Origin of the sequence: Aquihabitans sp. McL0605 (genome assembly GCF_049993875.1) — a bacterium.
Classification (GTDB): Bacteria; Actinomycetota; Acidimicrobiia; order Acidimicrobiales; family Iamiaceae; genus Aquihabitans.
Genome location: NZ_CP188252.1, coordinates 3,973,137 through 4,027,645, shown reverse-complemented (window position 1 = coordinate 4,027,645; position 54,509 = coordinate 3,973,137). Strand labels below are relative to the sequence as shown.

General features: G+C 71.5%; 58 protein-coding genes, 1 tRNA gene and 1 other RNA gene (2 of these 60 cut by a window edge). 27 read left to right on the top strand and 33 right to left on the bottom strand.

What is annotated here, in order from left to right; genetic code table 11:
- On the top strand, positions 1 to 485 hold the 3' portion of the coding sequence (gene rpe, locus ACPPVX_RS18640) for a ribulose-phosphate 3-epimerase (protein WP_426572082.1). The gene continues 223 nt to the left of window position 1, outside the view; the window shows 485 of its 708 coding nt (coding positions 224–708); the start codon falls outside the window, past its left edge; the stop codon is at positions 483 to 485.
- A 1-nt stretch (position 486) separates the two neighbouring features.
- Complete coding sequence (locus ACPPVX_RS18635) at positions 487 to 1,020, top strand: hypothetical protein (protein WP_426572081.1); 534 nt, start codon at positions 487 to 489, stop codon at positions 1,018 to 1,020.
- Between the two features lie 49 nt (positions 1,021 to 1,069).
- Here the strand turns inward: ACPPVX_RS18635 and ACPPVX_RS18630 are convergent, their stop codons facing one another.
- Together ACPPVX_RS18630 and ACPPVX_RS18625 are read right to left on the bottom strand one after the other, a co-directional pair.
- A complete protein-coding gene (locus ACPPVX_RS18630) occupies positions 1,070 to 1,675 on the bottom strand; it encodes an ATP-dependent Clp protease proteolytic subunit (protein WP_426572080.1) in 606 nt (201 codons plus the stop codon).
- Positions 1,676 to 1,792: 117 nt separating this feature from the next.
- Positions 1,793 to 1,866: transfer RNA gene (locus tag ACPPVX_RS18625), tRNA-Leu, on the bottom strand.
- 42 nt (positions 1,867 to 1,908) lie between these two features.
- Between ACPPVX_RS18625 and ACPPVX_RS18620 the strand changes: the two genes are divergently transcribed.
- Positions 1,909 to 2,736 carry an Fpg/Nei family DNA glycosylase gene (locus ACPPVX_RS18620; protein ID WP_426572079.1) on the top strand — a complete coding sequence of 276 codons (828 nt, stop codon included), beginning with the start codon at positions 1,909 to 1,911 and terminating at the stop codon, positions 2,734 to 2,736.
- Positions 2,737 to 2,849: 113 nt separating this feature from the next.
- Positions 2,850 to 3,857, top strand: coding sequence for an alanine racemase (locus ACPPVX_RS18615; protein WP_426572078.1), 1,008 nt, complete (start codon positions 2,850 to 2,852; stop codon positions 3,855 to 3,857).
- Between the two features lie 199 nt (positions 3,858 to 4,056).
- Here the strand turns inward: ACPPVX_RS18615 and rdgB are convergent, their stop codons facing one another.
- The 4 genes from rdgB to ACPPVX_RS18595 all read right to left on the bottom strand — a co-directional run bounded on the left by rdgB (position 4,057) and on the right by ACPPVX_RS18595 (position 7,552).
- Entirely contained in the window at positions 4,057 to 4,659 is a 603-nt protein-coding gene (rdgB, locus tag ACPPVX_RS18610) for an RdgB/HAM1 family non-canonical purine NTP pyrophosphatase (RefSeq protein WP_426572077.1), read from the bottom strand.
- A 3-nt stretch (positions 4,660 to 4,662) separates the two neighbouring features.
- Positions 4,663 to 5,394, bottom strand: coding sequence for a ribonuclease PH (gene rph / locus ACPPVX_RS18605; RefSeq protein WP_426572076.1), 732 nt, complete (start codon positions 5,392 to 5,394; stop codon positions 4,663 to 4,665).
- Between the two features lie 78 nt (positions 5,395 to 5,472).
- Positions 5,473 to 6,318, bottom strand: coding sequence for a glutamate racemase (murI, locus tag ACPPVX_RS18600; RefSeq protein WP_426572075.1), 846 nt, complete (start codon positions 6,316 to 6,318; stop codon positions 5,473 to 5,475).
- Between the two features lie 61 nt (positions 6,319 to 6,379).
- Positions 6,380 to 7,552, bottom strand: coding sequence for a hypothetical protein (locus ACPPVX_RS18595; protein ID WP_426572074.1), 1,173 nt, complete (start codon positions 7,550 to 7,552; stop codon positions 6,380 to 6,382).
- Positions 7,553 to 7,701: 149 nt separating this feature from the next.
- Here ACPPVX_RS18595 and ACPPVX_RS18590 point away from each other — a divergent pair, with 149 nt between their 5' ends.
- From ACPPVX_RS18590 to ACPPVX_RS18580, 3 genes are all read left to right on the top strand, one after another.
- Positions 7,702 to 8,388, top strand: a complete 687-nt coding sequence (locus ACPPVX_RS18590; RefSeq protein ID WP_426572073.1) for a response regulator transcription factor — start codon at positions 7,702 to 7,704, stop codon at positions 8,386 to 8,388.
- A 6-nt stretch (positions 8,389 to 8,394) separates the two neighbouring features.
- The gene (locus tag ACPPVX_RS18585) at positions 8,395 to 9,810 is read left to right on the top strand and encodes a sensor histidine kinase (RefSeq protein ID WP_426572072.1); all 1,416 of its coding nucleotides are present in this window, start codon (positions 8,395 to 8,397) and stop codon (positions 9,808 to 9,810) included.
- A 124-nt stretch (positions 9,811 to 9,934) separates the two neighbouring features.
- A complete protein-coding gene (locus ACPPVX_RS18580; protein ID WP_426572071.1) occupies positions 9,935 to 10,765 on the top strand; it encodes a hypothetical protein in 831 nt (276 codons plus the stop codon).
- 133 nt (positions 10,766 to 10,898) lie between these two features.
- Here ACPPVX_RS18580 and ACPPVX_RS18575 read toward each other — a convergent pair whose 3' ends face one another.
- On the bottom strand, positions 10,899 to 11,846 hold the full coding sequence (locus tag ACPPVX_RS18575) for a PLP-dependent cysteine synthase family protein (RefSeq protein ID WP_426572070.1): 948 nt from the start codon (positions 11,844 to 11,846) through the stop codon (positions 10,899 to 10,901).
- Between the two features lie 82 nt (positions 11,847 to 11,928).
- Positions 11,929 to 12,345 (bottom strand): Mov34/MPN/PAD-1 family protein, encoded by a 417-nt coding sequence (locus ACPPVX_RS18570; protein WP_426572069.1) that lies wholly within the window; start codon positions 12,343 to 12,345, stop codon positions 11,929 to 11,931.
- A 69-nt stretch (positions 12,346 to 12,414) separates the two neighbouring features.
- Here ACPPVX_RS18570 and smpB point away from each other — a divergent pair, with 69 nt between their 5' ends.
- The 5 genes from smpB to ACPPVX_RS18545 all read left to right on the top strand — a co-directional run bounded on the left by smpB (position 12,415) and on the right by ACPPVX_RS18545 (position 18,146).
- The gene (gene smpB / locus ACPPVX_RS18565) at positions 12,415 to 12,894 is read left to right on the top strand and encodes an SsrA-binding protein SmpB (protein WP_426572068.1); all 480 of its coding nucleotides are present in this window, start codon (positions 12,415 to 12,417) and stop codon (positions 12,892 to 12,894) included.
- 66 nt (positions 12,895 to 12,960) lie between these two features.
- A complete protein-coding gene (locus ACPPVX_RS18560; protein ID WP_426572067.1) occupies positions 12,961 to 14,262 on the top strand; it encodes a hypothetical protein in 1,302 nt (433 codons plus the stop codon).
- Positions 14,263 to 14,347: 85 nt separating this feature from the next.
- Positions 14,348 to 14,734: a transfer-messenger RNA gene (gene ssrA / locus ACPPVX_RS18555) on the top strand.
- Positions 14,735 to 14,872: 138 nt separating this feature from the next.
- Positions 14,873 to 15,769, top strand: coding sequence for an alkaline phosphatase family protein (locus ACPPVX_RS18550; protein ID WP_426572066.1), 897 nt, complete (start codon positions 14,873 to 14,875; stop codon positions 15,767 to 15,769).
- 199 nt (positions 15,770 to 15,968) lie between these two features.
- Positions 15,969 to 18,146 (top strand): glutamine synthetase III, encoded by a 2,178-nt coding sequence (locus ACPPVX_RS18545; RefSeq protein ID WP_426572065.1) that lies wholly within the window; start codon positions 15,969 to 15,971, stop codon positions 18,144 to 18,146.
- A gap of 90 nt (positions 18,147 to 18,236) precedes the next feature.
- On the opposite strand, the gene ACPPVX_RS18540 is transcribed toward ACPPVX_RS18545, so the two are convergent.
- Positions 18,237 to 18,998 (bottom strand): DUF305 domain-containing protein, encoded by a 762-nt coding sequence (locus ACPPVX_RS18540; protein ID WP_426572064.1) that lies wholly within the window; start codon positions 18,996 to 18,998, stop codon positions 18,237 to 18,239.
- A 360-nt stretch (positions 18,999 to 19,358) separates the two neighbouring features.
- Between ACPPVX_RS18540 and ACPPVX_RS18535 the strand changes: the two genes are divergently transcribed.
- Positions 19,359 to 20,468 carry an acyl-CoA desaturase gene (locus tag ACPPVX_RS18535; RefSeq protein ID WP_426572063.1) on the top strand — a complete coding sequence of 370 codons (1,110 nt, stop codon included), beginning with the start codon at positions 19,359 to 19,361 and terminating at the stop codon, positions 20,466 to 20,468.
- 186 nt (positions 20,469 to 20,654) lie between these two features.
- On the opposite strand, the gene ACPPVX_RS18530 is transcribed toward ACPPVX_RS18535, so the two are convergent.
- The 3 genes from ACPPVX_RS18530 to ACPPVX_RS18520 form a co-directional block, all read right to left on the bottom strand.
- Positions 20,655 to 21,134, bottom strand: coding sequence for a CarD family transcriptional regulator (locus tag ACPPVX_RS18530; RefSeq protein ID WP_426572062.1), 480 nt, complete (start codon positions 21,132 to 21,134; stop codon positions 20,655 to 20,657).
- 103 nt (positions 21,135 to 21,237) lie between these two features.
- Entirely contained in the window at positions 21,238 to 21,693 is a 456-nt protein-coding gene (locus ACPPVX_RS18525; protein WP_426572061.1) for a Zn-ribbon domain-containing OB-fold protein, read from the bottom strand.
- On the bottom strand, positions 21,690 to 22,862 hold the full coding sequence (locus ACPPVX_RS18520; protein ID WP_426572060.1) for an acetyl-CoA acetyltransferase: 1,173 nt from the start codon (positions 22,860 to 22,862) through the stop codon (positions 21,690 to 21,692). The genes ACPPVX_RS18525 and ACPPVX_RS18520 overlap by 4 nt, the downstream gene beginning before the upstream one ends.
- A gap of 65 nt (positions 22,863 to 22,927) precedes the next feature.
- Between ACPPVX_RS18520 and ACPPVX_RS18515 the strand changes: the two genes are divergently transcribed.
- Positions 22,928 to 24,172, top strand: a complete 1,245-nt coding sequence (locus ACPPVX_RS18515) for a cytochrome P450 (RefSeq protein WP_426572059.1) — start codon at positions 22,928 to 22,930, stop codon at positions 24,170 to 24,172.
- On the opposite strand, the gene ACPPVX_RS18510 is transcribed toward ACPPVX_RS18515, so the two are convergent.
- From ACPPVX_RS18510 to ACPPVX_RS18485, 6 genes are all read right to left on the bottom strand, one after another.
- On the bottom strand, positions 24,143 to 24,991 hold the full coding sequence (locus tag ACPPVX_RS18510) for a phosphatase PAP2 family protein (protein ID WP_426572058.1): 849 nt from the start codon (positions 24,989 to 24,991) through the stop codon (positions 24,143 to 24,145). The two genes, ACPPVX_RS18515 and ACPPVX_RS18510, sit on opposite strands and share 30 nt — an antisense overlap.
- Positions 24,992 to 25,096: 105 nt before the next feature.
- On the bottom strand, positions 25,097 to 25,330 hold the full coding sequence (locus ACPPVX_RS18505) for a DUF5652 family protein (RefSeq protein ID WP_426572057.1): 234 nt from the start codon (positions 25,328 to 25,330) through the stop codon (positions 25,097 to 25,099).
- Positions 25,331 to 25,376: 46 nt separating this feature from the next.
- Positions 25,377 to 26,273, bottom strand: coding sequence for a cell division protein FtsX (locus ACPPVX_RS18500; protein WP_426572056.1), 897 nt, complete (start codon positions 26,271 to 26,273; stop codon positions 25,377 to 25,379).
- 18 nt (positions 26,274 to 26,291) lie between these two features.
- Entirely contained in the window at positions 26,292 to 26,969 is a 678-nt protein-coding gene (gene ftsE / locus ACPPVX_RS18495; RefSeq protein WP_426572055.1) for a cell division ATP-binding protein FtsE, read from the bottom strand.
- A gap of 130 nt (positions 26,970 to 27,099) precedes the next feature.
- A complete protein-coding gene (locus ACPPVX_RS18490) occupies positions 27,100 to 27,738 on the bottom strand; it encodes a class I SAM-dependent methyltransferase (RefSeq protein ID WP_426572054.1) in 639 nt (212 codons plus the stop codon).
- A complete protein-coding gene (locus ACPPVX_RS18485) occupies positions 27,735 to 28,637 on the bottom strand; it encodes a glycosyltransferase family 2 protein (protein ID WP_426572053.1) in 903 nt (300 codons plus the stop codon). The genes ACPPVX_RS18490 and ACPPVX_RS18485 overlap by 4 nt, the downstream gene beginning before the upstream one ends.
- Before the next feature lie 88 nt (positions 28,638 to 28,725).
- Between ACPPVX_RS18485 and ACPPVX_RS18480 the strand changes: the two genes are divergently transcribed.
- Both ACPPVX_RS18480 and ACPPVX_RS18475 read left to right on the top strand, forming a co-directional pair.
- Positions 28,726 to 29,646: a GDP-mannose 4,6-dehydratase gene (locus tag ACPPVX_RS18480; RefSeq protein ID WP_426572052.1), complete on the top strand. Its 921-nt coding sequence runs from the start codon at positions 28,726 to 28,728 to the stop codon at positions 29,644 to 29,646.
- Positions 29,647 to 29,680: 34 nt separating this feature from the next.
- On the top strand, positions 29,681 to 29,998 hold the full coding sequence (locus tag ACPPVX_RS18475; protein ID WP_426572051.1) for a hypothetical protein: 318 nt from the start codon (positions 29,681 to 29,683) through the stop codon (positions 29,996 to 29,998).
- A gap of 18 nt (positions 29,999 to 30,016) precedes the next feature.
- On the opposite strand, the gene ACPPVX_RS18470 is transcribed toward ACPPVX_RS18475, so the two are convergent.
- Entirely contained in the window at positions 30,017 to 31,237 is a 1,221-nt protein-coding gene (locus ACPPVX_RS18470) for a hypothetical protein (protein ID WP_426572050.1), read from the bottom strand.
- A gap of 227 nt (positions 31,238 to 31,464) precedes the next feature.
- Between ACPPVX_RS18470 and ACPPVX_RS18465 the strand changes: the two genes are divergently transcribed.
- Positions 31,465 to 32,388 carry an acyl-ACP desaturase gene (locus tag ACPPVX_RS18465; RefSeq protein WP_426572049.1) on the top strand — a complete coding sequence of 308 codons (924 nt, stop codon included), beginning with the start codon at positions 31,465 to 31,467 and terminating at the stop codon, positions 32,386 to 32,388.
- Between the two features lie 124 nt (positions 32,389 to 32,512).
- Here ACPPVX_RS18465 and ACPPVX_RS18460 read toward each other — a convergent pair whose 3' ends face one another.
- From ACPPVX_RS18460 to ACPPVX_RS18440, 5 genes are all read right to left on the bottom strand, one after another.
- A complete protein-coding gene (locus tag ACPPVX_RS18460) occupies positions 32,513 to 34,696 on the bottom strand; it encodes a YceI family protein (protein WP_426572048.1) in 2,184 nt (727 codons plus the stop codon).
- A gap of 111 nt (positions 34,697 to 34,807) precedes the next feature.
- Positions 34,808 to 36,403: a DNA polymerase Y family protein gene (locus ACPPVX_RS18455; protein WP_426572047.1), complete on the bottom strand. Its 1,596-nt coding sequence runs from the start codon at positions 36,401 to 36,403 to the stop codon at positions 34,808 to 34,810.
- Positions 36,404 to 36,408: 5 nt separating this feature from the next.
- On the bottom strand, positions 36,409 to 37,161 hold the full coding sequence (locus ACPPVX_RS18450; protein ID WP_426572046.1) for a hypothetical protein: 753 nt from the start codon (positions 37,159 to 37,161) through the stop codon (positions 36,409 to 36,411).
- A 27-nt stretch (positions 37,162 to 37,188) separates the two neighbouring features.
- On the bottom strand, positions 37,189 to 37,632 hold the full coding sequence (locus ACPPVX_RS18445; RefSeq protein ID WP_426572045.1) for a c-type cytochrome: 444 nt from the start codon (positions 37,630 to 37,632) through the stop codon (positions 37,189 to 37,191).
- 4 nt (positions 37,633 to 37,636) lie between these two features.
- Complete coding sequence (locus tag ACPPVX_RS18440; protein ID WP_426572044.1) at positions 37,637 to 38,095, bottom strand: hypothetical protein; 459 nt, start codon at positions 38,093 to 38,095, stop codon at positions 37,637 to 37,639.
- Between the two features lie 88 nt (positions 38,096 to 38,183).
- On the opposite strand from ACPPVX_RS18440, the gene ACPPVX_RS18435 reads away from it, so the two are divergent.
- On the top strand, positions 38,184 to 39,350 hold the full coding sequence (locus ACPPVX_RS18435; protein ID WP_426572043.1) for an AI-2E family transporter: 1,167 nt from the start codon (positions 38,184 to 38,186) through the stop codon (positions 39,348 to 39,350).
- Here the strand turns inward: ACPPVX_RS18435 and ACPPVX_RS18430 are convergent, their stop codons facing one another.
- The 4 genes from ACPPVX_RS18430 to ACPPVX_RS18415 form a co-directional block, all read right to left on the bottom strand.
- The gene (locus tag ACPPVX_RS18430; RefSeq protein WP_426572042.1) at positions 39,351 to 40,547 is read right to left on the bottom strand and encodes a phosphatidylinositol-specific phospholipase C1-like protein; all 1,197 of its coding nucleotides are present in this window, start codon (positions 40,545 to 40,547) and stop codon (positions 39,351 to 39,353) included.
- A gap of 2 nt (positions 40,548 to 40,549) precedes the next feature.
- Complete coding sequence (locus tag ACPPVX_RS18425; protein ID WP_426572041.1) at positions 40,550 to 41,146, bottom strand: maleylpyruvate isomerase N-terminal domain-containing protein; 597 nt, start codon at positions 41,144 to 41,146, stop codon at positions 40,550 to 40,552.
- A gap of 47 nt (positions 41,147 to 41,193) precedes the next feature.
- Positions 41,194 to 41,664, bottom strand: a complete 471-nt coding sequence (locus ACPPVX_RS18420) for a hypothetical protein (protein ID WP_426572040.1) — start codon at positions 41,662 to 41,664, stop codon at positions 41,194 to 41,196.
- Positions 41,665 to 42,038: 374 nt separating this feature from the next.
- Positions 42,039 to 42,509 carry a hypothetical protein gene (locus ACPPVX_RS18415; protein WP_426572039.1) on the bottom strand — a complete coding sequence of 157 codons (471 nt, stop codon included), beginning with the start codon at positions 42,507 to 42,509 and terminating at the stop codon, positions 42,039 to 42,041.
- 167 nt (positions 42,510 to 42,676) lie between these two features.
- Between ACPPVX_RS18415 and ACPPVX_RS18410 the strand changes: the two genes are divergently transcribed.
- Both ACPPVX_RS18410 and ACPPVX_RS18405 read left to right on the top strand, forming a co-directional pair.
- The gene (locus tag ACPPVX_RS18410) at positions 42,677 to 43,930 is read left to right on the top strand and encodes an acyl-CoA dehydrogenase family protein (protein WP_426572038.1); all 1,254 of its coding nucleotides are present in this window, start codon (positions 42,677 to 42,679) and stop codon (positions 43,928 to 43,930) included.
- A 183-nt stretch (positions 43,931 to 44,113) separates the two neighbouring features.
- Positions 44,114 to 45,640: a DUF222 domain-containing protein gene (locus tag ACPPVX_RS18405; RefSeq protein ID WP_426572037.1), complete on the top strand. Its 1,527-nt coding sequence runs from the start codon at positions 44,114 to 44,116 to the stop codon at positions 45,638 to 45,640.
- Positions 45,641 to 45,687: 47 nt separating this feature from the next.
- On the opposite strand, the gene ACPPVX_RS18400 is transcribed toward ACPPVX_RS18405, so the two are convergent.
- Positions 45,688 to 46,428: a fatty acid desaturase CarF family protein gene (locus tag ACPPVX_RS18400; protein ID WP_426572036.1), complete on the bottom strand. Its 741-nt coding sequence runs from the start codon at positions 46,426 to 46,428 to the stop codon at positions 45,688 to 45,690.
- Between the two features lie 354 nt (positions 46,429 to 46,782).
- Between ACPPVX_RS18400 and ACPPVX_RS18395 the strand changes: the two genes are divergently transcribed.
- The 3 genes from ACPPVX_RS18395 to ACPPVX_RS18385 are packed head-to-tail and all read left to right on the top strand — an operon-like array spanning position 46,783 to position 48,881.
- On the top strand, positions 46,783 to 47,091 hold the full coding sequence (locus tag ACPPVX_RS18395) for a hypothetical protein (protein WP_426572035.1): 309 nt from the start codon (positions 46,783 to 46,785) through the stop codon (positions 47,089 to 47,091).
- 42 nt (positions 47,092 to 47,133) lie between these two features.
- Positions 47,134 to 47,976, top strand: coding sequence for a maleylpyruvate isomerase N-terminal domain-containing protein (locus tag ACPPVX_RS18390; RefSeq protein WP_426572034.1), 843 nt, complete (start codon positions 47,134 to 47,136; stop codon positions 47,974 to 47,976).
- Positions 47,977 to 48,011: 35 nt separating this feature from the next.
- Positions 48,012 to 48,881, top strand: coding sequence for a metal-dependent hydrolase (locus ACPPVX_RS18385; protein ID WP_426572033.1), 870 nt, complete (start codon positions 48,012 to 48,014; stop codon positions 48,879 to 48,881).
- Between the two features lie 25 nt (positions 48,882 to 48,906).
- Here the strand turns inward: ACPPVX_RS18385 and ACPPVX_RS18380 are convergent, their stop codons facing one another.
- The 3 genes from ACPPVX_RS18380 to ACPPVX_RS18370 are packed head-to-tail and all read right to left on the bottom strand — an operon-like array spanning position 48,907 to position 51,602.
- Positions 48,907 to 49,764, bottom strand: a complete 858-nt coding sequence (locus tag ACPPVX_RS18380) for an SDR family NAD(P)-dependent oxidoreductase (RefSeq protein WP_426572032.1) — start codon at positions 49,762 to 49,764, stop codon at positions 48,907 to 48,909.
- A 2-nt stretch (positions 49,765 to 49,766) separates the two neighbouring features.
- Positions 49,767 to 50,885, bottom strand: coding sequence for an acyl-CoA dehydrogenase family protein (locus ACPPVX_RS18375; protein ID WP_426572031.1), 1,119 nt, complete (start codon positions 50,883 to 50,885; stop codon positions 49,767 to 49,769).
- A gap of 9 nt (positions 50,886 to 50,894) precedes the next feature.
- Positions 50,895 to 51,602, bottom strand: coding sequence for a ribonuclease HII (locus ACPPVX_RS18370; RefSeq protein ID WP_426572030.1), 708 nt, complete (start codon positions 51,600 to 51,602; stop codon positions 50,895 to 50,897).
- A 69-nt stretch (positions 51,603 to 51,671) separates the two neighbouring features.
- On the opposite strand from ACPPVX_RS18370, the gene ACPPVX_RS18365 reads away from it, so the two are divergent.
- Genes ACPPVX_RS18365 through ACPPVX_RS18350 form a run of 4 tightly spaced genes read left to right on the top strand, consistent with a single transcriptional unit; the run spans position 51,672 to position 54,430 of the window.
- Positions 51,672 to 51,977: a hypothetical protein gene (locus tag ACPPVX_RS18365; protein WP_426572029.1), complete on the top strand. Its 306-nt coding sequence runs from the start codon at positions 51,672 to 51,674 to the stop codon at positions 51,975 to 51,977.
- A gap of 10 nt (positions 51,978 to 51,987) precedes the next feature.
- Positions 51,988 to 53,658 carry an alkaline phosphatase D family protein gene (locus ACPPVX_RS18360; protein WP_426572028.1) on the top strand — a complete coding sequence of 557 codons (1,671 nt, stop codon included), beginning with the start codon at positions 51,988 to 51,990 and terminating at the stop codon, positions 53,656 to 53,658.
- 4 nt (positions 53,659 to 53,662) lie between these two features.
- The gene (locus ACPPVX_RS18355; RefSeq protein ID WP_426572027.1) at positions 53,663 to 54,178 is read left to right on the top strand and encodes an OsmC family protein; all 516 of its coding nucleotides are present in this window, start codon (positions 53,663 to 53,665) and stop codon (positions 54,176 to 54,178) included.
- 21 nt (positions 54,179 to 54,199) lie between these two features.
- Positions 54,200 to 54,430, top strand: a complete 231-nt coding sequence (locus ACPPVX_RS18350) for a hypothetical protein (RefSeq protein WP_426572026.1) — start codon at positions 54,200 to 54,202, stop codon at positions 54,428 to 54,430.
- Between the two features lie 6 nt (positions 54,431 to 54,436).
- On the opposite strand, the gene ACPPVX_RS18345 is transcribed toward ACPPVX_RS18350, so the two are convergent.
- Positions 54,437 to 54,509, bottom strand: the 3' end of a protein-coding gene (locus ACPPVX_RS18345) for a GYD domain-containing protein (RefSeq protein WP_426572025.1). Its footprint extends 230 nt past the window's final position; only the last 73 of its 303 coding nucleotides appear in the window; the start codon falls outside the window, past its right edge; it ends in the stop codon at positions 54,437 to 54,439.

Sequence of the window (54,509 nt, the reverse complement as noted above, 5' to 3'; positions counted from 1 at the left end):
TGGTCAACACCCCCGAGGTGCTGCTCCACGAGTACATCGAGGCGGGCTGCCAGCTGATCACCATCCACGCCGAGTCCACCGTCCACCTCCACCGGTGCCTGTCCGAGATCAACGCCGGCGGGTCGCGGGCGGCGGTGACCATCGTGCCGTCGACGCCCATCTCGGCCATCGAGCACATCCTCGACCTGGTCGACATGGTCCTGATCATGACGGTCAACCCCGGCTTCGGCGGCCAGGCCTACATCGCCAGCATGGAGCCCAAGGTCGCCGAGCTGCGGCGCCTCATCCTCGACCGGGGGCTCGACATCGACATCGAGGTCGACGGCGGGATCGCCCCCAGCACCATCGCCGACGCCACCACGGCCGGCGCCAACGTGTTCGTCGCCGGCAGCGCGCTGTTCCGAGATCCCGCTGGTCTGGCCCACGCCGTCGCCGACCTGCGAACGCGGGCCGAGGCCGCCCAGCACGGCGCCCACGCGGCCTGACGTGCGCCGCCGCTCCCCCGCCACCCTCACCTCGATCGCGCTCGCCGCGCTGGTCGGCGCGGCCGCCCTGGTCGGCTGCTCCCACCCGACCGGCTCGAAGGCGAAGTTCTGCGCCCAGGTGCGCAAGGTGCCTGCCCTCGAGTCGGTGCTGGCCCACTTCAGCGAGACCGATCCCGACGTCTTGAACGACCGCATCACCAAGGCGCGCGCCGCCTACGACCAGCTCACCGAGGACGCGCCGTCGGCCATCGACGTCCAGACCGACCAGGTGGTCAAGCTGGTCGACGACATCCTCGACGCGGTGGAGCAGCACCCCACCGATCCCGCCAAGGCCGCCGCCCAGCTGCGCAAGGCGGTGGCCGTCGACAAGCAGGTGGGCGCGGCCCGCACCAAGGTGGCCGCCTACGCCAAGACCGAGTGCGGGGTGCAGCTCGACGCCACGCTGACCGACAGCCCCACCACCACGACGGCTCCGGTGGGCGGCTCCACCACCACGGCACCGCCGACGTCGGGCAGCACCACCACCACGGGCTGAGGCGGGACCGGCTGGGGCGGACCCCCGTCGGACCCGCCCGCGCGGTGCGTCAGTCGTCGCCGAGCGCGGCTCGGCGGGTGATCACGTTGTCGATGATCCCGTAGTCCTTGGCCTGCTCGGCCGTGAACCACCGATCGCGCTCGGAGTCTTCTTCGATCTGCTCGACCGTCTGGCCCGAGTGCTCGGCGATCTTCTCCGCCATGAGGCGCTTGATGTAGAGCATCCGCTCGGCCTGGATGGCGATGTCGGAGGCCTGGCCCTGGAAGCCGCCCGAGGGCTGGTGCATCATGATCTGGCTGTGGGGCAGGGCGGACCGCTTCCCGGCGGTGCCGGCGCACAGCAGGAACTGGCCCATGCTGGCGGCGAGACCCATGCACACCGTGGCCACGTCGGCCGTGACGAACTGCATGGTGTCGTAGATGGCCATGCCCGCCGAGATCGAGCCGCCGGGCGAGTTGATGTAGAGGAAGATGTCCTTCTCGGAGTCCTGCCCGTCGAGGTACAGGATCTGCGCCGCGAGCTGGTTGGCGATCGTGTCGTTGACATCGGTGCCGAGGAAGACGATCCGCTCCTTGAGGAGGCGGTTGTAGATGTCGGAGCCGGGGTCGAAGCCTCCGGGGCCCTGGAGGGTCGGCATCGGGAACGGGGTATCCATAGCGGCGCAGGCTAGCGGCCACCTGACGCCTTCCCGCGACCCCGCGCCCACCCCCGAGCTTCGTACGGATCCTGTCGCCCACGACCCGGACCCACACGAAGTTTGATGGGGGCTCGGTGCCGACGGCGCGACTCGAACGCGCACTGGCCAGGACCTAAACCTGGTGCCTCTGCCAATTGGGCTACGCCGGCGAGGTGGCCGATGGTACCGGCGATCTGCCACCCTCCTGATCCATGCCCGAGGGTCACACCATCCACCGACTGGCCCGAGACCAGCGAGCCGACCTCGCCGGGCGGGCGCTCCACGTGTCCAGCGCCCAGGCCCGGTCCGAGGCCACCGCGGCGGTGCTCGACGGGCACGTCCTGCGCCGCACCGAGGCGTGGGGCAAGCACCTGTTCCTCACGTTCGACTCGCGAGAGGTGCTGCACGTCCACCTGGGCCTGATCGGCAAGTGGTTCCGCCGCCTGCCCGACGAGGTCGACGGGGCCCTCCCAGCGCCCACCGCCACCACCCGGCTGCGGCTCGAGCCCGCCGACCCGTCCGCAGGGGACGAGACGCTGGCGTGGGATCTGATCGGTCCGATGCTCGCCCGGGCGATCAGCCCCGCGGAGAAGCGGGTGGTCACCGCCAAGCTGGGCCCCGATCCCCTCCGCAAGGATGCCGACCCGGACCGCACCTGGGCGCGCTTGCAGCGCAGCGACAAGCCGGTCGGCCTGCTGCTCATGGAGCAGGACGTGGTGGCCGGCATCGGCAACGTGTACCGGTCCGAGCTGCTCAACATCGTCGGCGTCGACCCGCGCCGCGCCGGCCGAGCGGTGGAGCGCGACGAGTTCGACCGGCTCTGGGCGGAGACGGTCCGCCAGCTGAGGCTCGGGGTCCGCCGCAACCGCATCGTCACGATGGACGCCGACGAGCTCCCCCGCCCGCTGTCGAAGCTGCGGCGCGGCGAGGGCCGCTTCGTCTACAAGCAGGACCGCTGCGGCCGCTGCGGCACCGAGCTCGACATCTACCCGCTCGCCGGCCGCACCACCTGGTCCTGCCCTCACTGCCAACCCCGCTGACCCCTCTCACCACCTGCCCTCGCGCCTCCCCGCTGCCCACCCCGAACTTTTCGTGAGGTGGGTGGCACCGCAACGAACTTCACGAAAAGTTCGAGGTGGGTAGGGTCCGGCGGATGCGCATCGACGAGCTGCCCACGCCGGCGTTGGTGGTCGATCTCGACCTGCTCGACGCCAACATCGCCCGGATGGGGGCGGCCTGGCCGGGCACCCGCCTGCGGCCCCACGCTAAGGCCTTCAAGTGCACGTCGTTGGCCCGGCGCCTAGCCGACGCCGGCCACACCGCCTTCTGCACGGCGACGCTGCGCGAGATCGCTGGGCTCGCCGCCGCCGGGCTGGGCGACGACCTCCTCCTCGCCAACGAGGTGGTCGACGCCGACCGGCTGCGGGCCGTGATCGAAGGGGCGCCCGACGCCCGCATCACCATCGCCGTCGACTCCGTCGAGACCATCGACGCGGCCGCCCGCGCCGGCGTGCACGAGGTGCTGATCGATGTGAACGTGGGCATGCCCCGCTGCGGGTGCGACCCGGCCGACGCTGGCCGCCTGGCCGATGCGGCTCGGGCCCGAGGGCTCGTCGCCCGGGGCGTCATGGGCTACGAGGGGCACCTCATGACCGAGCCCGTCGACCAGGGCGCCAAGGTCGAGTCGGCCATGGCGCTGCTCCTCGATGCCCACGACCAGGTCGGCGGCGACGTCATCTCGGGCGGCGGGACGGGCAGCTGGAGCAAGAACCACTGGGTCACCGAGCTGCAGGCTGGCAGCTTCACCCTGATGGACACGCACTACGAGGCGGCCGGCGTCGGCTTCGCCAAGGCGATGCGCCTGCAGCTCACCGTCGTGTCGGTGAACGGCACGGGCGGGTGGGCCACGGCCGACGGCGGGCTCAAGGCGCTCGGCATGGACCACGGCAACTCATCGATCGACGGCGCCGACATCTGGTACCACGCCGACGAGCACACGGTGTTCTCGATGCGCGACGGCGCTCCCCTCCCGGCCGTGGGCGACCGGGTCACGGTGTGGCCCGCCCACGTCGACCCCACCGTCTCCCAGCACGAGCAGCTGTGGGTCACCCGGGGCGACGAGGTCGTCGACCGCTGGCCCGTCGACCTCCGCAACTGGTGACCGCAACCCCCGTCCAGCACTCGCCCGACCGAACTTGTTGCCGCCAGTGCTGAATGGAGCACTCCGTGCAACAACTTCGTGCGGGCACCACGCACAGATCTGAACTTGTTGCCGCCAGTGCTCCACCCAGCACTCCGTGCAACAAGTTCGTGGGGGTGGGACCGGTGGAGGCTGGCGGTCCGGTCCGGTCGGGTCTGGTCTAGGCGGTGCGGTGGTCGAGCTGGGCGAGGAGGGAGCGGAGCGCTCGGCCGCGGTGGCTGATGGCGTGCTTCTCGTCCTGGGACATCTCGCCGAAGGTGCGGCCGTCGCCGTCGACGGGGATGAACACCGGGTCGTACCCGAAGCCGCCGGGGCCGCGGGGCGCCTCGGCGATGTGGCCCTCGACCGCGCCGGCGGCCACCACCTCGGACCCGTCGGGGTAGCGGAGCACCACCACGGCCCGGAACCGGGCGGTGCGGTCAGCCGGGTCGGGGCGGTCGGCCAGCGCGGCCAGCAGCTTGTCGACGTTGTCCTGGTCGGAGGCACCCTCGCCGGCGTACCGCGCCGACCACACGCCTGGGGCGCCGTCGAGCGCGTCGACCTCGAGCCCCGAGTCGTCGGCCACCGCCGCCAGGCCGGTGGCCTCGACGAGGGCGACGGCCTTCAGCCGCGAGTTGCCTTCGAACGTGTCGTCGTCCTCGACCACGTCGGGGACCTCGGGGGGCCGGGGCACCAGCTCCAGGTGGGAGCCGAGGATCTCGACGATCTCGGCCGCCTTCTTGGGGTTGGCCGAGGCCAACACGATCGGCGTGCGCTCGGCCATGGATCAGCGAGCGGTGGGCGGCGTGGCCAGCACCGAGCGCTGGAGCTCGACGATCTGGGCGATGCCGCCTTCAGCCAGATCGAGCAGAGCATCGAGCTCGGCTCGGGAGAAGGGCTTGCCCTCGGCGGTGCCCTGGACCTCGACGAAGCCCCCCGAGCCGGTCATCACGACGTTCATGTCGGTCTCGGCGCCGGCATCTTCGACGTAGGGCAGGTCGAGCATCGGCGTGCCGGCGATGACGCCGACGGAGATGGCGGCGCACTCGTCGAGCAGCGGGTGGGTGGTGATCTTGCCGGCCTGCATGGTGCGGGTCAGGGCGTCGTGGAGGGCGACGTAGCCGCCGCAGATCGAAGCGGTGCGGGTGCCGCCGTCGGCCTGGAGCACGTCGCAGTCGACGATGACCTGGCGCTCGCCGAGGGCCTTCATGTCGCAGATCGACCGCAGGGAGCGGCCGATGAGGCGCTGGATCTCCTGGGTGCGCCCGGACTGCTTGCCCTTGGCGGCCTCTCGGTTGATGCGCTCGGCGGAGGCGCCCGGGAGCATCGAGTACTCGGCGGTGACCCAGCCCTTGCCCTTGCCCTTCATCCAGCGCGGCACGTTCTCGTCGATCGACGCCGTGCACAGCACCCGGGTGTTGCCGAACGACACCAGGACCGACCCGGCGGCCTGCACGGTGAAGTCTCGCTCGAACGAGATGGGGCGCAGCTGGTCGTTCTGGCGGCCGTCGGCACGCATGGGGGCTCCTGGTGAGGTTGCGGGTGGGGAGGGCGGGCATCCATCGTCGCAGACGGTGCCGGCGCGCACCGATACGGGCTACCCGCCCCAGGGGGCGCGCTCGGCGGAGCCCAGCTCGGGACCGAGCAGCCGTGCGCCCAGCTCCTGGAACCGGTCGACGTCGCCCGACGAGATGAACCGGTGGGTGCCGACGCGGTCGGGTGACGCGGCCAGCGCGGCCGGTTCCCCCTGCGCCGCGGGTCCGCCACCGAACATCGCCAGGGCCTCGAAGGCCGTCTCCTCCGCCGACGACACCAGCACGACGTCGCGGCCGACCACGTCGGTGATCGTGCGAGCCAGGAACGGGTAGTGGGTGCACCCGAGCAGGAGGGCGTCGACCTTCGCCTCGATGACGGGCGCGAGCAGGCGCTCGGCCAGCACGTGCACCTGGTCGGAGCCGGTCTCCCCCCGCTCCACGAACTCCACGAACCCCGGGCACGCCGCCACGGTGAGGTCGACCGCCGCTCCGGAGGCGGCGACGGCCCGCTGGTAGGCGCCGGACCGGACGGTGCCGACCGTGCCGATCACGCCGACGTGGCCGGAGTCGGTGGCCCGCACCAGCGACCGGACACCCGGGTCGATCACGCCCATCACGGGCACGTCGAGCTCGTCGCGCAGGGCCTCGAGGGCAGCGGCCGCCGCCGTGTTGCACGCGACCACGAGGAGCTTCACGTCGTGCTCGTCGACCAGGAACCGGGCGATCTCGTGAGCGAACCCGGCCACCTCCCCGAGCGATCGAGGGCCGTACGGGTACCGCCCGGTGTCGCCCACGTAGACCAGGTCCTCGGCGGGCAGCAGGTCGATGAAGGCTCGGGCCACGGTGAGCCCGCCGAACCCGCTGTCGAACATCCCGATGGGACGGTCGTCGACGGCGGGCGGGGTCACCGCGCCAGGCTACGGCCGGCAGGGGGCACGGTCCGGGTCTGGGCGATCGGGGCCCGCACCGTCAGTCGACGTGGTAGCGGATCGCCTCCTGGCGGCCACCCGCGACCGGAACGTGGTCGGGATCGTCCGATGCCCGCTGGCCCTGGGGGATCGTGCGCACGTCCACCACCCGGTGCCGCACCGGATCCCAGGTGATCCGCATGACGTCGCGCCCGGTCGAGGCGGAGGCGAGCCGGGGCCAGATCCACGTCTCCCAGCGGCCGTTCCACCACCCGAGCGCGGCGGACCACGACTGGCCGGTCCCGCTCGACGGCGCGACCGGCGTGCCCGACGCCACCACCCACGTTCCCAACGTGGGCGCCCGGGCCACGCCCTTCGCCCCGCTCACCTGCCCGGCAGTGGCGGCGCGCACCGGGTTGTCGTGGAGCTGGATCGGGAGCGACCGGTGCAGGGCCGCCCCGCGGCTGCCCTCGGTGCCGATCCGACCGGTGTCCACCGCGATCACGAACGCGCCATGGGGTCGGTCGGTCCCCCACCGGAGGTCGATGGGGATGCGGCGCGTCACCGGACGACCGGGGGCGATCGGCCCCGAGCCCCCTTCGGCCAGCCCACCGCAGTCGAGGGCGGAGGCGTCGCCGAACCGGGCCGGAGCGGGCAGGGCACCGAGCGAGGCCGCCAGCGTTCCCGGACTGCCGTCCCATGCGACCGCGGGACCGACACCAGGACCGCTACCGCCAACGCCGCCACCGGAGGGCCGAGCGGCCGCCGCCCCGTCGGACGGTTCGGCCGGGCGACCCGTGCCGCTGGCGACCACCGCCGCGGTGACGGGCGCGTCGCACGGCCCGGTGCCGGCGACCGTGATCGCCTGGTTGGTGCTGTTGCTGAGCGTGACCTGGAGCCAGATCCTCGTGCCCACGGTCGCGTCGCGGGGCGCGTCGATCCGCAGCTGGAGGCCGGCGGCGTGGACCGTCACGGGGCCGTCGGACAGCTCGGCCGGGTCGGGTCCGGCGATCACCGTCTCGGGCCGGCCCGACCGGGCGTGCTGCTGCGCCACCAGCACCGCCCCGCCCGCCAGGACCACCGCGACGGCGCTCCCCCCGACCGCCGCCCGCCACCGGCGGGAGCGGCGCGGGCGCACGGCGGGTGGCCGGCGGGGGTCGACGGCCAGGCCGATCGGAGGCGCGACCCGGGGCCGGCGATCGACCGGATCGAGCGAGTCTGTGGGATCGAGCATCCTCGCCACCTCCTGGCGGGTGCGCTGGGCCATCCCTTCGCCTCCATGACACACCCGCCGCCGCCTTCGGACCAGTGGGTTCCCGAAGATGCGGGACCTTGCCAGGAAGTTCCCAGGAAGTTCCCAGGAAGTGGTGCGACGATCACCTGGTGACCGGTGAACGACTCCTGCTCGTCGACGACGAGGACAACCTGCGATCCATGCTCGAGGCGGCGCTGCGCCACAGCGGGTTCGAGGTCCACCCTGCGGCCGACGGGCGCGGGGCGCTCGAGGCCCTGCCCGAGGTGAAGCCCGACCTGATCGTCCTCGACGTGATGCTCCCCGACCTCGACGGGTTCGAGGTGTGCCGGCGCCTCCGCTCGACCGGCGACCGGACCCCGGTGCTGTTCCTCACCGCCCGCGACGCCACCGAGGACAAGGTGCGGGGGCTGACGATGGGCGGCGACGACTACCTGGTCAAGCCGTTCAGCCTCGATGAGCTGGTGGCGCGCATCCACGCCGTGCTGCGCCGCACAGGCAGGGCCAAGGAAGGCGCCCTGCTGACCTGCGTCGACCTGCACCTCGACGACGAGGCCCACCTGGTGACCAAGGCCGGCGCCGAGATCGCGCTGTCGCCCACCGAGTACAACCTGCTGCGCTACCTGCTGCTCAACCAGGGCCGGGTGGTGTCGAAGGCGCAGATCCTCGACCACGTGTGGCAGTACGACTTCGGCGGTGACGGCGGCGTCGTCGAGACCTACATCGGCTACCTGCGCAAGAAGCTCGACACCGGCGAGCCCCGCCTGATCCACACGGTCCGCGGCGTCGGATACACCATCCGCGAACCGAGGACCTGAGCCTCCATGTCCCTCCGCGCCCGCCTCCTGCTCGGCATGGCCGTCGTCGCCGTGGTGCTGGTGATCGCCTCCCTGTCGATCAACCGCGCCACCGAGCGCAACCTGGTGGCGCAGATCGACAAGCAGCTCGACCGCTCGGCCGACCAGGCGCGCATCGGGCGCTACGGCGACCGCGGCTACAACGGGTACAACGGCTCCGACGACGGCAGGGGGCCGCCGACCGCGCTCTACGTCGCCTCCATCGACCCCCAGACCGGTCGGCTCGTCACCCTCAACGTGCCCACCACCAGCGACGACGACCTGGGCACGCCGTCCATCACCGCGGCCGAGGTGACCGATCACGTGGGCGAGGGCGCGTTCACCGTCGGGGCCACCAGCTCGGGCGTGCGGTACCGCGCCCTGGCCCGCGCCGAGGGCCCGGGCCGGCGGGTGACGCTGTTCGCCCAGCCGCTCTACGAGGTGGACGAGTCGATCAACCGGCTCCTCACCATCCAGGCCATCGCCGCCGCGATCATCCTGGCCACGCTCGGCCTGGTCACGTTCTGGGTGCTGCGCCTGGGCGTCCGCCCCGTGAAGCAGATGACCGACGTGGCGAAGGCGATCGGCGATGGCGATCTGTCGCAGCGGATCCCCGAGACCGTGCCGGGCACCGAGGCCGGTGAGCTGGGCATCGCCCTCAACCACATGATGGGCCGCATCGAGTACGCGTTCGACGAGCGAGCCCGCTCCGAGGGGCGCCTGCGCCAGTTCGTCGCCGACGCGTCGCACGAGCTGCGCACCCCGGTGACCACCATCCGGGGCTACGCCGAGCTGTACCGCCTCGGTGGCCTGCAGACGGACCACGACCTCGACGAGGCCATGCGCCGCACCGAGCAGGAGGCCACCCGGATGGGCCAGCTGGTGAGCGACCTGCTCGACCTGGCCCGCCTCGACCAGGGCCGGCCGCTGAGCATGGGTCCCGTCGACCTCTCGGCCCTGGCGGCCGACGCCGTCGCTGATGCCAAGGCGGTGGAGCCCGCCCGCCCGATCGAGCTCGACGCACCCGAGCCGGCCGTCGTCGTCGGTGACGAGGCCCACCTGCGCCAGATCCTGGCCAACCTGGTGGCGAACGCCCGGGTCCACACCGACGTCGGCACGCCGGTGCGCGTCGCCGTCCGCGGGGACACCGACCAGGTGGTGCTCGAGGTCGCAGATCGAGGGGACGGCATGGCGCCCGAGGTGGCCGCCCACGCGTTCGAGCGCTTCTACCGGGCCGATCCGGCCCGGACCCGCAACCGGGGCGGATCGGGGCTCGGCCTGTCGATCGTGGCGGGCACGGTGGCCGCCCACGGGGGCTCGATCGCCCTCGAGACCGCCCCCGGCCAGGGCACGACGATCCGCATCACGCTCCCGCGCACGCCGGCCACCCCGCTTCCCGCTTGAGCCGGCGCTCGATCCTGCCGATGGTGCTCTCGGGAAGATGTTCCCCAGCTCACAGCGATCTCACAGGTTGGCCTGGTTGACTCCAGGTGCCCCCGGAGACCCATCGCCAACAGAGGGACACGCAATGCGCAAGCAGAAGACGATCGCCGCGGCCGCCATGGCCGCCGCCCTGGCCGGCGGGACGCTCATCGGCGCCACGCTCGGCAACCCGCTGGCATCGGGCGCCGAGTCCGGCGCGGGAGCCACCACGACCACCACGGCGGCCAACGGCACCACCGCCCCCGGCCAGACCGGCACCGCCCCCGACAAGGGCGGCGACCACCGGGGCCCGGGTGGCTTCCGTGGCGGCATGGGCATGGACCTCGACACCGCCGCCAAGGCCCTCAACATGACCACCGAGCAGCTGCAGACCCAGCTGAAGGCGGGCAAGAGCCTGGCCGACGTGGCCAAGGCCCAGGGCGTCGACAAGCAGAAGGTGATCGATGCGCTCGTCGCCGCCGGCAACGCCCGTCTCGACAAGGAGAAGGCGGCGCTGCCCGACCAGGTGGCCAAGATCGTCGACGGCACCCTGCCGGCCGGAGCCTTCGGCGGGCCCGGTGGCTTCCGTGGCGGGCCTGGCGGCTTCGGTCGGGGCGGCTTCGGCTTCGGTCCGTCGCTCGACGTCGCCGCCAAGGCGATCGGCATCTCCGAGGACGATCTGCGGACCGCCCTCGAGGGCGGCAAGACCATCGCCCAGGTGGCCAAGGACAAGGGCGTCGACCAGCAGAAGGTGATCGACGCACTGGTCGCCGACGCCAAGGCCAAGACCGCCGCCGCGGTCAAGGACAAGAAGATGACCCAGGCCCAGGCCGACAAGGTCAACGCCGCGGCCACCGACCGCATCACCAAGTTCGTCACCGAGGGTCGGCCCAAGGGCGACCACGACGGCCCGCCTCCCGGCGGCGGGGGCCACTGACCCGCAGGTCCCCAGAGAACGCGCGACGCCCAGGTCCCTGTCCGGAACCTGGGCGTCGTCGCGTCTGGGATGCGCCGCGGCGGACCGCCCACTGATCAGGTTGCCGCCCTGGTGGGACCAGGGTGGGATGTCGCTAGAAGTAGATGATCTTCTTGGCCCGGTCGACGACCTCGTCGATGGGCCCGGTCCAGGCGCCGGTGCTGAGGTACTTCCAGCCGCCGTCGCAGGCGATGGTGACGATCACGCCTTCGTCGATGGCAGCCGCGCACTTCACCGCGCCGGCCATGATCGCCCCCGACGAGATGCCCACGAAGAGGCCGACGTCGGTGAGCTTGCGGATCCACTCGATGGATTCGCGCGGGTGGACGATCATCTTGCGATCCAGGAGGTCGTAGCCGTCCCAGTCGGAGAACACGGGCGGCACGAAGCCCTCATCGATGTTCTTGAGCCCGTCGACCATCTCCCCTGGCGGCGGCTCGATGGCCCACACCTGGATGTCGGGGTTCTGCTCCTTGAGGTACGTGCCGACACCCATGAGCGTGCCGGCGGTGCCGAGCCCGGCGATGAAGTGGGTGACCTCGGGGAGGTCCTTCCAGATCTCGGGGCCGGTGCCCTCGTAGTGGGCACGGGGGTTGGCGTCGTTGCCGTACTGGAAGGGGAACCACCAGTCGGGGTGCTCGGCCGCCATGGCCTTGGCCCGGACCATGGCACCGTTGGACCCCTCGGACGCGGGCGACGGGATGATCTCGGCGCCCCAGATCTCGAGGGCCTGGCGCCGCTCGACGGACACGTTCTCGGGCATGACGACCTTGAACGTGTAGCCCCGCATCTTGCAGATCATGGCGAGGGCGATGCCGGTGTTGCCCGACGACGACTCCAGCACGACCGAACCGGGCTGGAGCAGCCCCTCGCGCTCGGCGTCCTCGATCATCGACTTGGCGGCGCGGTCCTTGACCGACCCGCCCGGGTTCTGCCCCTCGAGCTTGCAGTAGATCTTGACCCGCGGGTTGGGGCTGAGTGCGCTGATGTCGACGATCGGCGTGTTGCCGATGAGGTCGGTGACGCTGGCGTAGACCGCCACGACGTGCTCCTCGAAAGGTGACTGGGACGGTCGGGATTCTAGGGGGCGAACGGCGAGGACCCCACACTCGTCTCGCGAGGGATCAGGCCTCGACGATGGCGACGGGCACCTCGACGATGGCGCCATCGTCGAGCAGCCAGGACCGCAGCATCGGCTCCCGGTCGCGGAGCGACACGATCACGTAGTGCCAGCCGAGGAGCAGCGGGTTGTCGGCCTGCTGGACGTCGGTGGGCGACGGGTACGGATCGGTGTGGGTGTGGGAGTGCATGACCCCCACGACATCGATGCCGAGCGGGGCGAACACCCGATCGGCGGCCAGGAACCCGTCGGCGCCGATGGAGTACGTCTTGGCCGACTGGTCGGCGTTGCGCGTGGGCACGAACGAGGAGATCAGATCGCCGCCGACGGGACCGCCCAGCAGGCCGCAGGCCTCGTTGGGCAGCCCGGCGATCGCATGGCGGATCATGTCGAGGTGGGCCGACCGGGCGATGCGCAGCACGGCGTCACCGTAGTGGGCTGGTGGGCGGCCCCGACCGAACGGTGGACCGGCCGGTAGCCTCGCCCCGTCATGGCAACCAAGAGCAACGGCGACATCGTGGTCGCCACCAACCGGCAAGCGCACCGCGACTACGAGATCATCGACACCTGGGAAGCCGGCATCATGCTGAAGGGCAGCGAGGTGAAGTCGCTGCGCGAGGCGAAGGTCCAGCTGCGCGACGCCTACGCCCGGTTCACGGGACGCGAGCTCTTCCTGATCGGCCTGCACATCGCCGGCTACTCCAGCGCCTCGGCGCAGGGCGGCCACGAGCTCGAGCGCTCCCGCAAGCTCCTCCTCCACCAGCACGAGCTGGAGGAGATGAAGGCGCGGGTGGACCAGGAGCACCTCACGCTGGTCCCGCTCTCGCTGTACTTCAAGGGCGGCCGGGCCAAGCTCGAGCTGGGGATGGGCAAGGGCCGCAAGCACTACGACAAGCGCCAGGCGATCGCCAAGCGAGACTCCGACATGGACGCCAAGCGGGCCATGGCCGCCCGCCGCCGCGAGGAGTAGGCCTCCGACCTGCGCCGGGGCACGACGCGCTCAACCGCGGGCGCCGAACGGCCGATACAAGGCCCCATGAGCACCACTGGCGGCAACGGCGACGGGAACGACCCGGTGCCCGGCGAGCACGAGGTGCCGTTCTGGCACCACGACCTCCTTCCCGAGCCGGCCCCGCCGGCCGCGACGGACCCGGCGACGATGGGCGCTCCGCTGCACCCGGACGGGCCCGCCACCTGGGATCCCCAGCCCGCCGGACCGCACGCGGCGGCGGGGCTGCCCCCGACGGCGCCGCCTCCGCCGGCCGCCGACGCGGGGTGGGGTGCCCCTGCGGCTCCTGCGCCTCCGCTCCACCACGACTGGGACGCCCCCGCCGCGCCCCCGCCCCCGCTCGACCACGCCTGGGACGCGCCGACCGCCCAACCGGCCGCCACCCCGTGGGGCCCGCCGGCAGCGGCTCCTCCCCCACCGCCCCCACCGACCGCGATCCCCTGGGGTGCCCCCGCGGCCGGGCCTCCGCCTCCACCCCCGCCCGGCTCCGCCTGGGGCACGGGTGGATGGATCGCGCCACCGCCGATGGCACCGACACCTCCCGAGCGCTCCCGCATGGGGACGCCGGTGATCGTGGCCGTGCTGGCCGTCGTCGCCCTCATCGGGGCGATGGTGTTCGTCGTCGCCACCCACGACGACGCCAAGCCCCGGTCCAGCGCCGCCGGCAGCGACCTCGTCGACAGCGGCTCGGACGGCAGCGGATCGCTCGCGGACTCGATCGATGCCGAGGCGCTCACGGCGCAGCTGAAGTCGTTCGTGCCCGACACGGTCGACCTGGCCGGTATCAAGGGCATCAGCCGGGAAGGGGCCCGGTGGCAGGTGGTCGACGAGCAGACCATCCCTCCGTCCGACACCGTCCCCGACTGCGCGCCGGACGTGAAGCCCGCCCAGGGCGGCTTCGGTCGCCAGTGGGGCCTCGGCGATGCGGACGGCCACATCCACGGGCAGCTCGTCGTCACGATCGTGAAGTACGACACCCCGGCCGACGCCAGCGCTGCTGTCGAGGCACGAGGGGCCAAGGCCTACGAGGCGTGCTACCTCGCCCAGCGCGAGGACGAGCTCCGGGAGACGGCCGGCACCGACGATGTCGATCCGGTCGTGGTGACGAAGAAGGTCGCCGAGGCGTCCCCCTCCGCCGCGCTGACCCGGATCTCCACCTCCGAGGGGTTCCGGGTGCGAGGCCAGGCCTGCGTCCACTACATCGACGCCTCCTGGCGCCAGGTCGGCGCCCGCGTGATCGCCACGGACTTCAGCACCTGCTTGAACCCGTTCGACCCGAAGGCGGAGCTGCAGGTCGAAGCGGCGATCGCCGGCCAGATGCAGGGCTGAGCGACGCCTGGTGGGCCGATGCTCCCCGACCAGTACGATGGTTCCCCTGCTCACCACCACGTGCTCGTGGGCAGTTGCTTGACAAGGGGCTGACCGGTTTCGACGTGGGGACTGGGAGCCGGACGTGCGACCCGAGTTGCTCAGACTCGTTAAACGGGGCACAAACAGAAGCGCCAAGGGCGACTTCGCTCTCGCCGCCTGATCATTCACTGATCTAGCCAAGAGAGACATCGTGACCAGCAATGGCGCACGGGGCCTGACCACTACAGCCCGGCAACAGAAGTAGGGGTTGACGGCGGGAAAGACCGCTGACGGTGAGAAAGACCACTGACATCTCGGAAAGACGAGGCGGAGGGCGCAAGCCCAGCTGACCCGGCAGTGAGCCAGCCGCCACGGCTCGATCACGGGAACGGTCGTAGCGCGGTCGTCAACCGCTTCGCGGACGGGAGTTCGATTCTCCCCAGCTCCACCAGGTGATGTGCGTGGCATCCCGGACACCCTGAACCGTCGGTTCGGGGTGTCTTGTGGTTTTGCCGGACGGGGGATGGACGCGCTGGCGACCTGGCGCGACGCTGATCCGGTGTTCGCTTCGCGTACGAGGAGGATGGGCGTGGCCCCAGTTCTCGTCGCACTGGGCGCTCTTGCGGTGCTCAGCAGCGGGCTGGCCGGGTGCGGCCTGTCCGCCGCGGCACCCTGCAACCGCACCGGCCGACCGCCGACCCGCTACCAGCACGTCCTGGTGCTGGTCGAGGAGAACAGGACCTGGTCGGGCGGCGGGACCCCTGCCGTGGGCCTGGGTTTCTCCGCCCGCAAGATGCCGTTCCTCCACGGGCTCGCCGCCAAGTGCAGCTACTTCCGGGACTGGTCCGAGACCAACTCGCGCCAGAGCAGCCTCACCCAGTACATCGGCCTCACGTCAGGCGTCTCGAACCCCAACACGGTGAACGACTGCCGCCCGTCCGCCACGTGCCAGTCAACCGACAACAACATCTTCCGGCAGGTCCGCAACGCCGGTGGCACGCCCCGCAACTACGTGGACGGCGCCACGACACCGTGCAGCACCGGCAGCAACGCGACCAAGCACATCCCTGCGCTGTACTACCTGGCGCCCCAGGACGCGTCGCACTGCACCACAGAGGTCCGCCCGCTGCGGAACCTCAACCCGGACCGCCTCCCGACCTTCGCCCTCATCACGCCGGACGAGTGCAACGACGGACACGACTGCTCGGACAGCACGGTCGACGGGTTCGCCAAGCGGCTCTTGACCCGCATCCTCGACGGCGCGTCCTATCGGCAGGGCAAGACCCTGGTCGTCGTGGTCTACGACGAGGACCGTGCCGTGCCGAACCTCATCATCGCCCCCGCTTCGCACCGAGGGGCGATCTCCTCGGTCGTCGGCTCGCACGCCGGCCTCCTCAAGACGGTCGAGCAGGTGCTCGGCCTCCCCGTGATGCAGCAGGGTCAGCTGCCTGGGGCCGTCAGCCTCCGCAGCCCGGCCAACATCTGACGGCAGCGACGGCGGGCGCGGCGGAGCGGCGACCGCCCGCCGATGAGCATCGCCCGATCGCTGCAGTGAGGCCCACCGGCAGCGTTCACGGCGACGAAACAGTCCTGACTCAGGCCCTCCGTAGGTTGCCGACGACAGATCGGGCGCACCCCGGCCAACGCCCTGGACCGGATCGCCCAGCAACCGCTGAGGAGCGACGATGAGTGGCAGCAAGCACCGACTCAAGGCGATCGAGAACGTGAGGACGGCCGTCTCCCCGGCGTCGTTCTGGTCCATCGACGATGCCCCGGGTGAGATCTTCGGATCCAACGTCTTCAGCAAGGCCGTGATGCAGAAGCGCCTGCCCAAGCCGGTGTTCAAGTCGGTCATGTCCACCATCGAGCAATCGATGCCGCTCGATCCCGAGATCGCCGACATCGTCGCCTCCGCGATGAAGGACTGGGCCCTGGAGAAGGGGGCCACCCACTACGCGCACGTCTTCTACCCGCTGACCGGCCTCACCGCCGAGAAGCACGACAGCTTCTTCGAGCCGGGGGGCGACGGCAGCAGCATCGCCGAGTTCGCCGGCAAGACCCTCGTGCAGGGCGAGCCCGACGCCTCGAGCTTCCCCAACGGCGGCCTGCGCGCCACGTTCGAAGCCCGCGGCTACACCGGCTGGGACGTGACCAGCCCGGCGTACATCCTCGAGAACCCCAACGGGAACACGCTGTGCATCCCCACGGTGTTCGTGTCGATGACCGGTGAGGCCCTCGACCACAAGACCCCGATCCTCCGGTCGCAGCAGGCCATGGCCAAGCAGGCCGAGCGCGTCCTCAAGCTGTTCGGGCACGAGGAGCCCGATGCGGTGGTGTCGTTCGCCGGTGCCGAGCAGGAGTACTTCCTGATCGACCGCAGCTTCTTCACGGCCCGCACCGACCTGCTCAGCTCGGGGCGCACCCTCTTCGGCGCCAAGCCGCCCAAGGGCCAGGAGTTCGACGACCACTACTTCGGGGCCATCCCCGAGCGCGTCCTCGCCTTCATGTTCGATGCGGAGAACGAGCTGTTCAAGCTGGGCATCCCCGCCAAGACCCGGCACAACGAGGTGGCTCCCGGCCAGTTCGAGATCGCCCCGATGTTCGAGCGGTCGAACGTGGCCGCCGACCACCAGCAGCTCCTCATGGTGATCATGAAGCGCGTCGCCCAGAAGCACGGGATGGAGTGCATCTTCCACGAGAAGCCGTTCGACGGGATCAACGGCTCGGGCAAGCACGTCAACTTCTCGCTCGGGAACGCCACCGAGGGCAACCTGCTCCTCCCCGGTGACACGCCGCACGAGAACGCCCAGTTCCTGGTGTTCTGCGCCGCCGTGATCCGCGCCGTGCACAAGTTCGGCGGCCTGCTCCGCTGCTCGGTCGCGTCGGCCACCAACGACCACCGCCTCGGCGCCAACGAGGCCCCGCCCGCCATCATCTCGATCTTCCTCGGCGATCAGCTGGCTGACGTGTTCGACCAGGTGGCGAAGGGCGGGGCCACCAGCTCCAAGGAGAAGGGCACGATCATCATCGGCGCCGACACCCTCCCGGTGCTGCCCACCGATCCGGGTGACCGCAACCGCACCAGCCCCATGGCCTTCACCGGCAACCGGTTCGAGTTCCGTGCCCCCGGCTCGCTGCAGTCGATCGCGGGGCCGATGGTCACGATCAACACGATCCTCGCCGAGGCGCTCGACCACATCGCCACCGAGATCGAGGCGCTCACGGCCGACGGCACCGGGTTCGACGCCGCGGTCCAGAAGGTGCTCGAGCTGGTCATCAGCAACCACGGCGCCGCCGTGTTCAACGGCGACGGCTACTCCGACGAGTGGCAGGACGAGGCGGCCGCCCGCGGCCTCCCCAACCTGCGCACCACGCTCGACGCCCTGCCGGAGCTGATCACGCCCGAGTCGATCGAGCTGTTCAGCCACTACGGGGTGTTCACGGAGCGGGAGATGCACAGCCGCTACGAGATCGCCATGGAGCAGTACGCGCTCAGCATCAGCGTGGAGGCCAAGTCGATGGCGGAGATCGCCACCACGTCGATCCTCCCGGCCGCCACGCGCTACCAGACCGAGCTGGCCACCAACGTCGCCAGCCTCGTGGCCGTAGGCGTCGAGGCCGACACCAGCACCCTCGACGAGGTCTCGGCGCTCATCGCGGACCTCCGGACCGGGATCGCCTCGCTCAAGGCGGCGCTGGGCGCCGACGTGGGCGGATCGGTCGAGGACGAGGCCACCCACGCCGGCAAGGACCTGCTCCCGGCCATGGTGGCCGTGCGGACCGCCGCCGATGCCCTGGAGCACCTGGTCGCCGACGACCTGTGGCCCCTTCCCACCTACGAGGAGATGCTCTTCATCCTCTGAGGTCGGTCGCCTCCGTCTCCCTGCGGGCTGGGCCGCGGGGAGGCGGAGCGATCCGTCCCGGCCGTCGACCGGGCGGATCCTCTGTGGCGATCAGTCCGTGGAGTCCCGGAAGCTCAGCGGGTTGAGGCGCTGGTCCTGGGTGGGGTCGCTGAAGCCCTTGGGGATGGGCAGGTCGTGAGAGGTGCGGTACCGGGCCAGGTCGAGCACCTCGGACCGCTGGTTCTTGACCATCGACAGGGCCAGGTTGCGGGTGGTCTCGTCCTTGCCGTGGCGGGCGGCGTAGTCGGCCATGTGGAGCCCGGCGAGGTGGTGCTCGGACATCAGGGCGATCCAGAGCGCCTCGGCGTCCTTGCCGGTGGCGTTGCGCAGCTGCTCCATCTGGGCGTCGGTGGCCAAGCCGGTCATCTTGTCGATCGGCAGCGGCTCACCCATCCACCCCATGACGGTGTCGCCCGGCTCCGAGTCGTGGTGGAAGCGGTCGAGCGTGGCCGAGAACACGCCCTGCTCGTAGCGCTGGCCGATGATGATCTCCTGCGCGTACGACGTGAGGTTGGGGTCGAGGCCCTCCTTGGCCAGCAGCAGCAACGACATCTGGACGGCCTGCTCGTGGTGGTACCCCATGTCCTGCATGAAGCCCACGTCGACGGCGTTGAGAGGATCGGCGTCGCCGTCGCGCTGGCCCACGACGAACGCGATGGCGCCCACGAGGAACGCGACCGCCACGACGAGGGCGGCGACGTGCCAGCCCGAGAACCAGCGCTCGCGGGGTGGTTCGGTGGTCCGGGCATCGGCGTCGCCCTCGACGGGTTCGTCGGCGCCCGGGTCTGCCAGCGCTTCGGGGGTGACGGCCACGGGTCCTCCAGGGGGCGAATCGATGACGCCATCCTGCCAGGGCCGCCCCGCGGTGCGGCTGTCGGGGCCGGCGCAGCGGTGGGGGCCCGAGCCTGGGCCCGAGCCCCCACCACGGATCACGCGATCCGACCTTCTGAGCCACCCCAGCCCTATCCGGCCGGCCGCCACCCGAAATGCCGGGTGGATCCGTACAGAGAAGAGACGATCCGAGGGTCCGTCATGACGCCGAGCGGGCGATTTCTCGTTCTTGACCTGCCCTGCGCCCCGCGTGACCCATCCCACACGAGGCTGCCTTTCTCAGCCTACCTACCAGTAGGTAGGCTGGGTTTCCGGTCCCACCACCAGCAGAAGCGAGACCCGATGAAGTTGCACGCCATCGAGCGCAGCCCCGTGGAGCGGGTCAACTGGAAGACGTCGTTCCCGTTCTTCCTGGTGCACGCCCTGGTGCTGCTGAGCTTCGTGACCGGCGTGTCGATGACCGCCGGCGTGCTGTTCCTGGTCATGTACTGGGGCCGGATGTTCTTCATCACGGCCGGGTACCACCGCTACTTCTCGCACCGGTCCTACAAGCTCAACCGGGGCATGCAGTTCATCATGGCGTTCGGTGGCGGCATGTCCGCCCAGAAGGGCGCGCTCTGGTGGGCCAGCCACCACCGCAACCACCACCGCTACTCCGACACCGAGCTCGACCTCCACTCACCGCAGAAGGGCTTCTGGTGGAGCCACGTCGGCTGGATCCTCTGCGACAAGAACAACGAGTGGGACGCCGAAGGCATCCGCGACTTCAACAAGTTCCCGGAGCTGCGCTTCCTCACCAAGCACGACTGGATCCCGCCGTGGGTCGCCGGCGTCAGCTGCTACCTCATCGGCGGCTGGAGCGGCCTGGTCTTCGGCTTCCTCGGCTCCACCGTGCTGCTGTGGCACTCCACGTTCCTGGTGAACTCGCTGGCCCACGTCATGGGGCGGCGCCGCTACGCCACCACCGACACCAGCCGGAACTCCGCCCTCATCGCCTTCCTCACGCTCGGCGAGGGCTGGCACAACAACCACCACTACTACCAGGCCTCGGCTCGCCAGGGCTTCTTCTGGTGGGAGTTCGACGTGAGCTACTACGTGCTCAAGGGCCTGAGCTTCGTCGGCCTCGTCAAGGACCTCAAGGAACCGCCGGCCCGCGTGAAGTCGGCCGCCCGGGTCCGTGACGGGCAGTTCGACATGGGCATGTTCAAGAACTACTGGGGCAAGGCCGGTGCTGCCCTCCACAACGTGAGGCTCCACAAGGCCGACGAGACCGATGCCGCCCTGCTGCTCGAGACCGACCCGGAGCTGGCCACCCGCCGCGAGCACCTCGACGAGCTCATCGCCCAGAACCGCGCCGCCCTCGCCGAGCACGTCGCCAACGCCCTGGCCCACGCCGAGGAGCTCGGCCGCCTCACCCGGCGCCAGGAGCGCCAAGCCGGCGTCATCGACTGAGTCGGGAACGTCGCCCTCTCGTCACTCGTTCGCTGGCGCTCACTCCGTTCCTCGAACGCTGAGGAGCTCCTGACGTCGCTGCCCTCGCTCAGGGGCACGACCTCGCCTCGCCCCGATGCGGACGTAGAACGCAAGGAGCCCCGGACCTCAGGTCCGGGGCTCCTTCAGTTCTCGGTGCGAGGAGGTCTACTCCAAGCCCTTCTCGAGCTTCACGAGGGCATCTTCCTCGGTGACGTTCAGGGCGAAGCTGAGCTCCGACACGAGGATGCCGCGGGCCCGCTCGAGCATGGACTTCTCGGCCGTCGACAGGCCCTTGCCCTTCTCGCGGAGCGCCAGGTTCCGGACCACCTCGGCCACCTGGTACACGTCGCCCGACTTCATCTTCTCCTGGTGGTTCTTGAAGCGCCGGCTCCAGTTGGCCGGCTCGCGCACGTCGCGCTTGGCGATGAGGCGGAACAGATCATCGACGTCGGACTTCGAGATCGGCGGGCGCATGCCCACCTCTTCGGCCTTGTCGACCGGCACCGACAGCGTGAGATCGCCGTGCACCATCTCGAGGACGAAGTACTCCTTCGTCTCGCCCTGCAGCTCGCGCTTCACCTTCTTCTTGATGATGGCGGCGCCGTGGTGCGGGTAGACCACGCGATCGTTGACCTTGAACGACATCTGACTCCACTTCAGGTGGCCGGGTTCGACCGATGGGGACGAACCATTGTGCCAGAGTCGGCCCCTACCTGGACAACCGACCACCGATCACGGCGCGGGACGGTCAGGTGCGCACGAACACGGGGAGGTGCCGGCCGTCGGCCAGCGGCTCCCACGCCACGCTCACCTCGTCGCCCACCCCCGCCGTGGCGGCGCCGGCGCCGAGCACGTTGGTGAGCATGCGCACGCCCTCGGGCAGGTCGACGAGGGCGACCGCGAACGGGGCGCGCCCGGCCATGCCGGGGTTGCCCGGACCGGGCATCACGCTCAGGGCGTAGACCACCCCCGTGCCCGCGGCGGGGCGGAACTCCAGCTCGGTGCCGAGGCAGCGGGGGCACGCCTCGCGCGGGAAGTGGATGGCCTGCTCGCACGCGGTGCACCACTGGATCACCAGCCGTCGCTCGCGCGTGGCGGCCCAGAACGGTTCGGCGGCGGGCGAGACCGGGGGTTGGAGGCGCTCGGGCGCACCGTCGGGCGGGGCCAGGAGGGGCCCGGGGGTGGTGGGGTCGGCCGGGCTCATGCCGTGGCCTCCGTTCCCAGGAGGATGGTGGACATCGCGGAGAGGACGCCGCCGCTGCCGTGGGCCAGGGCCACCTCGGCGCCGGCGACCTGGCGAGGACCGCACTCCCCCCGGAGCTGGCGGACCGCTTCGACGAGCAGGAAGATCCCGAACATCCCCGGGTGCGTGTAGGCGAGCCCACCGCCCGTGGTGTTGGCGGGCAGGGCGCCGCCGGGAGCCAGCACGCCGTCGGCGACGTAGCCGCCGCCCTCGCCCTTGGGGCAGAAGCCCAGGTCCTCGAGCAGGAGCAGCACGGTGATGGTGAACGAGTCGTAGATCTGGGCCACGTCGACGTCGGCGGGCGTGAGGCCGGCGGCGGCGAACGCCAGCGGGCCCGACACGGCCGCACCGGTGGTGGTGAGGTCGGGCATCTCGCTGATCATGGCGTGGGTGTGGCAGGTGCCGGTTCCGAGCACGAGCGCCGGCGGCTTGCGCAGGGCCTTGGCCCGCTCGGTGCTGGTGAGGACGACGGCGCCGGCGCCGTCGGTGACGAGGCAGCAGTCGAGCTTGTGGAGCGGCGACGCCTGCATCGGCGAGGCCAGCACGTCGTCGATGGTGATGAGCTCCTGGAGGCGCGCCAGCGGGTTCTGGGCGGCCCACTTGCGGGTGTCGACGGCGATCTGGGCCAGCTGCTCGCTGGTGGTGCCGAACTCGTGCATGTGGCGGCTGGCGGCCAGCGCGTACGCGCCCATGGGCATGCGCATGGCGTAGGGCAGCTCCCACTCGGCCGACGGGGTGGGGCCGGGCACGGTCTGGCGGCTGACGTAGCCGCCGGCGCCGCGCTTGAACGACGACTTGGGCGTGGCGGCGTAGACCACCACCGCCACCTCGCACAGGCCGAGGGCGATGGCCGCCGCTGCGTGCTGCACGTGGATCTCGAAGCTCGAGCCCCCGGTCTGCGTGGAGTCGGTCCAGCGAGGGGCGATGCCGAGGTACTCGGCCAGCTCGAGCGACGCGGCCCAGCCGGGCGTGGTGCACGAGAACAGGCCGTCGACGTCGCCGATGGCGAGGCCCGCATCGGCCAGGGCCTCTCGGATGACGCGCACCTCGAGGGCGCGGACGCTCCCCTCGAGCTCGCCGGTGGGCGACACCGCGTCGGACACCCCGACGATGGCCGCTGCTCCTCGCATGCTTCGATCGACCACTCTTTGCACTCCTACTGCAAGATCTTCCCAGGGCAGGGTATCGTCGGGGCATGACCGACGAGGCACCCACGTCCGTGATCGGACTGAACCCGTTCGAGCCCGGCTTCTACGCCAACCCGTACGCACAGTATGCAGAGATCCGTGCCACCGACCCCATCCACAAGAGCGCCTTGGGGCCCTGGCTGATCACCCGCTGGGCCGACGTGCACACCCTGCTGCGGACGCCCGGGATGAGCGTCGAGGAGCGCAACATCACCATGGACGGGCCGTCCCGTCGCGAGCGCATGAACGAGCTCCGCGCCGCCAACGGCGGTGCTCCCATCGAGCGCAGCCTCGCCATCTTGAACATCGACCCGCCCGACCACACCCGCATCCGCCGGCTGGTGTCGAAGGCCTTCACGCCCCGCGCCGTCGAGCGGATCCGCAGCCGGGCGGGCGACCTGACCGACGAGATCCTCGACGACCTGGCCGGCCGCGGCGAGCCCGTCGACCTCATCAGCGAGCTGGCGTTCCCGCTCCCCTTCACCGTGATCAGCGAGATGCTCGGCATGCCCGACGGCGACCGGCTCCAGCTGCGGTCGTGGTCGCACACCATCACCCAGGTGCTCGACCCGCTCCTGGCGATGCAGCACGGCGAGGAGATCATCGCGGCGTCGATCCAGATGCGGCGCGTGCTCAGCGAGGCCATCGCGTGGAAGCGCGCCAACCCCGCCGACGATCTGCTCACCGCCATGATCCAGGCCGAGGACGAGGGCGACGTGCTGAGCGATGCCGAGCTGCTCGAGAACCTGGTGCTGCTGTTCCTGGCCGGCCACGAGACCACCGTCAACCTGATCGGCAACGGCGTCAACGCGCTGCTCGACCACCCCGATCAGCTGGCCCTCCTGGCCGCCGATCCCTCGCTCGCCGCCAACGCCACCGAGGAGCTGCTCCGCTTCGACAGCCCGGTGCAGTTCTCCCGCCGCATCGCCCTGCAGCCCCTCGAGATCGAGGGCGTCGACATCGCTCCCGGCGAGCTGGTGATGACGTGCCTGGGTGCCGCCAACCGCGACCCAGCGAAGTTCGGCCCCACCGCTGCCCAGCTCGACCTCACCCGGCCCGATGCCCGCGAGCACGTCTCGTTCGGCTCCGGCGTCCACCACTGCCTGGGTGCGGCTCTGGCCCGGTTGGAGGGCCAGGAGGCCATCGGCCGACTCGTCCGCCGCTTCCCCGCCATGGAGAAGGCCGCCGTCCCCACCAACAACGGCCGCATCGTCCTCCGCGGCCTAGACGACCTCCAGGTCACGCTCAACTAGGCCCGACGACAACGGCACCTCGCGCTCGAACGCCATGGCGACCAGCGCGGCGCCGACCGCCACGACGACGATCCCGATCGGGAACGCGCGTCCGAAGTCGGACAGCGACAGGCCGGCACGGCGAGCGCCGAGCACGGCGCCGCCGAGCACCACCGCAACGGCGGCGACGACCACCGCGAGGTACGACGCGCCGCTGATCCTGACCGAAGGCCGCGGCCGGAGCACGGCGAGCGCCCCGATACACACCAAGGCCAGGAGGTAACCGCCCACCACGTCGCTCACCCGGTGGATCGGGACGTACACGGCGACGGCGCCGACACCCATGGCGAGCGCGAGCGACGCGAGCCGGAGCCGGGGCGACGCCGGGACGACCAGCGCGATGGCGAGGGCGATCGCCATCGCGGCCGTGGCATGACCACTCGGGAAGCTCGGGCCGTTGAGCGAGTCCGACCCGGTGAGCACGGGCCTCGCGAACGCGGCACGACGGACGACCTCGGCGCTCACGGTCGCCAGCAGCACGGCGACGCACGCGGCCCGCGCCAGCGCGTCGCGCCGGACGCGGCACAGGAGCACGGGCGCGAACATCACGCTGGCGATGCTGAGCAGCCGGCTCACGACGCGGGCGTCGGCGTCGCTCGTGCGGTCGTAGCGGTGGTGGATCACCGCGTACTCGTCGATGCGCTGGCCCCATCCCGATCGCACCGACACCCCGTACAGGACCCCGAGCACCACCATCGCGACGACCGGCACCAGCCAGGGCCGCAGCTGCCGGGCCGCGTCGAAGTCCCGAACCTCGATCTCCGCCGCCTCCGACCCCATCGATCGATCGTAGGGGAGGCGACCACGACCCATCAGGCGCTCGGGAGGTCCCGGGCTCCAGCCGACGCCGCTGGGCTTCGCTTCCCTGCCGGACGCCAGGGCGGGTCAGGCGGGCTGCGGTCGGCGGCCGCGGAGGAAGTAGGCGATCGGGACGACGCCCACCGAGTTGAGCAGGGTCACGGCGAGGACCCACCGACGCTTCGAGCCTCGGACCTCGGCCGCGGGACGCCGCGCCAGATCGACCAGCGCGGCGATCCTCAGCACGGCGTCGACGGTGGCCCCGACGACGACCAGCTTGCGGGTGCGGGGGCTGAGCTCGTTCCAGCGCTTCGCGGGCATGCGCTCACCCTTGCCCACTTCTCCTGGGGCGACAAGCGCCCCCGGATCAGACGTCGAGGAAGCGGCGGGTGGCGAGGAGGGAGCTGCCGACGCTGAGGATGATGGCGGTGATGCCGACCCACATGCAGGCGAGCCAGACGTCGCTCGAGTTGATGGAGAAGGACTGGAGCAGGTCGAGCCCGTCGCCCTTCTTCAGCAGGTCGTCGATCCAGCCGCGGGCCAAGAACACGAACCCGATGGCGAGGACGCCGCCTATCAAGCCCTGGATGAAGCCCTCGAGCATGAACGGGACGCGGATGAACCAGTTGGTGGCCCCGACGAGCTTCATCACCTCGATCTCGCGGCGACGGGCGAACATCGCGGTGCGGATGGTGTTGAGGATCAGCAGGGCCGACGCGGCCAGCAAGAAGACGGCGAACGCGAACAGGCCCTTGTTGACGAAGTCGCTCATGCCCTTCATCTGCCTGATCACGTCGGTGGCGGCGCGGACCTCGAAGACGTTCGGCTGCTTGCGGTAGTAGTTGACCAGCCCCTGGACGGTCTCGACGCTGGAGTCCTTCGGCCGGACCCGGAAGCTGGTGGGCAGATCAGCGGCCCGCACGTTCTCGAGCATGGTGTCTTGGCCCTTGAACAGCTTCTTGAAGTCGGCGTAGGTCTCGTCTCGGCCGACGTAGGTGGCGGTGTCGATGCTGGGGTTCTCGTTGAGCGACGCCTTCACGTCGGAGAGCTGCGCCGGGGTGATGTCGGGCTCGACGTAGACGATGAACTCGACGCCGTTCTCGAACTGCCGGGTCAGGTTCTGCGCGCCCTGGCGCACGAGGACCGTGGTGCCGACGATCGCGAGCGACACGAAGACCGTGAGCACGGACGCGACGGTGAGGGTGACGTTTCGGGTGAGGTTCGCGGTGGTCTCGCGGAACACGTAGTTGCCGTTGATGGCCATGGGTTCTGCCTCGTTGCCTTACTCGTAGACGCCGCGGGCCTGGTCCCGGATGATGGAGCCGCGGTCCAGCTCGATCACCCGGCGCCGCATGGTGTCGACGATGCTTCGGTCGTGGGTGGCCATGACCACCGTGGTGCCCGTGCGGTTGATCCGGTCGAGCAGGCGCATGATGCCCACCGACGTGGCCGGGTCGAGGTTGCCGGTGGGCTCGTCGGCCAGGAGGATCAGAGGGCGGTTGACGAACGCCCGGGCGATGGACACGCGCTGCTGCTCGCCGCCCGACAGCTCGTCGGGGTAGTTCTTGTGCTTCTTGGCCAGGCCGACCAGCTCGAGGATGGCCGGGACCTGCGTCTTGATGACGTGGCGGGGACGTCCGATCACCTCGAGGGCGAAGGCCACGTTCTCGTAGACGGTCTTGTTGGAGAGGAGCTTGTAGTCCTGGAAGACGCAGCCGATGTTGCGCCGGAGGAACGGGACCTTCCAGCTGTTGAGCTCACCGATGTCCTTGCCCGCCACGAAGATGCGGCCGGTGCTCGGCTCCTCCTGCTTGTTCAGCAGGCGGATCATCGTGCTCTTGCCCGAGCCGGAGGGGCCGACGAGGAAGACGAACTCACCCTTGTTGATCTCGCACTCGGCCTCCCTCAGGGCGACCACGTCCCCCTTGAAGACCTTTGAGACGTTTTCGAGCTTGATCATTCGGGAGGGACCCCAGGGTCGGCGGGTGCGGCGGTTCCCCTGACGTCCAGCGGAGCGCGCCCGGCGACGTTACCGCGCGGGTTCGCGCGTCCTGTGGCACCCCGAGCACGTTGCGGACGGTGGCAGGGCGTCAACGGGGCTGGGATGCCTCGGCGATGATCCACGGGAACGCCTTGGTGACCTTGACCTCGTCGAAGTGCAGGCCGAGGGCGGACCGGAGCTTGCGCGGGTTGAAGAAGTTGACGTGCTCGGGGTCGTTGCCCATGCGCTTGACGTTCTTGCCCCGGCCGAGGTTGCCCAGGCGGAACCACGGCTCCCACGGCACGGACACCACCAGGCGGCCGCCGCAGATGCGGGCCATCTCGGCGACGGCCTGCTCGTAGCCGGGCAGGTGCTCGAGCACCTCGATGGAGGTGACCAGGTCTGCCGACCGATCGGGGAACGGGAGCACGCCGGCGTCGCCGCGGACGACGGAGACGGCGGGCAGCTTCTGCGAGGCCACGAGCGCCTTGTCGTGGCGGTACTCGAGACCGATGGCGGGCGTGTGCTCCGGGAACATGCGCTCGAGGGCGAAGCCCTCGCCGATGCCGATGTCGACGACCACCCCGGTGGTGTCGCCCAGGATGGTGTGCATGGTGCCCATCCAGCGGGCGAGCAGCTTCTGGACGACCGGGTTGGACGTGCCGTACTTGGCGGCGTCCTGGCCGGCGGCGGCATCGTCGAGCCCGGGGGCCAGACCGATGGAGCGGGGGCGCTCGGGCGCGGTCACGACAGGTCGCCTTCGGCGGTGGAGTCGAGCCGGTCCCTGCGCCGCAGGTTGACCATGAGCTCGCCCAGCAGGCCGAGGGAGATCATCTGCACGGCCACCACGACCAGGAGCACCCCGAGCTGGAGCGCCGGCCGCTGGCCGATCTCGTGGCCGAGCAGCTTGGAGATGGTCATCCAGACCAGGACCAGGGTGCCGGCGAAGCCGATGCCGAAGCCGATGCCGCCGAAGAGGTGGAAGGGCCGGGCCGTGTAGGTGGTGAGGAACTTGACCGTGACCAGGTCGAGGAAGCCCCGCCAGAACCGGGCCGGACCGAACTTCGAGGTGCCGTGGAGGCGCTCGTGGTGCTCGACGGTGACCTCGTTGACCTTGAAGCCGTTCCAGACCGCGAGGACCGGGATGTAGCGGTGGAGCTCGCCGTACATCTCGAGGCTGTCGGCCAGCTCGCGGGTCATGAGCTTGTACCCGGAGTTGAAGTCCTTCATCTTCACCCCGGTGACCATCGACGTGGCGCCGTTGTAGATCTTCGAGGTGTTGCGCTTGATGAACCGGTCGTTGCGCACCTCACGCCGGCCGGTCACGAGGTCGTAGCCCTCGTCGAGCTTGGCGAACATCTTGGGCAGCTCGGCCGGGTCGTCCTGGCCGTCGGCGTCCATGAGCACGACGTACTCGCCGGCGACGTGGTTGAGCCCGACCTCGAGGGCGGCCGACTTCCCGCCGTTGCGCCGCATCCGGATGTACCGGACGGTTGAGCTGCGCAGGTCCTTCATGACCGTGCGGGTGCCGTCGGTGGAGCCATCGTCGACGACGAGGATCTCCCACGACCGGCCGAGGGCGTCGAGCGCCGCCGCCGTGGCGGGGATCACCTCGACCAGGTTCTCGGCCTCGTTGTAGGCCGGCATGAGCACAGAAATGTCACAACCCAAGACCGGCACCTCGTTCGACCATCGGGCCAAGGGTAGTTGGTGGCTCTGCCTAGACTCGCAGTCCATGTCGCCGGTGAAGGTCCTGATCACCGGTGCATCCGGCTTCGTCGGAGGGCACCTCACGGCCCACCTGGAGGCCTGCGGCGACGAGGTCATCGGCATCGACCGGGTGCCCGACGGCATCGACATCACCGACGCGGCCGCGGTCGCGGCCGTCATCGCCGAGGTGAAGCCCGCGGCCATCTACCACCTGGCCGGATGGGCCGACGTGGGTGGCTCGTGGAAGGCGCCGGTGGAGGCGTTCCGGGTCAATGCGGAGGGCACCCTCAACGTGCTGAGCGCCGCCGCCGCGACCGGCGTCGAGCGCGTGCTCGCCGTGTCGAGCGCCGACGTGTACGGCAAGGTCGAGCCCTCCGAGCTGCCGCTCACCGAGGACTCCCCGCTGCGCCCGGCCAGCCCGTACGCCGCGTCCAAGGTGGCGGCCGACTACCTCGGCCTCCAGGCGTGGCTGGGCAACGGCCTGCCCGTCCTGCGCGTCCGCGCGTTCAACCACCTCGGCCCCGGCCAGACCGACAAGTTCGTGGCCCCGGCCCTGGCTTCGCGCATCGCCCGCGCCGAGCGAGACGGTGGCGACGTCTTGCCCATCGGCGATCTGTCGGCGCGCCGAGACTTCACCGACGTCCGCGACGTGGTGCGCGCCTACCGGCTCCTGATGGAGAACGGCGAGCCCGGGCAGGTCTACAACGTGTGCTCCGGCATCGACCTCGCCGTGCAGGACCTGGCCGACCAGCTGCTCGCCCAGGCGCGGATCCCGCTGCGCTTCGAGACCGACCCCGACCTGCTCCGCCCCGTCGAGGTCCCCGTGCTGCGGGGCAGCTACGAACGGCTGCACCAGGCGACCGGATGGAAGCCCGAGATCCCGATCAGCCAGACGCTGACCGACCTGCTCGAGGACTGGCGCCGCCGCGTGGCCGCCGGGGCCTGAGCCGCCCCGGAGGGGCTGCGGGTAGCCTGACCGGATGGCCGTGCGCACCGCTCCGATCGTGTTCGTCTCGCTCGTCGGCGGCTACGCCGTCGGCAAGGCCACGAAGGATCGCCGGCTGGCCGGAGCGGTGATGGCCAGTGGCGCCACCATCGCCAAGACCCAGTGGGCCAAGACCAGCGGCGTCGCCACCACGGCCCTCCTGAGCGGCATCTTCTACGGGTCGTTCGGCGCCTCGCACCCGTTGGCCAAGAAGATCGGCGCGTGGCCCGCGGTGCTCACCGCCGCCGGGGTGAGCGCGGCCAGCGCCCACCTCCTCAACGACCGCAAGCTCGCCGCGCCCGCCTCCGCCTGACGCGCACCCGCCGGTGGATCAGCCGTCAGCCATCCGGGCCCGGACCCAGTCCATGATGGCCGTCGTGAAGTCGGCGGGGACGCCGTGCGTCGTGTCGGAGTTGGTCAGCACGCCCGCCGTCACCACGTGGCGGTCGCAGGGCACCGAGGCGTCGCCCCCCTCCACGCAGACCTCCATGTCCTTGCTCCTCGACGACGGCCCCTGGGCCAGGATCGCGTTGCGGATCGGGCCGTGGCGGCACTCCGAGGCACCCATCGTGACGGTGGTGCCGTCGTGCATCGGGCACGGGATCTGGACGTTGCCGCACGAGTTCTGATCGTTGCGGTTCCACACGTGCAGCACCGGCACGGTGAGGCGGCCCGTGGCCACCAGGCGGTCGGGCTCGTTGTCGATGTCGCCGATCTCGGGATCGATGCGGCCGAGCACACCGTCGCCGCGGTCGTCGGTGGCCTTCCCGCAGCCCGTCGAGCCGGAGATGCCGTGGGCGGCGACGTAGAGCTCCCACTCCTGGTTGATCACGCCCGAGTCGGAGATGATCCCCGTGGGCGGGAGCCCCTGCTGCTGGAGGGCCCAGCCCACGCTGAACGATCCGGCCCCACCGGCGCTGGTCCCGTTCAAGAAGTAGGCGCTGGTCGGGTACTTGGCGGTGGCGTACTGGACCGCGGCCTTCGTGGCGGCCAGGCCGGTGGTGGGCCGGAGCTTGCCGTCGGGGGTCGTGTTCGGGTTGTGCGGATCGGGGGTGTTGTTGCCGCTGTAGACGTCGTGGCTGCACATCGACACCAACAGGAGCCGGAAGTGCTCGGGGGCGGCCTTCACCTGCTCCATGAGCCCCGGGGTGTCGAAGCTCAAGGAGGTGGCGAACGACTCCTCCGACTTGTTGCCGGAGGTGGGCTGGGGCGTGCCGCTCGAGTCGAACCAGCCGGCGCCGCCGCCGCGCATCTTCACCCACAGCGGGCGCGACACGTTGGGCGACAGGCCCACCTTCGTGCCGATGACGAAGGTCTGGTACCCGCTGATGGAGCACGGGTAGGCCTTGTTGCGGTACTGGTCGAACTTCCAGCCGTCGATGGTCTTGGTGGCGACGAACTCCACCTTGTCGACGCTGGCCGGCGCTGCGAGGCAGCCCGACAGCCCCACCCCCACCAGCACCATGGCCGCCGCGGCGAACAGGGGGGCCCGCCACCGCGGGGGACGAGGGCCGGGCACGGCAGGGGCAGCGGCGGGAAGCTCCGAGATCATGGGGAGCGTTCTACGCACCGGGTGTGAGGAGTCCGTGATGGCGGCCGCCCCGCCCGGACCGGCAGGCCGTGCCCCGGTGGTGCTGCGCCCGAGGCCCCGAGGTGAGCAGGCGGTTCGGGTGACGGGACGGCGGCGGAGGGTGGCCGGATGGGCCAGATCCGCAGGTCAGCGGGGTTGTAGGAGGGACGCGCTCGTCTGCCTACCTACCAGTAGGTAGGCTGGCGGCCATGGATCAGACCGCCCTGCTGAACGAGTTGGAGCCGGTCGCCGCCGGGCTCCTCGACAAGCACCTCGCGACGGCCAAGGAGTGGTTCCCCCACGAGCTCGTGCCGTGGAGCCGGGGCCGGGACTTCGAGCCCGACGAGGTGTGGAGCGAAGACGAGGCCCCGATGGACCCGGCGGTCCGATCGAGCCTCTTCGTGAACCTCCTCACCGAGGACAACCTGCCGTACTACTTCCGGACCATCGAGGCGCTCTTCGGCCGCGACAGCGCCTGGGGCACCTGGGTGCGGCGGTGGACCGCCGAGGAAGGTCGGCACTCGATCGTCCTGCGCGACTACCTCACCGTCACCCGCATGCTCGACCCGGTGGCGCTCGAGCGGGCGCGCATGCAGCAGGTCGAGGGCGGCGAGGTCCCCGAGGTCGACCTCGTCACCGACGGCATCGTCTACGTCACGCTCCAGGAGCTGGCCACCCGCATCGCCCACCACAACACGGGCAAGCTCCTCACCGACAAGGTGGGCTACGAGGTCATGAAGCGCGTGGCCGCCGACGAGAACCGCCACCACCTCTTCTACCGAGACCTGGGCACCGCCGCCCTCGAGCTCGACCCGTCGTCGATGGTGCTGGCCATGGAGCGCCAGGTCCGCGAGTTCGAGATGCCCGGAACCGGCATCCCCGACTTCGAGTCGCACGCCTACGCCATCGCCCGCGCCGGCATCTACGACTTCACCGTGCACCACGACTCCGTGCTGGTGCCGGTCATCTTGCGCCACTGGAACGTCGAGGCCCTCGAAGGCCTCACGCCCGAAGCCGAGCAGGCCCGCGCCAAGCTCGTGAAGCGCATGGAGCGCATCGCCCGCGTGGGCCGCCGCTTCACCGCCCGCCGCGACGAGGAGCTCGAGCCCGAGCTCGCCGCCGCCTCGGCCTGACGGTCACCCGCACCGGGCCGGCCCCGGCGCACCCACACCTGCTCCGCAGACCCCGGCACCGCGGCCTGCACGCGCGCTCTAGCGCGGCCGGCCCCGGTGATCGCCCGAGGATCCGCTCGGCGGATCAGCCCTGGTTGTCGGGGATGAGGGCGTAGGTGCCGAAGCACATCTCGTCCTCGGTGCCCTCGGCGAACACGATGTACTTCGGCTTGCGGAGCGGATCGGCGCCTCGATCCCAGGAGCAGTCGATGCGCAGCGGCTGGCCCGCGGTCACGTGGACCGGCGTGGCCAGCTCGTAGTTCATCTGCCAGTCGAAGCTCCAGTCCGGCACGTCGAGGAGGATCTTCTCCTTGGCCGTGTCGGGGTCGAGCGTGAGCCGGATCGACTTGCCCAGGGTGTGCATGTGGCCCAGCACCGAGACGATCGTCCCGTCCTCGGGCACGACCTGGTTGCAGGACGAGGAGGCGACCCGGCCGTCGAACGTGGCGGTGAGCTTGTCCGGGGTCTGGCCGCACAGCAGCAGCAGGCCCCGCTCGTTGGCCGCACCGGACGGGCCGTAGAGCTTGACGTTGTCGGCGATGGCCGCGTCGCGGTTGCACAGCGGCTGGCCCTGGTCGGCCGGCGCGCACGGGATCTCCACCGGGCCGAGCGGGTTGATCACCCGGATGGCCCTGAGCTTCTTCTTGGCGGCGGGGTCGAGCTGCAGCGCCAGCGTGGAGCGGTCGGGGGTGGGGGTGCCGCTGTAGTGGTAGTGCAGCTGGAGCACGAGGGCATCGCCCGGCTCCATCAAGATGCCCGAGTCGTGGGTGAAGACCGAAGGGCCCTGGCCCGGGACCCAGCCGGCGACGAGGTTGGACTGCCCGGGGAACCCGGCATCGCGCGTGCGAGCGCGGCCGGGGACCTTGTCGGGGCGCTTGCCGGCGAGGCTCGGGCCGGAGTAGCAGCCCCACCCGGGCTGGCCGTCCTTGCCGTCGATCGCCTTGGACGACTGCACCTGCTCACCGCTGATGTGGAACACCTGCGCGTGGTGCAGCTCCTCGACCTGGTCGGACAGGAACGTGTAGCCGGTGAGGTACGTGGGCTCGGTGAGCTTGGGGTCGAGCACGAAGCAGCGGTAGTCGTTGGTGTTGTCGACCGAGCCGGTGTAGGCGGGACGGTCGAGCACGATGTCTTGGCGGGGCACCGGGCCGATGGCACCCTTGGACGGCTTGATCGGCGTGGTCTCGGGGACGTCGAGCGCGCCGCCCGCGTCGGCCCACTTGCCGATGGCATCGATCTCGGCCTGGGTGAGCGACATCTTGTGCAGCAGCGGCACGCCCTTGTCGGACGCAGGCCACGGCGGCATGTGCTTGATGGCGGTGACGGTCTTGAGCCCGTCGGACACGGCCTGCGCATCACCGGCGGTGTCGATGGTGAGCTGGTGGGCGCCCATCTGGCCGGTGTTGTGGCACGACGCGCAGTTGGCCTCGAGGATGGGCTGCACCGTCTTGGCGAACGACGGCGCGTCCTTCGCCTCCTTGGCGTGGGGGCCGGTGATGGTGGTGGGGATGGTGTGCTCGGTGGGATCGAACGCCGTGAGCTCCATCGTGAGGAGGGCGTCGTTGGAGGTGGACACCATGCCGGCGATGCGGATGGGGCCGGCGCCGAAGTCGGAGAGCTTGGCCTTGGCGGTGACCGTGGCGGTGAGCGCACCGTCGGCCAGCGAGGCGGTGCCGTCGAACGTGGCCCTCTTGGTCTGCTCCTTGACCGTGAGGTCGCCGGTGAGGGTGACCGGGTAGTCCTTGCCCTCGGTGAGCTTGCCGCTGAGGCCGGAGATCTCGGTGGTCTTGAAGGTGGCGAGGGGGTACTTGTTGGACTCGAGGTAGTCGGCGCGGAGGCGGGCGTCGCGCAGGTTGTTGTCGGAGTGGAGCTGCTCGAGGCTGGCCACCACGGGGCCGACCCGGCTGGCGGAGAGGTCGTCGGCGTTGACGGCGATGTCGCCGGCGATGCCGTTGCTGGTGCCGGTGGCCTTGCTCGTCTTCTTGCCGGCGAAGGTCTCCTGCACCTCGTAGCTGAGCGACGACTTGGTGGGGTCGATCCGGTACACCGTCTCGCCCGCCTCGGCGGTGAGCTTGGGGGCCTTGGGCACCTGGTAGGTCACCGAGGAGTACTTGCGGGCCTCGACCACGGGCTTCACCTGGCGCCACGTGAAGATGCCCGCCACCGCCAGCACCACGATGACCCCGCCCAGCACGAACGTGCGGGACCGCAGCGACACGGGCGTGCGCTTCGGTTCCAGATCGGACAGACCGGCGTCGCCGTCGCTCATGAGGTGCTTCCCTTCGATGCCGAGCCCCCTGGCACAGCACTGCACGACCATCCTATTTGCATGGACGGTGCGAATATCCAGCAGGTCGGTGTGACATCGGTCGGCGCCGGCTCAATCGTAGGTGGCTTCGAGCCACCAGCGCCCGGCCTCGACCGCCAAGAGGTGCGCGGCTCCCTGCCGGTCCACCACCTGGAACCGCGCTCGGCGCCGGTGGCGACCCGGATCCCACCAGCGCTCGTCGACCGGCCACGGCCCGGTCCACGCCGCGATGGCCACCGGCGTCCGGCCGGCGAAGGTGATCTGCGCAGGCGGCGCCGACAGCTCGGAGCGGCCCGAGACGGCCACCGGCTCGCCCTGGGCATCGACCACCAGCACCGGTGCCGGCTCGGTGAGCACGGTGGCCGGCGCCGGGGCCGGGACCTGGCCGGGCCACGGCTCGACCACGCTGGCCAGGCGGGTGGCCGGACGAGCCTCGGTGAGGTCGACCGCGGCCACCGGGATCCGCACCACGCGCTCGGCCGGTGAGCGCCCGCCGCGCACCTCGGGCACGGTGACCGCCTCCGCCCCCAGCTGGCCCTGGAGGCGGGCCACCGCTCGCCAGATGCGCTCGTCGACCAGCGTCTCCCCGCCCCAGAAGCCGAGCTGGCGGCCCCGGGCGGCCACCACCTCCACGGGCACCAGGGTCAGGCGGCTCACCCCGGCGGTGGGCCGGGACGACACCGAACCGGTGAGCCAGCCGTCGAGCTGCCAGCGCACCCGGTCGGCCAGGGCGCCTGCGGTGAGCGCACCCTCGTGGCGCCAGCACCGGCCGAGCACCTCGCCGTGGGCGGTGGTGGCTTCGATCAGCACCTGGGTGCAGGCCAGGCCATCGGCGCCCAGGCCCGCGTGGAGGCGGTCGGCCAGCGCCTTGGCCACGAACGCGGCCTGGTCGACCCGGTCGACGGGTGGATCGAGCTCGTGGCTGACGGCCAGGTCGGGCGCAGGCCGGCGCGCCGCCAGGGGCCGGAGGTCGAGGCCCGACGCCAGCCGGTGCCCCGCCACCCCCGGATGGCCGAAGCGGGCGGCCACGTCGCCGCGCGGGAGGGCGGCGACGTGGCCGAGCGTGCGCAGGCCCAACCGCTGCCACACGTCGGTGACCTCGGGGACCTCGATGGTGTCGAGCAGGGCCGACACCGGGTGCGGGGCCAAGAACGCGGCACCCGCGCCCGCGGGCACCACCACCGCGGCGCGGCCCTCGCGGTGGGCGCGCTGCGCCGCGAGCAGTGCCGCCAGGGCGCCGTCGGCCACCCCCACCCGCACCGGCCACCGGCCCCCCAGCGCGCCCGACACCATCCACGCCACCCGCTCCGCCAAGGAGTCGTCGCCCCCGAAGTAGCGCGAGGGACCGCGGGTGGCGAACGCCAGCGTGCCCGGATGGGTGACCTCGACCCCCGGGGTGATGGCGTCGAGCGACGAGGCCACCGGCTCGAACGCCCGGGCGTCTCGGCCCGGGTCGTGCTCCACCACCTCGACCGCCGGGCAGCGCCGCTGCGACTCGCGGCGCTTCAACCCCACCTCGATGCCCGCGGCCCGCGCCGCCATCGATGCCGCCACCACCCGGTTGGCCCGGACCACGATCACCGGGGCGGCCGGCTCCGGGTCGGACGCGAGCACGGACCAGTCGGGGCACAGCACGACCAGCGTGCGGGTGCCGACCTCGGCCTCCACGGCCGTCACCCTGCGTCGCGCAGGGCCACCGCGGGCGCGGCCGGCCCGTCGACCACGCCCACCACCGGCGCGGCCGGAGCGGCGAGGGCGATCTGGCCCTCGGGGCCGGGGAGCCACAGCTCGGCACGACGGGGACGGACCGCGCCCCGGCGGCCCGCCACCTCGACCTCGACGCGCCGGGCCCGCAACCGGCCGTGGCCCACCCCCAGGCCCTCCCAGCGCGACCGGCCCGCCGTGACCGTGAGGTCGGGCAGCGCGGCCCAGACCTCGGCGCGGCCGCCGGCCTGGACCAGGACCGAGCCCCGGTCCCGAGCCCGGGCCACGAGCCGGCGCTGGACGGTGGGGGTGATGGACTGCGCCGGCTGCACGAGCACCACGTCGACCGCGTCGAGCAGCGCGGCCACGGTGCCGGCCCACTCCTGCGGTGCCGGCTCGGCGATGAGCAGGGTGCGCTCGAGCGCCACGCCCAGCTCGGCCGCAGCCAGCAGGCCCAGGTGTGCCAGGCCCACCACCGCGCACCACGACCCGGCTGCGGTGGCGGGACCGGCCAGGGCCAGGGCCAGGCTGGTGGCGGCGCTGCCCCCGGTGGCGACGGTGCTGCCCCGGACCAGGCCGCCCTGTGGGATCAGCCCCGCGAACGCAGGCGGCACGGGCAGCACCCGCTCGGCTGCGGCGCTGAGCGGACGGACCCGCTCGCCGAGCTGGCGGAGCGCAGCGAGATCAGGAGCAGGGACGGCCACCCACCCAGTATCGAACATGTGTTCGATACTGGCAAGCGGCGGACGTCACCCTCCGGAACCGGTGGCCTTCGTGGTGCTGGTGGTGGCCGCGGGCGCCAGGTCGTGCAGGTAGGCCAGCAGGTCGGCCAGCTCGGCGTCGGAGATCTCGCCCTCGTACACCGGCATGATGTTGGCGAAGCCCTTCACCACCTGGTGGCGCGACTCCAAGATGGCGTTGGTGAGGTAGGCGTCGTCGGCCGTCACGGTGGTGCCGTCGGCCAGCTCCACCTGCGAGCCGGCGAGGCCCTTCCACGTGGGACCGGTGGACTTGCCGCCGTCGGGCGTGTGGCAGCTGGTGCAGCCCTGCTCCTTGGCGACGGTCTTGCCCCGCTCGCCCGCGGCGCTGAGCTTGGGCGCCGGCGATCCGCTGTCGCCCCCGCACGCGGAGAGCACGCCGCCCAGCCCCAGCGACACGACGATCGCTCCGGCCACCACGGCTCGATGCAGCACGGCCCTAGGCGTCAGCAGCGTCGGCGTCGGGCACGGGATCGGCGGCCGGAGCCTCGGCGACCTCGGCGGCGGGCGCGGCATCGACCGGAGCCTCCGCCGCAGGCGGCTCGGCCGCGTCGGCGACGGGCTCGGCGAGGTCGGCGACGGGCCCGGCTCCACCCTCGGGCGCCTCGGGAGCGTCGGGGTAGAAGCGGTAGAGGTTCTCGATGACCTCGAGCAGCCCCGTGGCGTCGTAGCCCTTGGCCAGGTCGACCGTCACCATGTTGGAGTTGATCTGCACGCCGGCGACCGAGGGCTTGGCCAGGAGGCGGCGGGCGAGCTCGTCGGGCGGACGGTCACCCCAGACCTCCGTGCCCGCGCGGTAGCGCTCGTGGTCCATGCCCGTGAGGGCTCGGTTGGTCTCGAAGCGGACGACCCCGGGGGTCGAAGAAGGCTTCTCGTTGACGACGATCGACTGACCCATGGCAGCGGCGATGGTAGCCCCGGCACACCGGCCGACCCGCAACCGGCCATCCCCCAGCCGGGCGACCGCCGTCGGTACCTTCGACCCCATGGAGCCCGAGCCCGACGCTGCGCCCAGCGCGGGCGCCACCACCCACCCCGCCAGCCGGCGCGTCGACATCCGCTACGTGGCCACCACCACGTTCGTCGTGGTCTCGGTGATCTTCGCCATGTCGAGCACCGTGTGGGCCGTCGGCCGGCTGTGGCGCATCGTCTCGTACCTGTTGGTCGCCCTGTTCTTCGCGGTGGTCCTCACCCCGGCGGTCGACTTCTTGCAGTACCGGGCCAAGATGCGCCGCGGCGTGGCCACGCTGCTGGTGTTCCTGGCCGGCCTCGTCGTGCTCACGGCGCTCATCTACGCGTTCGTCCGGCCCATCGTCGTCCAGGGCCAGAAGTTCTCCGACAACCTCCCGCACATGATCGACGACGCCCAGGCCGGCAAGGGCCGCATCGGCGAGCTCATCACCAAGTACGACCTCGAGAAGAAGTTCAACGACAACCGCAAGGCGATCGACGACCAGCTCAACAGCGCCGGGAGCAAGGGCGTCTCCGTCGTCGGCTCGGTGTTCTCGGGGCTGGTGGCCGCCATCACGGTGATGGTGCTGACGATCTTGTTGCTCCTGGGCGGACCGGAGCTGAGCCACTCGTTCCTCGGGATCATCCCCGAATCGCGCCGGGAACGGGTGCGGCGCGTCTCGTCCGACGCGTCGCGCGCCGTGTCGGGCTACATGTTCGGCAACCTCGTGATCAGCATCCTCGCGGGCATCGCCGCGTACGTCTTCTTGCGCATCGCAGGGATCCCCTACCCCGAGGTGCTGGCCCTCTGGGTGGCGTTCGCCGACCTCATCCCGCTGGTGGGCGCCACGCTCGGGGCCATCCCACCGGTGCTCGTGGCGTTCCTGCAGTCGACGCCCGTCGGCATCGCCACCATCATCTTCTTCGTCCTCTACCAGCAGTTCGAGAACAACGTCCTGCAGGTCACGGTGATGGCACGCACCGTGAAGATCAACCCGCTGGGGATCCTGGTGTCGGTGCTGATCGGCGTCGAGGTGTTCGGCTTGCTCGGCGCCCTGCTGGCCATCCCGGTGGCGGGCGTGATCCAGGTGGTGGTGCGAGACCTCTGGAACGAGCGCGAGGGACGGCCGAAGGACGTCATCACCCTCGGCGCCGACGAGACCACGCTGACCGACACCGACCCGCCGAGCGCACCGGCCTGATCAGGGCTCGACCGCCGCGTCGACGCACCCCTTCGGGGCGGTGACGGGGTTGCAGCGCGCCGGCAGGAAGCCCGGCAGCTCGGCGACGTAGCTGGTGCCGTACTGCGCCTTGGCGCCATCGGGGCCGGGGTAGTCGGTGCTGACCCACTGGGCGCCGCTGGCGAGGGCGGCGTCGAGCCGGGTGGTGTCGTCGGCCTTGGCCTCCACGCCGTTGGCGTCGGCGCGGGTGCGCACGAGGTAGCCCTTCGCCACGAGGTCGGTGATCTCGGCGCCGTCGGCGAGCGGATCGTCGAGGCCCACGTACGACGCGTCGGGCTCGCCCGGCACGGCGTTGGTGAACAGGATCCGGCCCTTCAGGCCGGCGTGCCCCTCGAGGTAGATCGAGCGGTAGGGCTCCGGGTTGATCATGAGGAACATGACCTTGCCGCGGCTCTCGCCCAGGGTGGGCCAGTCGTCGGCCAGCACCGCCTCCTCGAGGGTGGCGTGATCGCCGCGAACGTCGTCGGGCGTGATGATCTCGTCGCGGTCGAACACCGAGGTGATCTCGTCGTCGAGCCCGTCCATCGCCGAGCTCGTCCACTTCTCGGGGACGGCCTGGTTCGGCACGGCGAAGATCAGCGGCCCGTCCTTGAACTGGATGTTGATGGCGACCGGCACGTGGCCGGGGTTGGCATCGGACCAGGTCTTCACCTCGGTGAGGCAGGCCACCAGCGTGGGGCAGACCGAGTGGAAGTCGACGTCTTGCTCGTGCAGCACCTTGGTGCCGGGCTTGCTCATGGCGGCATCGACCTTGGTGCCGGCCGCGGCGAGGGCCGGGTGGGTGTAGAGCCCGCCCTTCGAGTCGGCGAACACGTCCAGCTCGATCTGGCGGATCTTCTCCTCGCCCAGCTGCGTCGGCAGGGGCTGGTGGCTGTACTGCCGCGTGAGGGCCTCGCCGGGGTTCAGCTTCGCGAGCTTGGCCATCTCGTTGGGCCGGTCCTCGACGTGGAAGCTGTTGTGGGTGCCGATGACCTGGATCTGGTTCAGCTTCAGGTCGTCGTCGGGCGCGATGGTGGTCGTGGTGGTGCCGGCCGCTCCCCCGCCGCTGCTCCCCTTGCCGGCCCCGGCGTCGCTGCTGCCGCTGCACCCGACCAGCGCCGCGCTCAGCAGCGCGGCCGCGACCAGCAGCCCCTTCGTGCCCACCCTGGAGTTCCCCATGGTCACCAGTCTGGAAGATCCGGCGCCTCGGCGCGGCCGATCGTCCAGGCGAGCAGCCCGGCGGGATCGGTGCGGCCGGGCAGGGCCTCGAGGAGGCCGGGGAGCCACAGCTCCACCAGGTCGGCGGGCCAGTCGTCCGGCTGGTAGCCGAGGCCCAGGTCGACGTGGTGCACCTCGACCTCTCGCCAGCGGGAGAACGCCAGGAACGACGCCGGCGACTCGCCGCCGACCAACCCGAGCGTGGGGCGCTCCCACACCTCGGCGGCCACGGCGGCGCAGGCCTCGTCGCAGCGGGCCGACGACCGGTGCACATCGGCGACCAGGTCGGCCGCGGGGCGCGCGGCACCCGCCTCGATGTCGGCGGCGCGGCCCTCGCGGCCGCCCTCGTACTGGCTGAGCACCTCGCCCCGGGCGGCGCCCTCGATGCGGCGCACCACGCTGTCGGCGTTGCGGGCGATGTGGGTCAGGAGGTGGCCGACCGACCAGTCCGGCAGCCGGCTCGGCTGGCGGGCCTGCTGATCGGTGAGCCCAGCGATGGCCTCATCGAGGCGATCGTGGGCGGTGCGGCAGCCGGCGAGCTCGCGGATGGGGACGACCATGGGGGCGAGTCAACCACAGGGGCCCGGCGCCCGGCCGGGGAGATCCGTCAGGTCGAGGGAGCGGCGGGCACCCGGCCCGCGGCCGCACCCGGCGCCCCACCGGCGGCATCGGTGCCGGCCGGAGCGGACCGGGCCCAGCGCCAGGCGAACCACGCAGCGGTGACCGACACCACGGCCAGCACCGTGTGCACCAGCTTGAAGGCGATCTCCTCGGACGGCGTGAGGTCGTGGTGGTTGAGGGCGATCATCGGGAGGCGGATGGCCCAGTACAGGGCCGTGCCCGCCGCGAACGCCTGCACCAGCACGCGGAACCACCGGGCATCTCGGTCGGCGCCGCTCAGCAGGGCCACCAGCAGGACCGTGGCCGCCAGGACGAACGCGCCGATCGGGACCGTCCAGAGGACCTTGCGGCCCACCGAGTCGGTCCCGTTCGTCCACGTGAGCCAGATGCGGTTCACCCAGATGAACAGCGTGACGGCGCAGAAGACCGCGACCGGATAGGGACGGAGCCGATGCATGCACCCGAAGGTACCGGTGCGCCGGCTCCGTCCCCCAGTCACCGAAGGCTCCGGTCACCGCCGATCCCGTCAGGAGTCGATCCCGCCAGGCGTCGAATCCCGCCAGGCGTCGAATCCCGCCAGGCGTCGAATCCCGCCAGGCGTCGAATCCCGCCAGGCGTCGAATCCCGCCAGGCGTCGAATCCCGCCAGGCGTCGAATCCCGCCAGGCGTCGAATCCCGCCAGGCGTCGAATCCCGTCAGGCGTCGAATCCCGTCAGGCGTCGAATCCCGTCAGGCGTCGAATCCCGTCAGGCGTCGAATCCCGTCAGGCGTCGAATCCCGTCAGGCGTCGAATCCCGTCAGGCGTCGAATCCCCTGAGGCGTCGAATCCCGTCAGGTGTCGATCTCGGCGAGGACCTCGCCGATGATCTTCGTCGCCTGGTGCGCAGGAAGGGGCGGTCCCCCTTCGGCGTCGGCCACCTCGGCGGCGAAGTCCTCGACGGAGTGGACGCCACCGACCAGCACGTGGCGGAGCGCTTCGCCCAGGGCCTCGGGGTCGTCGAGCGCATCCACTGCGGGCGCGACGGCGTGGTCGGGCGAGGTGGCGACGGCGTGCACCACCGTGCGGGCCTGCTCCCGGCCCGACGCGGTGGACACCGCGGCACCCCGGTCGGGGTTCTGCTGGGCATCCCACTCGGCCAGGGCCTCGTCGTAGCCCCCCTCACCGGGGTGCAGCACGCGGGTGGTGGGCTGGGCGTCAATCTGCGCCTGCACCTCTTCGGCCGAGGTCTCGTCGGTCTCGTGGATGCGCGGCGGATCGACCGGGACCACGAGGGTGCCGTCGTCGTTGCGAACGATGTCCATGAGAAGTTGCTCCAGGTCGTGTCGGTGTCGCCTCTTAGGAGGCCGGATGACCAGCCACTACCCCGATCCGGTCGATCCGATCCCTGCGCGCCGCTCCCGCGCAGTAACTTGACCGATCAGTCAAGTTCTTCGGCGGACGACGACCAGCACGCAGACAGGGGACCCCCATGACCGATCTCACGCTCGACGAGTTCAAGGCCGAGGCCACCGCCTTCTTGGACGCCAACGCCTCACCCAAGCCCGAGGCGACCGCGTTCGAGTGGGGCCAGGGCTCCGACGACGTGGCCCTCTTCGAGGAGATCACCCCCGAGGAGGAGGCCCGCCAGCTCGCCGCCGCCAAGGCATGGCTGGGCACCAAGGCCACCGCCGACCTGCACTGGATCGCGGGCCCCACCGAGCTGGGCGGGCGGGGCCTCCCCCGCGCCTACGACCAGGCCTACCGCTCCCTCGAGACCCGCTACGACGTCCCGGCCCAGGGCTTCTTCGGCATCGGCTTCGGCATGGTCGCCCCCACGATGCTCGAGCACGGCCAGCCCGAGGTGCACGCCTACCTGCCCCGCATGTACCGGGGCGAGCTGGTGGGCTGCCAGCTGTTCAGCGAGCCCGCCGCCGGCTCCGACCTGGCCGGCCTCACCACCAAGGCCGAGCGCGACGGCGACGAGTGGGTGATCAGCGGGCAGAAGGTGTGGACCTCGGGCGCCCACTACTCCGACATCGGCGAGATCATCTGCCGCACCGACCCCGACCTCCCGAAGCACCAGGGCCTCACCGGGTTCGTGGTCGACATGCACGCCCCCGGCGTCGAGGTCCGGCCCCTGCGCCAGATGACCGGCGGGTCCGCGTTCAACGAGGTGTTCTTCGACGAGGTCCGCGTCCCCGACACCCACCGCCTCGGCGACGTGAACAAGGGCTGGACCGTGGCGCTCACCACGCTGATGAACGAGCGGGCCTCGATCGGTGGGGGCGGCGGAGGCGGCGGGCTGGGCCTCGCCAGCGCCACCCGGCTGATCCAGATGATGCGCCACTTCGACGTGGCCGACGACCCGGTCCTGCGCGACGAGCTCGCCCGCCTCTACACGGGCTTCCAGGTGGCGAAGTACACCAACCAGCGCGCCGCCGAGAAGCTGAAGGCGACCGGCGTCCCCGGCCCGGAGCTCTCGCTCGGCAAGCTCATGCTCACCGACAACCTCACGGCCACCGCCGAGTTCGTGGCCAGGGTCCTGGGCCCTCGGCTCCTCGCCGACAGCGGCGAGTGGGGCACCTACGCGTGGAGCACGTTCGTCTGCGGCACTCCCGGCATGCGCATCGCCGGCGGCTCCGACGAGACCCTCCGCAACATCATCGGCGAGCGCGTCCTGGGCCTCCCCAAGGAGCCCGGCATCGACTCCAAGAGCCCCTTCAAGGACATCTTCAAGGGCTGACGCCACCCTGTCCCGCGCCCCGGGCGCCGGCTCGGTCGTCGGCTCGGGCTCTAGGGCTCGTCGGCACGATCCCCAGGTCAGCGGGTATCCACCGCCGCACCCGTCTATCCCAAATCGGACATTTCAGCACTTTTTGATGGATGTGGTTTCCATCGAACGTGTGTTCGGGTTAGGCTCAGGGTCATGACGGTGACATCGGATCTTCGAACCCAGGCGCTGCACGTCGCCGCGGTCATCGAGCCCGAGCTCATGACCGGTCCGCAGGCCGCGGCCGCGGTCGAAGATCTGGCCACGGCCGACAAGGCGCTCGGCGGCGCCCTGCTGTTCTTGGCCCTGCGGGTGGCGCGCACCGATGCCTGGCGAGGTCACGGCCACCACTCGGCCGCAGACTGGCTGGCCGCCAAGGCCGGCATCTCGGTGGCCGAGGCGAGCCGGCAGCTGGGCACCGCCAAGAAGGCCGACCGGCTGCCCAAAACCAAAGACGCCATGCGCAAGGGCGACCTCTCCGCCGATCAGGCCGGGGCCGTCGCCGACGGAGCCTCGGCCGATCCGTCCGCCGAAGACGACCTTCTCGACTCGGCGTCCCGAGACACCAACAAGGCACTCAAGGACAAGGCCGCCAAGGCCAAGGCGGCCGCCACCGACTCCGCCGAACGGGAGCGCCGCATCCGCGCCCGCCGGTCGCTGCGCCGCGGCACCGATGCCGACGGCGCGTTCTGGGCGCGGATCTCCGGCCCCGGCGCCGACGCCGCCACCTTCGACGCCATGCTCCGGCCGTTCGAGGAGGTCATGTTCCGCCAGGGCCGCACCGACGGCACGCGCGACACCTACGAGAACCGGTCCTACGACGCCTACATGGCCATGCTCGCCTACTACGGCCACCTCCGCGCCGCCGCGGCGGAACCGGCACGACCCGAGCCTGCCGGCGAGGGGACCCACGACCGCGAGCCCACCGACCGCGAGCCCACCGACCGCGAGCCAGAGAGTGATGCGCCCGCGGGTGTCACGCCCCCGGCAGGATCACCGCCCACGTGGTCGCCGCCGTGGGACCCCGACCGGGTGGTGCCGCTCCCCCACAAGCTCCCCGGCGGCAACAACGTCAAGGTGATCGTGAACGTCGACCACACCGCCCTGCTGCGCGGCCACACGCTGGCCGGCGAGACCAGTGAGATCGCCGGGCTCGGCCCCGTGTCGATCGCGGCGGTCCGAGCCATCCTCCTCGACGACCCGTTCCTCGCGGTGGTGGTCCGCAAGGGGAGAGACGTCGTCACCGTCGCCCACCACGGCCGGGGGCTCAACGCCCACCAGCGCACCGCCATCGAGGCCGACGGCGTGCGGTGCAGCAACCGCGCGTGCAACCGATCCATCGCCATCGAGGTCGACCACCGCGTCCCCTACGGCGACGACCCCATCACGCACCTCGCCAACCAGGACCCGCTCTGCCCCGCCTGCCACCTCCGGAAGACCCACCACGGGTGGCACCTCGAGGCCGGAACGGGGCCTCGCCGCTTCCTCCCACCCGACGCGGGCCTCCGCCGCAACGACCACGCGCCCGAGCCACCCCTGCGGCGCGTAGACCCCGAGGGGCGCGACGAAGGCGAGGTCTCGTCGCCGGTGTCAGACGACGAGGCCGACCAGATCGAGGCTCGCCTCCGCCGCCGCCTCGCCGCCCGACGGTCCGGGCCGGTCGGCCGACCCCAGCGCTGCTGATGGGCCCGCTCGTTCGGTGGCGTGCCCCGCTGAAGGGACGGGCCGGATCAGCCTCCGGCGGCGGGAGAGCCGGGGAGGTGGCGGCCGACGGCCCGGCAGCCCCGCATCAGGACCGGCCAGAACCCGATCCGGGTGAGGAACGGGTTCGTGACGCCCGAGGTGATGCAGTAGTGCGACTCGTGCGGCGGGGTGTGGTGGATGTCGTGGTGCTCGGGCGAAAGGATCACGCCGCGGCGCTGGAGCCAGCCCACCGAGGCCGGGACGGGCTCGCCGATGCGGGCGATGTGTGCCCACTTGTGGATCTGGTTGGTGACGATCACCAGGCCGGTGAGCGCCAGCACGAAGGTGGCGGCGAACAGGTGCTCGTCGACATCGACCCACAGCAGCACCGGGATGAGCACCGGCAGGCAGACCAGGAAGTTGTCGGCGTTGACGCGGACGAAGTCGCCACGGGTCATGTCGAGCGGATCGCTGTGGTGCTCGCGGAACGAGCGGATGAACTTCTGGCCGACGACCGGGGTTTCCACCGAGCCGAGGTTGTCGCACAGGGCGTGGACCAGGCCCGAGAGGAAGTCGGCCGCCAGGTACGCCGCGCCGGCGGCCAGCACCATGCCGAGCACCACGCCCAGCGACAGCTGATCGGCCGCGGCGGCGATCACCCGGACGGCCAGCACGGCCGTGCAGCCGATCCACACCACGATGGCCACCAGCTCGATGACCCGGTGGCTCGTGGGGTACGAGTAGCGACCGAGGAGGCGCGGCGGCGGCACCTCGGTCGTGGTCTGCATGGCGTGGAGTGTACGAGGCCGCTTGCCGGGTCGGATGAGGGGCGGTCAGCGCGCGGGAGCCGCGGTCTGGGCTCCCATCTCGAGGGCGGCACCTGCGCCACCATCCACCTCCACCACGCCGCGCTCACGTCGGAGCGGCTGCACCCCGCCCACCCTGTCGCCGCGGATCTACGTGCTGGCGGCCCGCCCCCGGCCGGGTGCGCACACCGAGATCGAGATCCCCTTCGGCGCCAGCCGCGGCCCCACCACCAAAGCGCGATCCGCGGTTCCTCGACCGGCGCGACGAGCTCGCGGCGCTGCTCGCCCACTGACGGCCGTAGCCTGGGTGGGCCGTCCGAGCACCGGGAGATCGCCATGCGCGTCGCCGAGATGTCGTCCACCACCAGCGAGCAAGGCGCCGAGCCCCTTGCCGCGCCCATCTCCGACGAGGAGCTGACGGCCCTCGCCCTCGCGGCCGGCGATGCGGAGCTGCCCGACGACGCCGTCCCGTGGCGCCCCGGCGATGTTCCCCAGGCGATCCTCGCCGAGTGGTACATGCCCGCTGCGGTCACGGGACGCCGGGACTGGAAGGCGCGGGTGGTGGCGGGCGCGTTCATCGGCTCGCTCGTGCTCATCAACGGCGCCGGCCTCTGCGTGACCTACGGGCGGGTCATCCTCGGCTGAACCCCCCGACCTCCGGCCGGTCAGCTGTGGCAGGGTGGCCTGATGCAACTGACTCCGAGGTACGGCAGCCGGCCGGTCCTGGCGCTCGACGGCGACCCGGCGGCCATCGCCGGGCCCACCATCCGTCAGCGGCAGCGCCTGGCCGACGCGGTGGGCGGGTTCACCGCCGAGCAGTGGGCCCATCCGACCCGCTGCCGCGGCTGGTCGAGCCGGGACGTGATCTCCCACCTCGACTCGACCAACGCGTTCTGGACCTTCGCCATCGGCCAGGGGCTCCAGGGCCAGCCGTCGCAGCTCCTCGCCACGTTCGACCCGGTCGCCACCCCCGCCCAGCTGGTGGCCGCCACCGAGGCCGACACCGACGAGGCCGTGCGCGACCGCTTCCTCGCGTCGAACGACGCGTTCTTGGCCCTGCTCGACGGGCTCGACGCGGCCGGCTGGACCACCCTGGCCGAGGCGCCCCCAGGGCACCTCACCATCAGCGCCCTCGCCCACCACGCGCTCTGGGACGGCTGGGTGCACGAGCGCGACATCCTCCTTCCCCAGGGCACCACCCCCGCCGTCGAAGCCGACGAGGTGGCGGCGTCGCTGCGCTACGTCGCCGGGATGGCTCCGGCCTACGCGCTGACCCGCGGCGAGACCCGTCGGGGCACCCTGGCCATCGAGGCCACCGACCCCGACGTGCACGTGGTGGTCGATGTCGGCGACGAGGTCGACGTCCGCTCCGGGGTCGGCGGGGCCGAGACCGATCTGCGCGTGACCGGCAGCGCCGTCGACCTGCTCGAGGCCCTCAGCATCCGCGCTCCCCTGCCCGCGGCCGACCCGGCGTCGGCGTCGTGGTTGCTCGACGGCCTGGCGGTCACCTTCGACGGGGAGCCGACCTGACCGTCGGACCACGCGTTCCGTGGTAGACCGCGTCGATGGTTCGCCGGGAGGGGGCTGATCGATCGGCGCTGCGGGTTCGGGCGCGCCAGGTCACGCACCGGTGGGAGGGGCGGCCGCTCCCCCGGCACTTCTTCGGCCACGACATCGTGCTGAGCCACCTGGCCGCGATGGGCTCGTCCGTCTTCCCCGAGGGGGAGGCGTTCTTCGTGCGCTCGGTCCGCCGGTTCCGCAGCCAGCTGACCGACCCGATCCTCGCCGAGCAGGTGACCGGGTTCATCGGCCAGGAGACGGTCCACGCCCGAGAGCACCGCGCGCTCAACCTGCGCCTGGCCGAGCTGGGCTACCCCACCCGGCACCTCGATCGCCGCGCCCACTGGGGGCTGCGCGCCGTCGACCGGGTGCTGTCGCCGAGCACCCGCCTGGCGGCCACCGCCGCCCTGGAGCACTGCACGGCGACGCTCGCCGACGCGATCCTCTCGAGCCAGGACGTGCGGGACCTGATGGTCGACGACCAGATCCGCGACCTGGTGGTGTGGCACGCGCTGGAGGAGGCCGAGCACAAGGCCGTCGCGTTCGACGTGTACATGGCGGTCGACGGGCGCCACTGGCTGCGGGCGTGGACCCTGCGGGTGGCCGTCGTCACCACCGGCCTCGACATCATCTCGGGCGCCCTGACCTCGATGGCCTTCGACCCGGCCGCGCGGGACCTCCCCGCGGTCTGGCGCAGCATCAAGGGCCTGCGCACCTCGCCGTTCGCCGGGCTCGGCATGGGCGCCGCCCTGTTCGACTACACGAGGCGGGACTTCCACCCCGACGACCACGACACCACGGCCCTGGTGGCCGAGTGGCGGGCCCGCCTGTTCGACGAGCACCCCACCGACGACCTCATCGCCCGACCGCGCTGACCCAGCCGACCGAGCCGACCGCGACCTACTCGTACATCTGGAACCGGGGCGGTCGGCCGGCGAGGCGGTCGTCGTTCTCGTTGCCCACCAGGCGGTCCCACATGTCGCCTTCGTGGGTGGTCACGTAGAAGCGCCCGGCCTTGGCCTGGCCGAGGGCGTGGCGGGCGCCGACCAACGGGTCGAGGCCGCTCTCGGCGAGGATCTTCTCGATGCTGTCGCCCGACAGGTGCGACGCCTCGGTGTCGGTGGCGTCGCCGAGGGCGGCGGGCCGGTTGCGCTCGCCGTGGTCGATGTTGGTGGCCACCATGCCGGGGCAGATCACCGAGGTGGCGACGTGGGTGGCGCCGGCAAGGCCGAGGTCGTGCTGGACGCTCTCCATGAGCCCGACCGCCGCGAACTTCGAGGTGCAGTACACCGCCGACGCGGGTGCGGCCACGATGCCGGCGATCGACGCCGTGCCGATGAGGTGGCTGGGCTCACCAGCATCGATGAGGCGGGGCACGAACGACCGGACACCGTTGATCATGCCGCGCAGGTTGACGCCCAGGACCCAGTCCCAGTCGTCGAGGGTGGTCTCCCACGCGTACCCGCCGGCGAACACGCCGGCGTTGAGGCACACCACGCGCAGCCCACCGGTGCGCTCCCACGCCAGCGACGCGGTCAGCTCGACCGACTCGGGATCGGTGACGTCGCACCGGATGCCCGAGACCTCGCCCAAGCCGAGGCCGGTGAGCGCGGCGACGGCCTCGGCGAGCGCCTCGGCCTCGATGTCGGCGAGCACCACGTGGGCGGCACCGTCCTCGAGCAGGGAGGTGGCGAGGCCGCGGCCGATGCCGCTGGCGCCGCCCGTGACGAGGGCGGTGGTGCCGGTGAAGTCGTCCATGTTCAGTTCCCCTGTTCGAGCAGCGAGCGGGCCCAGTCGATGCTGGCCGCGTTGGATGCGAAGAAGTGCTGGCCCCCGGCGTGCAGGTCCCGGAACGCCCGCTGCATCCCGCCGTCGCGCAGGGCGACGGTGCCGGCCAGCCGGTACGCCTCCTCGGCGATGTCGACACCGGTCTGGTTGACGTGCACGCACGCCTGCCGGACGAGGTGCGACGTGGGGTCGGACAGGAAGTCGCCCGACTCCTCGCACTCGGCCACGGCCCGCTCGCACACCTCGCGGACCCAGGCCCGCCCCGAGGCGTACTTCGATTCGAGCCGGGCGATGGTGATGAGGCCGTGGTCGGACTCGGCGATCGACGACGGGGCGCCCATGCGGGTGCGCGAGGCAGCGAGCTGCAGCTCGTCGAGGACCCGGCGCGTGACGCCGAGGGCCCACGCGGCGTGGCCGACAGCCGTGAGCGGCAGCACGCCGAGGTGGTGCACGGCCGAGCCCCGGTACCGGACCGGGGCGAAGAAGTCGAAGGTGTGCCGATCGGGGATGCGCACGCCCGCCAGCGTGTAGTCGACCGACTGCGTGGCCTGGAGGCCGAGCACGTGCCAGTTGCCGGTGACCTGCGCCTGATCGATGGGCAGGACCCCGAAGCGGTAGCCCGCATCGCTGCCGTCGGCGGGCGACGAGAAGAACCCGCAGCCGGCCAGGTCGGCGATGGTGAGCCCCGAACCGAACTGGTAGCTGCCGTCGACGACCCAGTCGTCGCCGTCCTCGGCGCCGGCGCCGTTGGGCGCGAACTGGCCGGCGAGCAGCGGGAGGCCGTCGGCGAACAGGTCGGCCACGCCCTCGTCGGGCAGGTAGGACGCGAAGTACGAGACGGCGGAGTCGATCGCGAACGCCACCCAACCGATGGAGCCGTCGGCGCGGGCGAGCTCGGACCAGACGTCGACCATCTCCAGGATCGGGAGGTCCAGGCCGCCCACCTCCTTGGGCACGGAGACGCCCGCCAGGCCGGCCTCGGCGATGCGGGTGATGGCGATGGGGTCGAACGAGCCGCCGGCCGGGGCGGCGGCCCCGATGGCATCGAGCTCGGCGAACAGGGCGGCGGCCGCCTGCCGGGGTGTGGACATGGGCGCTGTCTACACGTCGAAGAGGGTGCCCTGCGGGTCCGGTCGCACGTAGCGCACCGCACCCGTCCACGGGATGTCGTCCATGAACGCCCAGCTGCGGCGGTGGATGGCCGAGGGGCCGAGGCCGCGCAGGGCCTGCTTGTGGCGGGGGCACGGGTAGCCCTTGTTCCAGGCGAAGTCGTAGGCCGGGAAGTTCTCGTCCTCGAGGCGCATCATCCGGTCGCGGGTGACCTTGGCGAGGATCGACGCGGCCGAGATCGACAGGCAGGTGGCGTCGCCCTTCACGATCATCGTGGTGGTCCCGCCGCCGATGAAGTCCCACTTGCCGTCGATCAGGTACTGGTCGGGCCGCACCCCCAGCCCCTCGACGGCCCGGCGTGCCGCCAGCCGCTGCGCCTCCGACATGCCCAGCTCGTCGCACTCGGTCTCGGTGGCGTGGCCCACCGCCCAGGCGTCGCACCACTCGGTGATGCGGTCGAACAGCGCTTCGCGCTCTCGCTCGGTGAGCTGCTTGGAGTCGCGGATCTTGTTGACCCGCCGCTCCCGGGGGAGCACCACGGCGCCGATCGTGAGCGGTCCGGCCCACGAGCCGCGACCCACCTCGTCGATCCCCACCACCACCTGGTGGCCCGCCTCCCAGAGGCGCCGCTCGTTGGCCAGGCCGGGCGCAGACCGCTTGAGCGCCTTGCGGAGCTGCGGGGCCGTTGCGGGTGCCATCGGTCGAGAACCTACCGCGGCCCGGAACCCATCCGGCAGGGCGCCCGGCCCCTCGCCTACCGTGCGCCCGTGGGTTCGTTCCGCTCCAGCCGCTCGGTGGCCTCGGCCTTCAGCCACCGGTCCACGCTGTCGCTCGCGTCGGCGTGGTCGATCGCCTCGGCCGGATCGTTCCTCTCGATCGGCTCCGCCGGGTCGTGCCTCTGCATCGGTTCGGCGGGCTCGTTCCTGTCCATCGGCTCGGCCGGCTCGTCGATGTCGATCGGCGCCGCCGCCTCCCACCGCAACACCGCCGCGGCCGCCCAGCTGCTGGCCTGGGCCGCGCTGGCGGGCGCCGCCGCCCAGGCCCTCCACCTGTCCACCCCACCTGCACCCTGAGCGAGCACCCGTGACCGACGCCCCTGCCCCCTGGCTGGCCAGCCGCCGCACCTTCCTCGCCGGGGCGCTCGCCGCCGCCGGCGCCGCCCTCCTCGATCCCCGCCAGCTGGCGTCGGCCCGGGCCCGCGCCGCGCTGCTCCCGGCCGGCGAGCTGTTCCCGCTCGGCGTGGCGTCGGGCGATCCCGACGCCACCAGCGTCATCTTGTGGACCCGCCTCATCACGCCCGATGCGCTCGACCCGCTGCCCGCCGGCGACATCGCGGTGACGTGGGAGGTGGCCTCCGACGACGCGTTCACCACCATCGTCGCGTCGGGCACCGCACCGGCGGTGGCCGCGCTCGCCCACTCGGTGCACGTCGAGGCCACCGGGCTCCAGCCCGACACCTGGTACTGGTACCGCTTCACGGTCGACAGCCGCACCAGCCCGGTCGGCCGCACCCGCACGTTCCCGGGTGCCGGGGCCACGCCCGCCGAGGTGCGCTTCGGCCTGTCGTGCTGCCAGAACTGGAGCGACGGCTACTACACGGCGTACGCCGGCATGGCCGCCGAGGACCTGCAGTTCGTGGTGTTCGTCGGCGACTACATCTACGAGAAGTCCAAGACCTCGGGCCCTCGACCGCTCACCCTGGCTGAATCGGTCGACCTGCCCACCTACCGGGCCCGCTACGAGCTCTACAAGGGTGACGCCAACCTGCAGGCCGCCCACCACGCCTTCCCGTGGATCATCACCATGGACGACCACGAGGTGGCCAACGACACCGTGAGCGAGTTCGGCAAGGACGGCGAGGGCGCGGGCGACCCGGCGGCCATCGCCGCCTTCCGCCTCCGCCGCGCCGACGCGTTCCAGGTCTGGTACGAGCACTCGCCTCTGCGCCTGCCGGCACCCACGGGCGCCGACTACACGCTGTACCGCACGATCGAGCACTCCGACCTGGTCCGCTTCTACGTGCTCGACGGCCGCCAGTTCCGCTCGCTGTACCCCAACGGCCAATCGGTCGGCAACGACATCCCCCAGCGCAACGCGGCGAGCCAGTCGATGCTCGGCGCCACGCAGGAGGCATGGCTGACCGATCGGCTCGCCGCCACCACCGCCCAGTGGAACGTGGTGGCCCAGCAGACCGTGATGACCGCCACCCCGCTGCACGTGGGCGGCAGCGTGGTCTTCAACTTCGACCAGTGGGACGGCTACGTGGCGGCCCGCAACCGCATGCTGCACAGCTTCGTCACCCACCAGGTGCGCAACCCGATCGTCCTCTCGGGCGACATCCACCTCGCCGGGGCCGCCGCGCTCCGCCTCGACTACGACGACCCGGCCTCACCCGACATCGCCTTCGAGATCGTGGCCACCTCGATCAGCAGCGGCTTCGGCGAGGACGCCATCCCGCTGTTCGAGGCCTCGGTGGCCCAGTCGCCGTGGATCAGCTACGCCAACGCCCGCAAGCGCGGCTACTCGGTGTGCACGGTGACCGCCGAGTCGTTCACCACCGACTTCCGCGTCGCCGCCGCCACCGACGCGCCCACGAGCACCGTCAGCACCGACCACACCGACGTGGTGGTCGACCGCGACCCGGTGGTCCTGCCCGTCGCCACCACCACCACGACCACCACGGTGCCGGCGGAGACGACGCCCACCGCGCCGCCGGCCGCCCCCGTCGACGGCACGGCCAGCTACACGGGCTGACCTCGTGACCGACGAGGCGCACGTCCACACCTACCGCACCTCGCTCACGTGGGAGGGCACCACGGCGTCGGGCTACCAGCACTACGACCGGGCGCACCGCCTCACCGCAGCCCCGGCGGCGGTCGGCCTCGACCTCACCGCCGACCCGGCGTTCCGGGGCGATCCGTCGCGGCTGAACCCCGAGCAGCTCCTGGTGGCGGCGGCGTCGTCGTGCCAGCTCCTGTCGTTCCTCGCGGTGGCGGCCGCGGCGCGCCTCGACGTGGTGTCGTACCGCGACGAGGTCGAGGCGGTGATGCCCGGCGACGACCCACCGATGCGCATCACCCGGATCGACCTCCGCCCCCGCATCGTGCTCGCCGACACGGCCGCCGCCCGGCCCACCGACGAGCGGCTCGCGCACCTGTGCGCGGTGGCCCACCGCGAGTGCTTCATCGCCAACAGCCTCACGAGCGAGGTGGTGGTCACGCCCGCGTTCTCGTGGGTCGGCGACCCGGGTGCCGATGCCCCGATCGGCACCTGACGGAGACCTATCCTCGGCGACGTGCCCGACGCCCCCCGTGACGCTCCCCTCCGGGTGACGCGGCTGGAGGCGGGCACCAAGGTCGATGTGCGCACCGGGTTCGACCGGTCGTGGGCCTCGGGGTTCCAGGTGGAGTCGGTGACCGAGGCCGGCTACCGGGTGCGGCGGCGCAGCGACGGCCACGTGCTGCCCGTCGCCATCGGGTTCGACGAGGTGCGCCGGGAGCGCAAGAACTCGATGTGGTGGTACTGAGCGGGGTCAGCCCTCGCCCGTGCCGCCACCCATGATCTCGATGAAGTCCTCGACCTCGATGGCCGTGAGCGTGAGCGTC

Bases quoted from the DNA above. Each gene is read 5' to 3' on its own strand.
- ACPPVX_RS18630 (WP_426572080.1), bottom strand. From the start codon at position 1,675: ATGGATACCCCGTTCCCGATGCCGACCCTCCAGGGCCCCGGAGGCTTC.
- ACPPVX_RS18395 (WP_426572035.1), top strand. From the start codon at position 46,783: ATGCGCGTCGCCGAGATGTCGTCCACCACCAGCGAGCAAGGCGCCGAG.
- ACPPVX_RS18515 (WP_426572059.1), top strand. From the start codon at position 22,928: ATGACCGACGAGGCACCCACGTCCGTGATCGGACTGAACCCGTTCGAG.
- ACPPVX_RS18400 (WP_426572036.1), bottom strand. From the start codon at position 46,428: ATGCAGACCACGACCGAGGTGCCGCCGCCGCGCCTCCTCGGTCGCTAC.
- ACPPVX_RS18375 (WP_426572031.1), bottom strand. From the start codon at position 50,885: ATGTCCACACCCCGGCAGGCGGCCGCCGCCCTGTTCGCCGAGCTCGAT.
- ACPPVX_RS18390 (WP_426572034.1), top strand. From the start codon at position 47,134: ATGCAACTGACTCCGAGGTACGGCAGCCGGCCGGTCCTGGCGCTCGAC.
- ACPPVX_RS18525 (WP_426572061.1), bottom strand. From the start codon at position 21,693: ATGAGCCCGGCCGACCCCACCACCCCCGGGCCCCTCCTGGCCCCGCCC.
- ACPPVX_RS18615 (WP_426572078.1), top strand. From the start codon at position 2,850: ATGCGCATCGACGAGCTGCCCACGCCGGCGTTGGTGGTCGATCTCGAC.
- ACPPVX_RS18410 (WP_426572038.1), top strand. From the start codon at position 42,677: ATGACCGATCTCACGCTCGACGAGTTCAAGGCCGAGGCCACCGCCTTC.
- ACPPVX_RS18505 (WP_426572057.1), bottom strand. From the start codon at position 25,330: ATGCCCGCGAAGCGCTGGAACGAGCTCAGCCCCCGCACCCGCAAGCTG.
- ACPPVX_RS18415 (WP_426572039.1), bottom strand. From the start codon at position 42,509: ATGGACATCGTTCGCAACGACGACGGCACCCTCGTGGTCCCGGTCGAT.
- ACPPVX_RS18420 (WP_426572040.1), bottom strand. From the start codon at position 41,664: ATGCATCGGCTCCGTCCCTATCCGGTCGCGGTCTTCTGCGCCGTCACG.
- ACPPVX_RS18470 (WP_426572050.1), bottom strand. From the start codon at position 31,237: ATGATCTCGGAGCTTCCCGCCGCTGCCCCTGCCGTGCCCGGCCCTCGT.
- ACPPVX_RS18425 (WP_426572041.1), bottom strand. From the start codon at position 41,146: ATGGTCGTCCCCATCCGCGAGCTCGCCGGCTGCCGCACCGCCCACGAT.
- ACPPVX_RS18500 (WP_426572056.1), bottom strand. From the start codon at position 26,273: ATGGCCATCAACGGCAACTACGTGTTCCGCGAGACCACCGCGAACCTC.
- ACPPVX_RS18560 (WP_426572067.1), top strand. From the start codon at position 12,961: ATGAGCACCACTGGCGGCAACGGCGACGGGAACGACCCGGTGCCCGGC.
- ACPPVX_RS18405 (WP_426572037.1), top strand. From the start codon at position 44,114: ATGACGGTGACATCGGATCTTCGAACCCAGGCGCTGCACGTCGCCGCG.
- ACPPVX_RS18585 (WP_426572072.1), top strand. From the start codon at position 8,395: ATGTCCCTCCGCGCCCGCCTCCTGCTCGGCATGGCCGTCGTCGCCGTG.
- ACPPVX_RS18385 (WP_426572033.1), top strand. From the start codon at position 48,012: ATGGTTCGCCGGGAGGGGGCTGATCGATCGGCGCTGCGGGTTCGGGCG.
- ACPPVX_RS18480 (WP_426572052.1), top strand. From the start codon at position 28,726: ATGTCGCCGGTGAAGGTCCTGATCACCGGTGCATCCGGCTTCGTCGGA.
- ACPPVX_RS18535 (WP_426572063.1), top strand. From the start codon at position 19,359: ATGAAGTTGCACGCCATCGAGCGCAGCCCCGTGGAGCGGGTCAACTGG.
- ACPPVX_RS18475 (WP_426572051.1), top strand. From the start codon at position 29,681: ATGGCCGTGCGCACCGCTCCGATCGTGTTCGTCTCGCTCGTCGGCGGC.
- ACPPVX_RS18620 (WP_426572079.1), top strand. From the start codon at position 1,909: ATGCCCGAGGGTCACACCATCCACCGACTGGCCCGAGACCAGCGAGCC.
- ACPPVX_RS18580 (WP_426572071.1), top strand. From the start codon at position 9,935: ATGCGCAAGCAGAAGACGATCGCCGCGGCCGCCATGGCCGCCGCCCTG.
- ftsE (WP_426572055.1), bottom strand. From the start codon at position 26,969: ATGATCAAGCTCGAAAACGTCTCAAAGGTCTTCAAGGGGGACGTGGTC.
- ACPPVX_RS18520 (WP_426572060.1), bottom strand. From the start codon at position 22,862: ATGCGAGGAGCAGCGGCCATCGTCGGGGTGTCCGACGCGGTGTCGCCC.
- ACPPVX_RS18450 (WP_426572046.1), bottom strand. From the start codon at position 37,161: ATGTTCGATACTGGGTGGGTGGCCGTCCCTGCTCCTGATCTCGCTGCG.
- ACPPVX_RS18380 (WP_426572032.1), bottom strand. From the start codon at position 49,764: ATGGACGACTTCACCGGCACCACCGCCCTCGTCACGGGCGGCGCCAGC.
- rph (WP_426572076.1), bottom strand. From the start codon at position 5,394: ATGCGTGCCGACGGCCGCCAGAACGACCAGCTGCGCCCCATCTCGTTC.
- ACPPVX_RS18465 (WP_426572049.1), top strand. From the start codon at position 31,465: ATGGATCAGACCGCCCTGCTGAACGAGTTGGAGCCGGTCGCCGCCGGG.
- ACPPVX_RS18530 (WP_426572062.1), bottom strand. From the start codon at position 21,134: ATGTCGTTCAAGGTCAACGATCGCGTGGTCTACCCGCACCACGGCGCC.
- ACPPVX_RS18485 (WP_426572053.1), bottom strand. From the start codon at position 28,637: ATGCCGGCCTACAACGAGGCCGAGAACCTGGTCGAGGTGATCCCCGCC.
- ACPPVX_RS18430 (WP_426572042.1), bottom strand. From the start codon at position 40,547: ATGGGGAACTCCAGGGTGGGCACGAAGGGGCTGCTGGTCGCGGCCGCG.
- smpB (WP_426572068.1), top strand. From the start codon at position 12,415: ATGGCAACCAAGAGCAACGGCGACATCGTGGTCGCCACCAACCGGCAA.
- ACPPVX_RS18545 (WP_426572065.1), top strand. From the start codon at position 15,969: ATGAGTGGCAGCAAGCACCGACTCAAGGCGATCGAGAACGTGAGGACG.
- ACPPVX_RS18460 (WP_426572048.1), bottom strand. From the start codon at position 34,696: ATGAGCGACGGCGACGCCGGTCTGTCCGATCTGGAACCGAAGCGCACG.
- ACPPVX_RS18510 (WP_426572058.1), bottom strand. From the start codon at position 24,991: ATGGGGTCGGAGGCGGCGGAGATCGAGGTTCGGGACTTCGACGCGGCC.
- rdgB (WP_426572077.1), bottom strand. From the start codon at position 4,659: ATGGCCGAGCGCACGCCGATCGTGTTGGCCTCGGCCAACCCCAAGAAG.
- ACPPVX_RS18435 (WP_426572043.1), top strand. From the start codon at position 38,184: ATGGAGCCCGAGCCCGACGCTGCGCCCAGCGCGGGCGCCACCACCCAC.
- ACPPVX_RS18440 (WP_426572044.1), bottom strand. From the start codon at position 38,095: ATGGGTCAGTCGATCGTCGTCAACGAGAAGCCTTCTTCGACCCCCGGG.
- ACPPVX_RS18595 (WP_426572074.1), bottom strand. From the start codon at position 7,552: ATGCTCGATCCCACAGACTCGCTCGATCCGGTCGATCGCCGGCCCCGG.
- ACPPVX_RS18370 (WP_426572030.1), bottom strand. From the start codon at position 51,602: ATGGCACCCGCAACGGCCCCGCAGCTCCGCAAGGCGCTCAAGCGGTCT.